Here is a 57,671-nt window from a genome sequence, read left to right as displayed (position 1 = left end):
TTTCAGCGCCTGCTTTCCTTCTCTCACCTTTTCTGTCGTCCGTTCGACCGCCGCCCCCACATAGTTGACGCCCGATGCATTCCACTTCGACTCCGTTTCAAAGTCATCAAGCACTTCTTCGCTTTCCCCGTTCTCTTGCGTCTCTTTGTACACAACAAGAAGCGCATTCGCCACTGGCCGTGCGAATCCATCAGACGGTTTGTTTTCGACTTTGAGCTGCCCGTTTGGCTGGCGGACGACAAATGTCGAAGAACCACCGCCATCGAGCGTCATCGCATCGACCGCGCCAAGCTCATGCATCAGTTTGGCCAGCTCATTCAATGTCATTCCTTGGCTATAGGCAGGCTGGCGGCCATCGACAACGACGAGCATGACATTTCCGTTCTTGTCAATGCCGACGGCTGTACGCGGATGGACTCCTTCAATCGAAAACGACTGCGCTTTTTCATCCGCCACCAACCGGTATCGGCCGCCGAGCGCTTCTTTCACCCCACTCCATTCGGGCTGGTCATACTGAAGGGAAATTTCCACAGCATCCCCTTCTTTCGCCTGCCGCAAATAGTCACTCGCCCGGCCATGGCCCGACAACACGAGCTCTCCAGGCTGGAGCGGTTCATTGCCTTGACCGACTACAACTTTCTTCACCGTTCCGGTGATCGTTCCATTCCCGTTCAACACCCCTTGTACATTCGTCAGCACGACTTCCGTCCCAAGAGCGTTCGTTTTCGTGGAGGCAGCGAAATACGGGGTGTATAAAATCAATTGATGAGCGCGCCGCGGCTTGTTGATGCCATCGACGGGGTATGGGCCTCCTTGTCCAATTCGAACACGAATTTGAACATCTGGGTTTCCAATCATCGGCTTCCCATCAGCGCTGATGCCAAAAATCGTCCGTTCCGCCGCCGGCGTCGTATTTGTCATCACAATTTCCCCACGGTGCACCATCAAATCGGTCGGCGAACCATCCTGTTTGAAATAATCGCCGTTCACCGCCGCCAGCACGGTTCCGTCGCGGCCATCGTACCGTTTTGCCTGCTCAAGCACCGGTTCAATGCCAAGCACTTGATCATTGGACAGCGCCGTCTCAATGACCAGCCTCTCATTCGACGTATCGATGTCAAGCTTGTACACATGCTGCTTGCCGCGCGCGCCGACGATTTCCATTTCCTCTTTTTCCACCCCAGAGGCAATGCGCGTCGACACTTCCTTTACCACTGTGCCGACCGCCAGCTGCCTTGCCCCATACTTCCCCGGATTGACAAGCTTCAGCTTCTCCCTCGACGGCGTTTTATACACAACATGCCCTTTGATATTGGTGACGTAATATCCACCGCCAACCCCGTATTGGCCGCCAAACGCCTCGTCATACGAATACACCCGGTACTGTTCTCCAGGCTGCAACACGCGGACAAACGTCAGCGCCCCGTTTTCCCGTTTCCATAGATTAATAGGTTTCACAATCTCCAATTTCCCAATTTGCCCCTGCACAAGGCGCATGCCTTCCCAGTAGACGACATTCGCCCCGGCATCCGCTTCTGTCGCTTGCAGCGCCGTCCATGCGGCCAACACCGCCCCGACCCCAATGCGGATGATGTTCTTCGCTTTTCTCACTGGTCCCCTTTTCCTCTCTTTCTATATTTTGTTGCAATCGATTCTATTATACGACAAACTTCTACAAAAAGGGGGATCTTTTCCCATTTATCTGGTCAAAAAAATGTCCCAGCACTGCTGGGACACTCTTGAGAAGCGAAAGGATCATCCGCGGTCACGGAGTATAAAACTCTTGAGAGTAGTAGGGTTGATGGAATGAATTGAACGCCACCCCAACGCCGAGGCGGGTAAAGTCCGGGTATAAAAGATTTTGCCGATGCCCGAGCGAGTGCATCCACGCTTCATGGACAAAAATCGCATCGTATTGTCCGTAGGCGATGTTCTCGCCCGCCACGCGATAAGCGATGCCATGGCGCTTCAGACGGTCAAACGGCGACAATCCTTGCAAGTTCGTATGAGAGAAGTAGTGATGGACCGCCATATCTTCGCTATGTTCACGGGCGGCCGCCGCCGCCTTCGCATCCCACGCGAGCGCCGGAAGCCCGTGCAAGCGGCGCGCCGCGTTTGCTAAATCAAAAATTTGATATTCATACGCTGTGCGCAGCTCCTCCGTCGTCGTTCCGTAAAACCCGGGCTTTTCATCCTCGAGCGCCCGATTGACGACAAGCACGCCATCCACCCGGTTGTTGTTGTACCGGTCATAAAAGAAGGTGACGTAGCGGCCGTTGACAAGATAGGTCCCGTATTCGTCATTTTGAATGTCGTAGACGGCATCCTTTTTTTGGATGAAGGCGAGCGGCCGGCCGTAGCGCGCTTCCACCACCGTTTTCGCCGTTCCGATGCCCGTTCCTTTTTTCGTTTGGACGATCGGTTGGTTCGTGTACATCGCCGCCACCCGATCACGGTCATAGCTCACCATCAAAAAGTTTTTGTAACCGCCTTGATCATACGCCTCCCAATATAGGCCGTAGGCGTTTTTCGTCTTGCGCTTCGCCGTGCCGTACATCGCTTCGACCTTGGCGCGCGAGTCGCCGATCGCCACCCCGTTCATCGTGACATCCGCCATGTTTGCCTTCGCCTGCTGCACGCATAAAGCAGCGGCCAACTTCTCTCTTGACGGCGTTTCATAGCGGACGCGGGCATCGTTCTTGATCCCATATCCTCGGCCGACATCAAAATAGCCGCCGCCTAGCGCGTACACGCGATACACCGCACCGCTTGGCAGCGTCTTCACTGCTTTGTTCGACAACCATAGCTCTGTCGGCGCCATCACCGTCAACCGGCCGATTTGTCCGGGCTTCAGTTCAGCGCCGTCCCACCACACTTTTTCCGTTCCGACAAGCTCCTCGCAATCCTCCGCCTTGACCATTGATGAACTCGGCATCCAAAGCCATCCGGCCGCAGCCAACAGCATTCCGATTGCCACCGCCTGCACCCATTTCCTCACTTCCGCCCGCTCCTTCCTTTCTCTTTTTCTTTCATCATAGAGGTCTTTCCATCAAAAGAAAAGAGAAAAAAGAATGATTTCAACGAAAAAGAGGCCGCTTTGGCTGTGCAAATGTCGAAATTTCGTCAAACAAGCTTCGCACCCACTTGGCTAAGGGGCGAAATATAGGTTAAAATGGATCATATTATTCTTCCATTTTCGTGAGAGAGGAGCATACTTTATGAAGATCATGAAAAAATTTCTAGCAGTCTCAGCGCTAAGCGCCGGAATCCTTCTGTCGCCATTTCACGCCCACGATGCGCAAGCAAAAGTTTGGTGGAATGGCATGGAATTGGTGCAGGGACAGATCGGCAAATTAACTGTTTTGAAAGATACCGAGCTTTATAAGTTACAAGGAGAGAAGAAAGTTTACATAAAAACGTTAAAAGCCGGCGGAGTCTATCGCATTTACACGTTTAAACCTGGCATGTTAGGTTTAGGCGGCGGATATTATGTCGATCGCGATGCCCGGGTAAAATACGAAACTCCTTCCAAAGCAAAACTCAATCAAGTTAAAATGGAACAGCTGTTCCGTGGAGTAAAACTCGGCATGTCCACTTCTCAAGTCAAGAAGTTGGAAACCGCAAAATTTATCCTACAAGAAAATATAGACGGCGGCCAAGCCTGGGTCTATTCGACTTCTCTTTTCGGATATCATACGCTGCTCGTCTATGGATTTGAGAACGGAAAGCTTGCCTTCTACGGCTACTCGTTCGATGCCGGCCAGGAGTATACAAACGATCAGCTCACAGCGATTTATAACAATTTGAAACAACAGCTCATCACGCTATTTGGAAACCAGTATGAACAGTCCGATTCTGGCCAAGGCTACCCGCCTGCACTCGCATTTCACAAAGACGGCCTTGTGATTGCCCTTTCCTATGATGCGGACGGGTTGGCGGTTACGGTCACGAGTGAACAATAACGTGCAAAAAGCGAGGCTGCCCCATTCATTCGGACAGCCTTGCTTTCTTGCTTACTCCCCATTCACCAACTTCAACTTCTCCTTTGACGGCGTTTCATAGCGGATGTGCGTGTCAATGTCTGTTACGTAATACCCGCCGCCGACCGCGTACTGCCCGCCGAAGCGCGCATCATACCCGTAGACGCGGTACACTTCCCCAGGCTGTAAGATGCGGACGAACACAAGGCGCCCATCCTTCGTCCGTTTCCATAGATTGATCGGCTTTTGCACCGTCAAGCGGCCGATTTGCCCTTTTTTCAGCTCCACGCCATCCCAGTACACTTTTTTCACTTGGCCTGGAGGAGTGGTTGGCTTTCTCGGTTTCTCTTTTGGTTTCGATGGAGACGGTTTTTGCGGCGGTGCTGATGGAGGTTCTCCGTTTCCCGGCGGAGCTGTGCCGCCCGGCGGAACGCTCCCCCCAGGGGATGTGCCATCCGATGGACCACCGTTGCCCGGAGAGGTGCCGTTGCCTGGTGTTGTCCCTCCGTCATGGGACGGCGTTTCGCTGCCCGGCCAACCGCTTCCTGGAGAATCGCCGTTGCTTGGCGGCGTTGTCAACTTCCCTTCGCGCAATTGCTTCGTTTCTAAATTCAGCACGTAATCTTTTGTGTTTTTCGCAATCGCTCCGCCGTCGTTGTTGAAAATGGCTGTTTTGCTTTCGGCCGATGGTTCGATATGGATCAACACTTCTTTTTGATGGCTGGCCGGCGCAAACGTGTACGAGAATGCCATCCGGCCATCAATCGGCACCCGCTCGCCATTGATCGTCAAAACACCGTTTTTAATGGCATTGCCCTTGATCGTCACTTGACTTCCTTGTTTTTGCACCTCTTCGATGACGACCGGCATATCGATCCAGCGCAAAATGCGGTCTTGCACAATCATCGTATTGTTTCCTTCATTGTGGACCGTCACTTTCAAGTCGGTGCCAATCGTCCCATAGCCGTAGTAGCTCACGTCATCATCGTTGTCGTCCTCACGCGTATGGTCGGCCAACCCCTCTTGATCCCACGATCCGCCTTTCACATACTTATAGGTGATCGTTTCCCCTTCCTGCACCTCGACGGTAAATTGCCAATCGGGCGTCACCGCACCGTTGCGCGACATCTCCCAGGCCCCTGTGTTCCAGCCGTTCAAGCTGTTCGGAATCGTAATTCGGGCATCCAACGGTGTGTAATCCGGCGCCCTCACTTTAAAAATCACTTTCACCATCACAATGTCCGGCGTCACCTTGACCGTGTTTGACGCCACAACATTGCCGGCGCGGTCATACAACTTGACAACATACGTGTACTCGGTGCCGTTTTCGACATCGTAGTCTGTAAATGAATCGCCGATCGAAGTGGTTGTATGCACGATATCACCGTTGCGCTCGATGGCTAACAAATAAGCATCCCCATCTTTTTTCCCAACAAACGTCCATGATAAATTCACTTGTCCCGATTCAACCGCAGGCTGCCGCAGCTCGATGGCGTCTGCTGGCGCTATTTGGTCGCTGTTGTCTGCCGCAAACGTCACTTGCTTCTCTTCTGTATACACCCACTCCTCGCCGAGGTTGGTCGTCAGCGCATAACGATACGTATACGTCCCTGCGGCGAGCGGAGTGAAGGCAGCTCGGAACACGTTGGCGTCGCCGTCTTGTCCTTGGTAAGCCGCTCTGTATTCTTTCCATGTTTCGTCATGCGGGCCTTTCACTTGCAACACCGCTTGCAACCCATCAGCTGCTCCTTTGCTTGTCACATTGTCGATGTTGACATGGACATCCACTTGCTGCGGCTTTGACAAATCCAGTGTGGCATCGCTTAACGTTGTCACGAACTGGACATTGTCGCTCGTCAGCGGGTAATGAGGAACGACGCGATTCGTTTCGACCTTCGGTGATTCATTCCCGTTTTCATCGACCGCCGCAACGGCAAAGTAATAGGCTGTTCCGTTCGTCAACGAACCGATCGTGGCCGAAGTTGTTTCCGTCTCTTGCACCATCGTATAACTGGCACCTTTTAACGTGGACTCGTAAATTCGGTATCTCGACGCATTTCCTTCCCACGTTAACGTCACGCAGCCATCCGAAGCGCTCGCCTGCAAATTGCTGACTGCTGCCGGCATTTCCGCCGTCACCGTCCCAAACATCATCCGTCCATCCAGGGCCGGAATCGTGACCGTCAACGTTCCGCCAGCGACCGTAGCTTCCCCGCCATCATGCAACTCATCCGTAAGCACGGTGCCGTTCGGAAGCAACGAAGCGACGTCAAGCGCCACCGTCTTGTCCTCATTGCCGCGGTTGACGGCAATGAGCGCCACTTCACGCCCGTATTGGCGGGCAAATACGTATACATCCCCTTGCGCATACACCGTCTTGATGTCGCCATGGGCCAACAACGATTGATGGTGCTGGCGAATGTGCCCCACTTTCTGATAATGGGACAACAGATTTTGATCTTCTTTGCCCCACGGATACGTGCGGCGGTTGTCTGGGTCTCTTGAGCCTGTTACTCCCGCTTCATCGCCGTAATAAATCGTCGGCGCTCCCGGGTATCCCATCTGCAAAATCACCGCCAGCTTGAGCCGCTTTTTCCCAAGTTCCTCATTATAATTCGGATCAAGCTCCGCCCGCTCGGATGAATCCGTTCCGTTCCCAAGCAGAAAGACCGCCCGCGCCGTGTCATGCGAACCGATTAAGTTCATCAGCGCATAAAACGCTTCACTTGGGTAGTCTTCCCTTATGGCCGTCAGTCGCTTGTCCGCCTCTTCTGCATTTCCGTTTTTCAAAAAGTCAAGCACCGCCCCGCGGAACCGGTAGTTCATCACGGAATCGTACTGGTCGCCTAGAAAATATTTCGATGCGTCATCCCAAATTTCCCCTAAAATGAGCGGCTGCTCCCCCTCTTTTAACGTCGGACCACGACCGTACGACCCTTGAAGCAATTCTTGGCGAAACTCGCGCCAAAACGCCGGATCCACCTCATTGGCCACATCCAACCGCCAGCCGGAGGCGCCGAGGGCAATCCAGCTTTTCGCCACCGAATCCGATTCACGGAAAATGTAATTCGCGAGCGCATCGTTGTTCAATTCACTCGGATTCGGCACTTTTTCCCCCGTCACCGACTTAAACTCCGGCAGACTGTCATAGCCCCACCATGATTGGTATTGATAATGGCCATCGACTTTTTTGTTTTCAATATTGAACCAAAGGTGAAACCCATACGGGCTGAACGTCTGTCCCTCTTGTTTGAACTTCTCTTCCACTTGTTTCCGCGCTTCTTCCTCGCTCAATCCTTTTTCATTCATCAAATCGTAAACCGCTTCCCAATATTCATACGCACCGACGGTCGGATAGCGGTGGTAGCGGTCAAAGTAAATCGAATCGTCGGATACGTGGTTGAACACCCCGTCTAAGATGAGATGCATCCCCCGGTTCGCAAGCGCCTGCACAAACGATTGGAATTCTTCCGGGGAACCGAACATCGGATCCAATTCTTTGTAATTGCTCGCATCATATTTATGGTTCGATGGCGCATTGGCGATCGGATTTAAGTAAATCGTGTTCACTCCAAGCGACTGCAAATAATCCAACTTTTGTTCAATTCCGGCGATGTCTCCGCCGAAAAAGTCATTCGACCATTCACCGTCGCCATCGTAGCCGCTCGTCCCTTTCAGGCGCGGATTATCGGGCAAATCCGACCAATCGCGATGCTCAATCGGTTGCGCCCCGCGTGCCTGCTGCTTGCTGTTATCATTTGAAGGGTTGCCATTAAAGAACCGATCCGGGAAAATTTGATACACAACCGCTTCTTTCATCCAATCTGGTGTTTTGTAATTCGGATCATAGACGGTCAGCTGAAACAGCCCCGCATTTTTGTCGACCGCCCTCCCCCATTGTCCTTCTTTCGTATCTTCACCATATTCCGCCTTCATCCCGGCATCGACAGCGATAAATTTATAACCGTATACCCCCGGCGCAGAAGGGGTAAACGCAGCCTCCCAATATTCATCATCCCCGAGCACGCCGACTTTTTCCATCGTGTAGACTTTGGCGGTTCCGGTCGTCGCATTTTTCACATACACATCCGCCTTCGTCAAATCGCCTTTTTTCGCCGCCAGACGAAGCGTCACCTTCGTTCCCGCTTTCACCGCACCAAACGGCTGGCGGTACAGCGTATCCCATGTATTGTGTTTTAATCGGTCTTTCTGAACAACACCGTCAGAGCCATTGGGGTTGTAGTCGGTGTACACCTCTTTTGTTTTCGCATTGAAGAAGAATGTAATGATCGTCGTTTCCAAAACATTTAAGCGTGCATTCTCTTGTGGGTAGCTCTCATTCCAATTGTTTCCGAGGACAATTTTATATTCATACGATCCTTTCGGCACCTGCGCCGTAAACGTGTACACCGAGTCAAAATCATCATCGGTCAACAGCGCCGTCGATGTCCCCGGAGTCCATCCGTTGCTCTCCCCCTCATAGCCGATGGCCGGCAGCACCGTCCCGACAAGACGCGGCTGTTTCTCCTTCGCAATCGCCGTATACCATGTCGAATCCGCGATCGCATGCGTCCGGTCATTGTAATAAAACGTCACCTCGGTTTGCCGATCCAGCTTCAACACCAGATTTGCGCCATTGCGGCCGCCGGCGCCGTAATTTTCATCCCAGCTGCCGTTGACCGCAATTTTGTACTCATAGGTCCCGGCTGGCAGCGTCCCGGTGAATGTATAAAGCCCATTCCCTTCATCATGCATCCTCGTCGCCAATGCCCCCGGATCCCATTCCGCCGTATGGCCCAACTCATCTTGCAAATTGCCGACTAGCGTGATCGTCCGTGGTTGCGAGGCCGTGGATTCGGCCGTCCACCGATGCGCTCCATTCCCTAGAGCGCTAGAACTTCCTGCCTCGTTCGCAGCGGCAACCGCCTGGAAAGGAGTCAATGCCAGCAACAACACCGATGCCAAAACCAATGATAGCATTCTCCTTGCCCTCTTGATCATCCCCCGCTCCCTTCTCCTTTGTTTGGCCAACTTCCTTCTCTCCTTTCCTTTTTATATTCTTTGTGCAATCGTTTGCACAAAATGGTTGATGCAAACGATTTCATCAATCTTTATCTTATACGAATAAACAGAATATTTCAACTATATTTTCCCCATGTTGAAAAACGAATCGTTCCGTTGTTCTATTTTCGATTCATGTCAAACTCAAAATTGTTTAAATTCGATATTGAAAACGATTACAAATAAAAATTATAATAGACGTAAACGTTCGAGGGTTTGCTCCCTTTTTACTCTTTTTATGCAATCGTTTCCCTTAATTTTTTGGAAGCCAAACCGTCGAATGTAACATTTGATTAAGGGGGAAGGGCATTGTGCTAACGTTTCACCGCATCATTCGAAAAGGATGGATGTTCCTGCTCGCGTTTTTGCTCACTGTCTCGCTGTTCTGCCCAACAGGACAGCCCGCCAAGGCTGCCGCACCGTTTAACGGCACCATGATGCAGTATTTTGAATGGTACTTGCCGGATGATGGCACGTTATGGACCAAAGTGGCCAATGAAGCCAACAACTTATCCAGCCTTGGCATCACCGCTCTTTGGCTGCCGCCCGCTTACAAAGGAACAAGCCGCAGCGACGTAGGGTACGGAGTATACGACTTGTATGACCTCGGCGAATTCAATCAAAAAGGGACCGTCCGCACAAAATACGGAACAAAAGCTCAATATCTTCAAGCCATTCAAGCCGCCCACGCCGCTGGAATGCAAGTGTACGCCGATGTCGTGTTCGACCATAAAGGCGGCGCTGACGGCACGGAATGGGTGGACGCCGTCGAAGTCAATCCGTCCGACCGCAACCAAGAAATCTCGGGCACCTATCAAATCCAAGCATGGACGAAATTTGATTTTCCCGGGCGGGGCAACACCTACTCCAGCTTTAAGTGGCGCTGGTACCATTTTGACGGCGTTGATTGGGACGAAAGCCGAAAATTGAGCCGCATTTACAAATTCCGCGGCATCGGCAAAGCGTGGGATTGGGAAGTAGACACGGAAAACGGAAACTATGACTACTTAATGTATGCCGACCTTGATATGGATCATCCCGAAGTCGTGACCGAGCTGAAAAACTGGGGGAAATGGTATGTCAACACAACGAACATTGATGGGTTCCGGCTTGATGCCGTCAAGCATATTAAGTTCAGTTTTTTTCCTGATTGGTTGTCGTATGTGCGTTCTCAGACTGGCAAGCCGCTATTTACCGTCGGGGAATATTGGAGCTATGACATCAACAAGTTGCACAATTACATTACGAAAACAGACGGAACGATGTCTTTGTTTGATGCCCCGTTACACAACAAATTTTATACCGCTTCCAAATCAGGGGGCGCATTTGATATGCGCACGTTAATGACCAATACTCTCATGAAAGATCAACCGACATTGGCCGTCACCTTCGTTGATAATCATGACACCGAACCCGGCCAAGCGCTGCAGTCATGGGTCGACCCATGGTTCAAACCGTTGGCTTACGCCTTTATTCTAACTCGGCAGGAAGGATACCCGTGCGTCTTTTATGGTGACTATTATGGCATTCCACAATATAACATTCCTTCGCTGAAAAGCAAAATCGATCCGCTCCTCATCGCGCGCAGGGATTATGCTTACGGAACGCAACATGATTATCTTGATCACTCCGACATCATCGGGTGGACAAGGGAAGGGGGCACTGAAAAACCAGGATCCGGGCTGGCCGCACTGATCACCGATGGGCCGGGAGGAAGCAAATGGATGTACGTTGGCAAACAACACGCTGGAAAAGTGTTCTATGACCTTACCGGCAACCGGAGTGACACCGTCACCATCAACAGTGATGGATGGGGGGAATTCAAAGTCAATGGCGGTTCGGTTTCGGTTTGGGTTCCTAGAAAAACGACCGTTTCTACCATCGCTCGGCCGATCACAACCCGACCGTGGACTGGTGAATTCGTCCGTTGGACCGAACCACGGTTGGTGGCATGGCCTTGATGCCTGCGATCGCGTTGTAAAGATATTCCGCTCTATCATTGAGACAAAAAACACGGCCTTGCCCGCCATGAATGGCGGCACAAGGCCGTGTTTGATGTTACCATCCATTTGCTTGCTTCAACTTCTCCTTTGACGGCGTTTCGTAGCGGATGTGCGTGTCAATGTCTGTTACGTAATACCCGCCGCCGACCGCGTACTGCCCGCCGAAGCGCGCATCATACCCGTAGACGCGGTACACTTCCCCAGGCTGTAAGATGCGGACGAACACAAGGCGCCCATCCTTCGTCCGTTTCCATAGATTGATCGGCTTTTGCACCGTCAAGCGGCCGATTTGCCCTTTTTTCAGCTCCACGCCATCCCAGTACACTTTTTTCACTTGGCCTGGAGGAGTGGTTGGCTTCTCCGGCTGCTTTGGCGGGTTGGGCTTTTCTTCCTTCCAAAGCGGCAAGGCAAATTCATATTGGGCAAATCCGCTCGGCAAGGCGGTGACATAGCGGATGCTGCCGTCTTGCGGCAAGTATTTTTGCGCTTCCGGCGACGATTCAAACGTGACGGTCACCGGCGCTTTCCCTTTCACTGGCGCAAACCGCCAGTTGCCATCCGCTGACGGGTTGATCGTTCCGTTTTCCCGAATATAGTCGATGATCACTTGCCGGTTTTCATCCGGCGCAGCCAAAATCGTGTTTTTCCCGCCCGGATTGATGATCCGGTTTGTCGTCGCCCGATAGTTGTTCGTTGCGACGATAAATTCCATGTTCGGCGTCACTGGCTTGCCTTCGAATTTCAAGTTTTTAATCCGATTCGCGTTCGGATTGATCACATTTTGGTTTTTGTCGTATTTCGCCGGCTCGGTCACATCGATCTCGTACGTCACTCCATCAATAATGTCGAAGTTGTACGTCGGGAAGTCGTTGTTCACAAGCGGCTGAACGTCTGTCTTGTTCGGGTCGATTTGGTTGAATTGCCCCGCCGACCACTCAAGCCATTCTTTCAACTCGGCTCCCGTAATTTTCAACGCATACACCGTGTTCGGATACAAGTACAAATCGGCGACGTTTTTAATGGCGATTTCCCCTGCCGGGATGTCGGTATAATAGCTCGCCCCGCCGCGTCCGCCGGCTTTGAACGGAGCGCCGGCCGACAGCACCGGAAGGCCTTCATATTTCGTCCCTTTCAACATCTTTTCGACATACCATTTTTGCGCATTCGTGACGATTTGCACGGACGGATCGTCTTTGATAAGCGCAAAATAGCTGTTGATCGGGCTCGTTGTTTTTCCAACCGGGCTGCGGACGTACTGAATCGTCGCTTCATGTTCCGCTTGGATCGCCTGCTCCACGTCCAGGTCGCTGTCGACAAGCGGCGTTTTCGTCGCCTTGTCATACACTGGACGGAGTTGGGCTTTCGCTTGCGTCACTTTCCATTTTCCGTCGATTTGCTCGACCGTCAAGTCGATCACGCCGAGCGTATCGCCCCATGAACCCGGCATCGTCACCGGAACACCGTTGATCGTGCCGGTTTCATTGTTGATTCCGTTTCCGTCTGGAAAATCTGGTGTCGTGCCTGGAAGGGCCGGGAATTTTTTATGCTGGTGGCCGGCCAACACGGCGTCGACCCCCGGAATTTGCGTCAAATAATACGATGCGTTTTCCATATTCGGGCTGTTTCCGCCGGTCTCAATGCCCGAGTGCGATAGCACAACGATCAAATCGGCCCCTTCCGCTTTCATTTTTGGAATATACTTTTGCGCCGACTGCACAATGTCTTTCGCAATCACTTTCCCTTGCAAATTCGCTTTGTCCCAATCCATAATTTGCGGCGGCACAAAGCCGATGACGCCGATCTTCAGCGTATGCTTCTCCCCGTCTTCATCAACGACTTCTTTCGCTAAAATTTGATACGGCGTGAAATAGTTGACATCGTTATCCGGTTTTTGGTCATGATCGTCACGGTACACGTTCGCATTCACGATCGGCAGCTTGGCATCGTCATACACTTCATTGAGGAAATCCAAGCCATAGTTGAACTCATGGTTCCCAACCGTCGCCGCATCGTACTTCAACAAATGCAACAGTTTCACCGCTGGATGCACTTCGCCGTCTTGCAGCGGCTTCACTTTCGCCACATAGTCGCCAAGCGGCGTTCCTTGAATCAAATCCCCGTTGTCAAACAGAAGCGTATTCGGCTGCTCAGCGCGCGCCTGCTCGATCAAACGCGCCGTCTTCGACAACCCAAACTCATTCGTCGGACTATCTTTGAAATAATCGTAGTTGACGAGATTCATATGTACGTCCGTCGTCTCTAAAATGCGCAGCTTGACGACATCTCGGTCTTCCGCGCCCGCTGCGGTCGGCAACACAGCCGGAGCAAGCAGCCCCAACGCCAACACCACGCTCGCCGCCGCGTATTTCTTCCGTTTTTTCAATGTCCATCCCCCTCACTCAGATCAAATCATTGTCATCTCTATACATATTACCATAAAAGCAACAAAATTTTGATAGAAAAAACAAACAAAAAACATCCATGAGTAAGCTTTTACTCGCCACCCAAGCATGAAAATAACCGCTCATGGATTCATTATTTTCACAGAAAAATAGAGGAAATAAACAGACAATATCGAAAGAGAATAGAGGAAATAAACAGACAATATCGAAAGAGATAGAGGAAAGCACAATGTCCTATTCTTGGGGATGGTTGATCTTTTCAATCTTCTTTTTTACATTCATGCTGTATATTATCATTGAAACCGCCGTCCGACGAGCGATTGACAGCTCAACATTAGCAGAACACATCAAAAAACCGTTGGAAGATAGAAAAAGAAGGAATGACAGCCGACATTAAAGGAGTGACACGCATCGTTCATCAATGTTATGATTAAATAAAAACTTGGAGCTTTTATTTGCAAGGGGAGTATGCAATGTTGCGGGACATCATCAATGCTGTTCTCGGTGTGATCATCGGGGTCATTTTAGGAGACCCTCTAAAGGAGGCTTGGGGGAAATTTGTCAAATACATGAAGCGCCTCCTTGCAAAGCCAAAAACTATTAAAGATCCCTCATATTTTACCATTGGGAATGAAACTACTTCGTTTATTGTTTGTGACGGAGATGGCGTTATGACCTACTCTCCTGAAAATATTGAAACAAGAGTAAACAACCATGCAGTTGAGCTTCCCAGTGATTTAAAAATTTTGAGGAGAGAAATAGAAAAAGCGGAAGATGCAAAGAAACAACGGGGGGAAAGCTACAGTTGGAATGGACCTTTGCTCTCTCTCGAAAAATATTCAATTCTACGAACAAAAGTGAATGAGGATATGAAAGTCATTTTTTCGTTCGTTCCTTCAGATTATTATACATTTAAAGCGTTAAATATGAATCTAGATAAACAACTTCCTTCCGGTTATACAATCCGAGAGAAATACTTGGCCGGAAACACAGTTAGGCAACCAATCCCAGCGCTAGCAAACGGCGTTGGCGTAGCCATCACTGTCATTACTTCAGACAATTACGTCATTTTAACCAAACGATCGCCTGAAAGCGGGGTGCGGCCAAACGAGTTGGATATTAGCGTTGTCGAAGCAATCCATCCTTCCCACGACCGTAAAGCGGTAGGACAAGGGCCGGACCTATTTAATACTGCTGTACGTGGCGCAGAAGAGGAGCTAGGCGTTGTCATCCCTAGGGAAAATATAAAATTTCTTGGGTTCGGTGTAGATGAACAATACTATCAATGGAATATCATCGGCATTGCGCACTGTAAAGAAAAAGCCGAAGAAATTATGAAACAACGCAGCAGAGGAATCCCAGGGAAATGGGAAATGGAACAAATACTCTTCATTCCGTTTAAAATTAGGGACGTATTATATACTATCAAAAATGAAAAAATGTGGTCCACAGCAAAAGTTGCTCTATACTGGTCACTCGTCTTTGAATATACAAAAAGAGGAGTAGATAAGGAAGCAGAAAAGCTGTTCAAATAATCCATTATTCGCAGAGAGAATATGCCTTGAAGGAATGTCTTTTCTAAAAGAGCAGGAAAAGAAGCAACCCAAGCAAAAATAGAAGGTCACCATTGCAATCGAGTAGGAGGGGGCAGCTAACCCCCGTCCCCTCACACCACCTAGCATGCGGGTCCGCACTAGGCGGTTCGTCAACCTTGACGGAGTTCGAAATATCGTTGCGTCAAACTCTTGAGCCCCTGAGTGGTCCAGTATGTCTTGCCCAGGGCCTGGTGGAGTTGCGGCGTTTTCGTTGTTCTCCAAGCTCCTTTTCGGGTATTGGCGATCTCCATCACCGCTGTTTCCTTCAACCCCAGCGCTCTTAACTCACGGATTCTGGTTCTGACCCGTTTCCATTGAAGCCATTGACAAAGTCGAAGCCTCCTCCGAATCCATCCCTCGATGTTCTGAAGGACAGACGGGGTTTCGATGAGCCGAAAATACCCAATCCATCCTATGACGTATTGATTGACGCGATGAATTCGTTCTGGCATCGATATGCTCCAGTTTGGGTTGGTCAGCTGTCGGATCCGCTGTTTTAGACGTTGAATCGACCTTGGGGCGAGCCGGATTCGCGCTTTTCGTTCCGGTGTGAAGCGAAACCCTAGAAAGGCCCGTTTCCACGGGCGGTCCACCGCACTTTTCTCCTCGTTTACTTTGAGTTTGAGCGTTTTCTCCAAGAACCGTTGAATGCTTTGTTTTACCCGTTGTCCTGCCCGCAGACTTTTCACATAGATGTTGCAGTCATCTGCGTAACGGCAGAATTTCAATCCTCGCTTCTCCAATTCCTTGTCTAAATCGTCGAGAAGGATGTTCGCCAACAGGGGGCTGAGGGGGCCGCCTTGCGGCGTCCCCTCCTCGGTCTGCACCTTCACCCCTTCGATCATAACGCCGGCTTGCAGGTAGGCACGGATCAGTTTCAGCACACGTTTATCCCTGACTTTTCGGGCTACCCGGCTCATCAGGATGTCATGGTTGACCCGATCAAAGAACTTTTCCAGGTCCATGTCGACCACGTACCGATACCCTTCCTGGATGTAGCCTTGCGCTTGCCGCACGGCATCGTGGGCGTTGCGGCCCGGACGGAATCCGAAGCTGGAAGGGGAGAAGTCTGGATCGAAAATGGGTGTGAGTTCTTGAAGAATGGCTTGTTGGATCAGCCGGTCCACCACGGTGGGAATGCCTAGCTGCCGTGTGCCGCCGCCCGGTTTCGGGATTTCGACCCTGCGGACAGGCGCCGGCCGGTAAGTTCCCGCCAAGAGTTGGGCGCGGATTGTGCTCCAGTGAGCGCGGATGTAATCACGGAGTTGATCGGTTGATACTCCGTCGATTCCCGGTGCTCCTTGGTTCGCTTCGACCCGTTTGAGCGCCGTGATGAGGTTGTCTCTCGCTAAGATGCGTTCCAACAAAGCCATCGTGATCTTCTCCTTCCGCGGGATGAGATTCAGGTCTTGCCGGGTTGCGCTCAGCCCTCGACCTGAGGCCCTCTGGGCTTCACCCTTGCTTCCTCAGATGAGTTCCGAAAGGAATTCTGCTTCGACACGCAACATCTCGAAAGAGTCTGATTCATCCCTGAGTTGACGTTCGGCCCTTCCTGTTTCAGGCGTCCCTTACTCCAGTACTATGGCCTCTGCTGACTCCTGTACGTTCAGCACTTCTGGTTGCCATCGTCAGAAGGCGTTCCGTACAGGCCTCCCCGGATAAGGATGGACACTTTCCACTCATGCACCTGCCCAATCTACCTCCACAGCCCTTGGCGGCTTAGGACTTCGTCTTGTTGTGCAGACTCGTCCGACTGTGACGGCCTCCCATTGGGTTCGTGTACCTCAGGTCGAGTGTTTGCTTCCAGCTTCCTTCAGATTCCACCTCGCGGTGGACACCCTTGCTTTCAGCTAACGGTAGGCGCTCGCCAGCCCCCGTTCGGGACTTTCACCCTATAGCGTCGCACCCATGCCGGGCGTACACACAACGAAGAGCGCCCTCCACTGGCGCCCTTCCTCATTTCTATAGCAAATTGAGCAACGCCTTTTTGTTCGCTTGCACTTGGTCGTTCAACGCCTTGACTTTTTCTTTTAACTTCTGAATGTCTGCGTTGTTGGCGCCGACTTTCTTTTCAAGGGCGCGAATTTCATTCGTCACCGCCCGCAGCTGGTTGGACAGCGCGATGAGCTGGCCGATGAGGCCATCAATTTGCTCTTGTTTTTCTTCATCGAGTTCCTCTTGGTCTTCACCAACAGGTTGTGGAGAATTCGGAGACGGCGCCTCCGTTACCGTTTGCCCGCTGGAAGCTGGAGCGGCAGCGTCATTGGCCGCTATGGCTTGTCCACTCGGAGCGTCAGTTGCCGCTGTGACTTCTGTCGGTTGAGAAGCAGACGGCTCGCCCGTTGGCAACGAATCAGCAGGCGTCGTTTGCGTGTCCGTTGCCGATTCCGCTTCGCTCAATGCTTGAATGCGAGCGGTCACTTTGTCTAGCCGCTCTTCAATTTGGCCTACTTTTTTATGTAACTGCGCCAACTTTTGCGCAAGCCATTTTTGTTGCTTGGACGATTCCTGTTTTTTCTTCGCCTCTGTTTCCTTTTGTTCCGTCTTCTTCTTGACGACGACTTCCACTTTCTTCACCATCGTTTCGCGCTCATGCGCTTTGCCCGCAGGTTTGGCGGCCGCCCACGCCGGAGAGGCGACGAGCATCGACGCCACCAAAATCGGCCATCCTTTCTTCAACATTACCAATTCCTCCTTTATTTTTTGGTAATGGCAGCTGGCTGGCATAGGTTTCCCCTTAGCCCCTGTAGCTTTGTGACGCTAAGTTTCCTTAGCTGTACCTTTCATCATCATTGTACCATGATTTTCTTCGCGAGGAAGTGAGACGAAATGACTATTTTCGACCTTTGAACCATTTCATATATATCTCAAACATTCCTGCTTCACCGTTAAATCCCTAGTTGAAGTTCGTGTACAGTATATTTGCTTTTTGTCACCACTCCCGGATGCCGCAATGTTTCATGCACTTTCTTATACAAGCGAACGTTTTCATTCATGACCTTCCACTCAACCGACCGTTGATGGCAAAACCCATCGATATCATTGTCGAGATGTTTCACATAGCGATAGGGGCCAATGATCCCGATGCTGAGCCACGCTCCATTGCGAACCAACACGATATCCCCTTGTTCCATCGTATGGACAAACGCCCAGATTGCGCCAAGAGCGTTGCCAAGCTTCGCCCCCGAATAATGGTACACGTTGCGCAATCGCTCTCTCAGTTCATCTTTGCTTATGCCGTCTAAATTGCCGATCAGCGGCCAGCCAATCCCAATGACCTGATCGCGAATGAATTCGTCGTACCGCTGAAACCCATGCGGTTTTGTTTTGATTTGAAATACATGCGCCATTCCTAATCCCCCGTTTCCCTCTTCAACCTCCGCCTTAGCCACACCGTCCCATCCATCGAAAAATGACACACACATAACCGCTTCAACTCTTTGCGTGCTTCTGAAGAACGGCGGTAATCGCCTCAATCGTTTCTTTGGCGGCATCCGTCAACGCTTCAAATTTAAAGGCAATCGACTGGGCGTTTGGATTGATGGCCGTCCCTTCGTTTTGATCTCTGCGAAACGCCGTGATGGCCTCCAAATCTTGTTTGAGGCCATCGGGAAGCAACGCTCGTTCGAACCTCCAACTGACAATGCAGGGCTCTTTCGCTGTGTAATCGTTGGATCCTTCATATTGTATAGCCCCGATGCGCTTCTTCCCTTTCTCAGAAGCGGCATCATTCATAAACAACTGCACGGTTTGCTTTGCATGGCCATCACATAAATGCAAGCCTGCTTCCATCGATTTGTTTGCGATGAAATGAAAAATGGGTGCAATGGCAAAGCGGTACTCGAGCACCTTCATCTTTTCGTCTCCTTTCTTTTCACGCAATTTTTTGCTACGATTAACTTCAGGCATTGTCAGCATCCTCTCCATCCTCCACTGTTTGGTTATGCGTTCACAACTTCCACAGTAGAGGAAAGGTTAGGAACTGGCAAGCCTTTTTTCTTTGCCTTACGCTCTGCACTTTACGTTGCAGAACTGTGTATTTTTATTTTGCACTAAACAATGGAAGGGTCAACAAATGGATGCAAAAGAGATCTTGAAGCTGTATAAAGGGCAGATCTCGGTGGAAATGAACTTCGCTTTTTTGAAAGATCCGTTTTTCACGGATGAGATTTACGTCAAAAAACCGGAACGGGTCGCGGTATTGGGCTATTTGTTTCTGTTAGCTTTGGCTATTTACCGCGTCCTTTAGCGCCGGGTGCGTTCGTTCATCACACCAGAATGCCCATTAAAGGGCGCCGGAGGCCGCAAGCTGACCCGACCGACGGGACAGGCGATTTTTCAGCTGTTTCCATATGTGAACGTCGTCCTGCTGGAGCTGCCGGATGGACGCATCCAACGCTCACTGGATCGCTCACTTACCCCTGAACAGCGAAGGATTCTGCAGGGGTTGGGGCTGGATGAGAGCATTTACGTGTAACGTCATACGGAACGACCAGCGATGGTAAAAAAAAGATTGCCATCGCTCGTTGTGTTGGTCAAAAAGTTATTCTGAAAAACTAAATAAAAAATCCTTTGTTTTGACCTTGTTAGGGTGCGAAATGTGAGGTTGCATATGATCGCCGACTGTTATGAGCGAAACAGCGTCATCGTGACGTCGAATCTGGAATTTGGACAGTGGAATCGGATGTTTGGGGACGACAACCGCTTGACAGCTGCTCTGGTCGATCGCTTGGTTCATCACGCCCACATCCTGGCCTTTACGGGAGAGAACTACCGCCTGCGAAACGCCCTCTCGGCCCCATCCAGCCGTTCTCTTCCCTCGGTCTGGAATCCTAAGTCTTGGACTGGCAAGCCTATGTATTTTTTTCTTGCACTTCTCTGCACTTTTTGCTTGCAAAAAACACCGTTCGGCCTGCACGACTTCCAAGTAGGACGTACAACGCAATGGAGCCCGGTCGATCATGAACAAAAATAGAAAGCCCGCCAACGCAAAACCGACATTGAGAGTGTGTTTGGACAAATCAAGCAAAATCGCAGGTTTCATCGCTTTGTCCTGCGAATCCTCCAAAAGTTTCCATCTAATAGGGCTGCTTTGTGTTGCCCACCATCTTCTCAAAAAAGCCGCTAGGGACAAGCAACAGCGCCCCTAGTCGCATAAATAACAGGATGAAGAGAGGTTAAATCTCACATTTCGCACCCTGAATAAAAATTCAAAATAAGCCTGATTTGAGTGAATAAAAATTAGTTATTTTACAATATTTGTATAAAAATTTATTTTTATGCGAATATTTTGGTTATTTTTTGTATATTATGCAAAGGTTGCGAAATATGAGTTAAATCTTCTTCTGTTTAACCAAATATGTAAAAAACAAAGGAGGACTAACTCCAAAAGTCCGCTTTTTGGCGGACTTTTGGGTCAGTCCCTTCGATACCTGTACGACATACTTCAGGGCGTGATAGGTACACCCCAATCCATCCCTAAATTAGTTTTTAACTACAGTTGTAGCATTATCAAATACTCCATCTGAATTAGCATCAGTATTATCGCCAACTGTAACTGTAAATGTTTGAGTTGCAGTCGATGCACCTTTAGTGATTGTTGCAGTTAATACTACAGTTTGTGCAGAAGATGTACGTGCTGGTGTAGTGTACGTTCCATTAGAGATTGTTCCTCCACCAGACGTAATTGCCCAAGTTACTGTAGCTCCATCTTGAGTAGACGGCAATGTAATTGTTGAAGTAGCACCTGTTGGATTTGTTACAGTCAAATTTAAGTTGGCTTTTGCTGTAGCAACTGTAGCAGCATCAGCTGCTGTTGCAGTAATGCCATCTTGAGAAGCTTTCACATTACGAGCTGCATCTTCAACTGGACCCACTAAAGCCACTTTCGGAGTTGCTGCTAAATCATTCGTTGTTTTCTCTTGGACTGTGATAGTCACCACATTGCCGTTTACAGATACTGATTTAACAGTATAACCTTCAATCGAGAAGTCTGAATCATTTACAGACGGCACATACAGATTTTCGCTGAATGTCACCTCAAAGGTGTCAACAAAATTGTCTCCGTCTAAATCTTTCGCTACAGCAGCTGTCATTTCTGGTGCATATTTATCAGCAACTGTTACACCGCTAGTGCCCAAATTTACGGCTGCACCGAAGCTGTTCTTAGCGTCAACATTGGAAGTTGCTGTTCTTACTTTTACATTCTGAACATTTGTTGGGATGTTGACGCTATTAGTAGTAGTCAAGGTAATGACAGACTTGCCATCTACTACTTCATTGGAAAGTCCGCCAGCTTGAGCCCAAGTGCTACCGCCATCAACACTAACTTCGAAGTCATCTGCTTGCGCGCCTGTAATGATTTCTTTGAAATAAAGTTTAATTGTATTTTTACCCGTTGCTTCTGCTTTATCAAATAATGGAGCAGAAACTGTCGACGGCACTTGAACATCCGTAGAAGCTGCAGCGATTGGATTACCAGCAGCATCAAGAACACGCAATACTTGAAGTGTCTTTCCTGCTGGATCTTGTGTTGCGTCGGTAAAGTCAAGGATTACAGCTTTATTTCCATCTACTGCTGTTACAGTAACTTTGCTGTCTAATGCTGCACCGCCAAACAAGTAGTTAAGTTTGTTTTCGATAGAAGCTTTGTCCATTACTTCGCTGAATACAATCTTAACCTTCTTAGCAGATAATAGTTGCGCTTGAGTACCATTTGTATTGTTGTTATCTAAGTCAGAAACTGTCGGAGGCACAACGTCTTTAACACTTACTGTTGTAGTGTAATCAGCAAGTTTATTTTCGTTAATAGACTTATCTTTTACGTTCTTGATTGTTAATGTGTAAGAACCGCCGTTTAACGTCGGTGTAGTAATTGTGAACGTTTTGTTATCAGTTGTGCTGACAGAAGTTAGATTCACTGTATTACCTGCTGCGTCTTTAAGTGTATAGTTGCCTAATACATCTCCACCAGTTACTTCTTCACTGAATGTTACTTTAATTTGGGTATTCGAAACAGCCTCAACTTTTGTCACTGTTGGAGCCACTGTATCTACAGTTACATTGCCTGTAATCGTTTGAGCAGGCACTTTGTTGCCCCAGAGGTCAGCAATTTGAGCGCCTTTCTCATCAACATAGCTTAAGAATAATTTGAACGGACCTTCTGGAAGCGGGTTGGCGAAATCTAAAGTGAGCTCTCTACCATTTAAAGTTTTTGTTGCTTTATATGCAGCAACACCTTTGTAAGTGTGATAGAATTCAACGTTTGCATCCATAACATTTGTTACATCTTCATTGAATTCAAGAACAATTTTCTTAGGAGACGCAGATTTAACTGTTACAGTTGGAGCTGTAGCGTCTGTCGCAAAAGTAAATTCTTTAACTACTTCCTCAACTTTGAAACCAGCGTAGTCCGCACCATCTTTTACTTTTAATTTATGGGTACCCGAAGCTGGTTGAGTGCCAAGAGTTAATACTGCCTCGTCAGAACCTGGAGTAAATGCTACGTTTACAATAGCAATTGTTCCATCATCCAATGTGAAGGTTGGAACAGTTGAAAGGATTTCAGAGAATTTTACCTTCAACGTCTTCGGTCCAATTGCTTCAACACTAGCAACAGTCGGAGCTGTTACGTCCAAGAATTTAACCGATTTAGTAGTTTTTCCGATCAATTCACCATTTACAGTTTTTACATTTTCAATTGTTAAATCGGCAGTTTGTTGCTGAGCAGCGCTATTAGTCAGTGTTAGGATAACTTCTTTGCCGTTCGCTTTTGCACTAGTTACTGTTAAACCGCTTGCACTTGGGAATGTATAGTTACCGACAGTTTCAGCAGTTGTTACATCCACATCTTTGTTGAATGTAATTTTAACTTGTTTAAGGTTAATCGCACTTACACTCTCAACCTTCGGCGTCAATGCCGCTTCATACGCCGCATTGGCGTCTTGTGCTGCTTTTTGCAGTTCAGCTTTGAACGCATCGGTTACTTTCGATACGTATTGGTTGACTTGGTCAAGCGCAGCTTTCGCTTTGTCCAAGTTGCCGGCTTTGACGGCGTCTTGCGCTTCACGAGCTTTCATGGCAACGGTGATGTCGTAGATCAAGCTGTCGCGCAATGCTTGAGCATCGGCTTTGAACGTCGAACGGAGGAGTTCGCGCGTCGTTTGGCCGTATACGCGATCGAGGATGACCGTGCGCGTTTTGAGCTCGTACGAAATTTTGTGGTAGAGCTCTTCTGCTTTTTTCAGATCTTTCGCATCGACGGCTGCTTTGAGTTCTTGACGCATCGCGTCTAATTTTGTCGCATAGTTGTAAGCGTCGATGTACGTAGCCACGCGCGCTTCGCCCGATTTCGGATTGGCTTTGAATACATACGTTTCGTATGTAGCTTGCAAGTCAGCCAAATACGCGTCTTTTTTCGCGCCGCCGGCTTTGTTCACAACGGCGACAGCGTTCGCATACGCTTGTTTTGCTTTGTTGTAGGCGGCGTATACATCGTTAATGTCCGGGAATTGGCCCGTTTCCGTTACCGTGTGGCTGTACGTATAGTACGCTTGCTTCATTTGCGCTTTCGCTTGGCTGACGACCGTCGCAACGTCCGTGGCTGCTTGGGAAGCATGCGGGTTGGCTGCGACGAAAGCGCTCGCTGCTACAGCGCTGGCTGTGGCGAGTTTGACTGCTTTCTTTTTGTCCATAAAGCCCAAAATCCCCCTTCGTTTTTATGAAACTTTAGAGCAATGGGTACTAAACGTTTCCGTTTAGTAGATTCATTGCCTAAAAGGTGCTAACATCAACCAATATCATCCTTGACGGCTAGATGCTGGGCTGATTAGAAAGCCTAGCATCTGTTGCTAGCACTTGAGCATAATTCCTCAATGCTCCACGTCTCCTATAATAATACATTTTTCTTCTAAATTCTAGTCCTAAATACAAATTTTTTAGAGAATATGCCTTTGAAATTATTGCCATCGATGGCGACATTGATATGAATATGCCTGTAACAGAAATTTAGAACGATATTTTGGCAGTTTGATGGTTTTGGTTGGCAAACATTTTGCGCAAAAACATCAATCGTTTTTCTTCACCGTGACGTCCATCGGTTGGCCAAGCGTCATTTTGACGACGTCATAGCGGTCATTCAAGTACAAATCGAGAAAGCGGAACTGTCCTGCGAATTGTTCCGGGCTGTTCGTGATGGAAAATTGCAGCTGCATTGCGTAATCGCCGCTGTTGGCGAGCTGTTCGGCGATTTTTTCGATCTCTTCCTTCGGCACGTTGTACGCTTTTAAGTAAGAGATCGAGTCGGCGATCGCTTCGGCGTTGTCGTTGAAGAAAATGGAGAGCGTCACCGTTGCGCCGTCGATGCGGCCTTCAAGCGGCAATGACATATTTTGGCCGTATAAGTACCAGCCGAACAGACGATTTCCTTTTTGCCGCTCAATGACGAACGGAACGGATTCATTTCCTGCCTGAAGAATGTATTGCCCTTTCAATGAGCGGGCGACAAGGGCGAGAAGTTCGTCTTTTGTGAACGGCACGTATTGGATGGCGTCCCCTTGTTTGGCATACAGTCCACCGCCGAGGCTGTAATAGACGGCGCCGCCTGCCCGTTTTTGGCTGTAGACGCGATACTCGCGCCCTTGTTTCACCGTCATGGCGGTCTGCCATGCCGCTCCGTTCAGGCGGTATAGAGGCGTGTCGCGCAAAATGACGACTTTGCCGATCATGCCTTGTTTCCATTGGACTTGCCCCCATTGGACGGCGGCGTCAACTGTTTGTCCATTTCCTCCGAGGGCGATGGCGGCGGCGAGGCAGATGGCGGCTGCCATTTGGGATGCATGTTTCATCTTCGTTTTCCTCCTCATTTTGGTCATCGTTGTCGTTCCAGCATGCTAAAATAACCGCTTCGCCCCCAAGTACCGCTGTTTCCAATACGGTTGGTCGAGGCGGCTCGTCGTCACGCCGGTCGAGGCGCCGCTATGGATGAACTGGCCGTTGCCGATATAGATGCCGGCATGCGATGGGCCGCTCGTGGTCGTGGCGAAAAAGACGATGTCGCCGACTTCCGGGGCGGAAACCGATGCGCCTGCACTCCACATCAAGGCGACGGTGCGCGGGATGGGGACGCCTTGTTGCTGAAAGAGATAGAAAATGAAGCCGCTGCAGTCAAACCCCTCTTCCGGCGCATCGCCGCCCCAAACGTACGGGACGCCGAGCAGTTCGGCCGCATCGGCGACGAGTTCGATGACGTCCAGCTTCGCCGCAGGGGCTTGTCCGATCAGGCGCTCGTATGTTTCGCCGTCCACGACGCCGGTTGCGGGGAGTTGGGCCGCTTGTTGGAAACGGCGGACGGCATCGGCGGTGGCGGTGCCGTAGTAGCCGGTGATGGCCGTCCAGAAGTAGCCGAGCTCTTTGAGCTTCGTCTGAATGCGCTTGACGTCTTCGCCGAGCGCGCCGATTGAGAGGCGAACCGCTTGACGCTCGCGTTCGATCGGTGCAGGGGAGGTCGTTTTCGCTTTTACTGCGCTCGCGAGGCGGGCGGCGGTTTGGTTGTCGACCGCGCCGGTCACTGGCAGGCCGTTGTCGCGTTGAAAGCGGCGGACCGCGTCGGCGGTCAGCACCCCATAGTAGCCGGTGATGTCCGAATACGTAAAGTAGCCGAGTTGTTTAAGCTGCTGCTGCAGCTTGCGGACGTCGTCGCCGCGCGAACCGATCGTCAGCGCGTCAGATGACGTGGCCGGCTGACTTGTTGCTTTTTGCTTCAGCCGCTCAAGCGTTGCCCGATCCGCCCGGCCGGTGGCGGGAAGTCCGTTCGCCTGTTGAAACTGCTTCACCGCATCGGCGGTCACCGCGCCATAGTAGCCGGTGATTTGCGGATAGCGAAAATAGCCGAGCTGTTTCAGCCAGCGCTGCAAATCACTGACGGCCGCACCGCGGGAACCGATGGCGAGCGTGTTGTTTGACGCAGGCTTTTTCAGCTTCGCGTAGGTGGCGTCATCGACGATGCCGGTCGCCGGCAAGTTCATCGCCCGTTGGAATGCCTTGACGGCTTCTTCGGTGATGGCGCCAAAGTAGCCGGTCGCTTTTGGGTATGTAAAAAAGCCTTGTTCCTTTAAACGCTGCTGGATTTGTGTGATTTCAGGGGAACTCATGCCTTTTTTCCATTCCGCCGCCTGGCTGTCATCCGGGGCAAGAAAAAAGGACGAAACCATGGCAGCGGCAAAGAAGGCGTGATTCGGTTTCACGGATGCGTCCTCTCCCTTCGCCGCCCCTTTCGTTTGTTGTCGTCTTGTCCTGAGTGGATGTTCAAGATGAGGCGCGGCAATGTTCTAATTTTCAGTATATCGTATGAAAGCCATGAAAGGAAATGCTTTTTTCCATTGGGAGAAGAAAGAAGATCATGAACCGGAATGGGGTGTTCCCCGTTTCGGACGCGACAGATTGGCGAACAAGTGCGACACACGCCGGTCATCGACAAGGTAAATCGACTGCAGCACTTCATAAATGAGCTGTTTTTCCATCGCCAGCCATTCATCTGCACGGATCGGGATGTATTTTTGCCTCGGTTCGTTCCACTCATAAAGGGCGACGGTAAACTTTTTTTGGCGAAGATCGAGCTTGACGATAAACATGTACAATTGGCTTGTGCATTTAAATACAAAATAGAGCTGAGCTTCCTTTGAGCAGGTGATCGTGCGGAACAGCGCCTCGCCTTCCGATGCAAAACGCATCCGTCCACCTTCATTTTTCAGCGAGCGCAGCGAATCGGTGAAACTGGCCGGGGCGATCGTTTTCAGCCGCACGGAAAACGGATTTTTCATTTCCTTAATATAGATACGGTACATGTTTTGCGTATGCTTCTGCCCGTTTCGTTCACAAATGACAAAATCGGCAAGATAGATATTCACCTTGACCCCCTCTTTTTGCTTATAAATTTCCTATTTTTAACTAATTGTACTATGTGTTTCCTGGGCAAAAAAGAGGCCGAACGACAGAATAATCGACAAATATGTTCTAATTTGGAAACGAAGAAATAAATGGTCCAAAAAGGAACAACCATTACCTCCGCGCTTTTCTATCTTTAAAGAGTAATGATGAAAAGCGTGGTGACAAACGATGACAAACCTTGGGGAAACGCTCAAACGATTGCGAAAAGAACGGCGCTGGACACAGGAAGAGCTGGCCGAGCAACTGAATGTATCGCGTTCGCAAATCAGCAAATGGGAAAACGGCAGTTTGCTTCCCGATGTGCAGTCGCTTGAGAAGCTCTGCCAGTTGTTTGACGTCAGCGCCGATTTTTTGCTTGGCGGCGAAACGCGCCAGCGCGAGCTGTTGCGCGAAGTGACGGACATGTACGGAACGGCGGACGTGCACGAAACAGTGCTGGCGGCGTTGGACTACTTGCTTCATAACCAAGAGATGAGCGAAGCAGTGTACACGCTCGCGAAGCTGCCGGATAAAAAGCGAAAACATGTCGAAACGATGATCATGACAATCGTAAAAGAGTGCTCCGAGCTCATGTAGCTCCCCCCGCACGCTGAAAAAAGCGCTAACAACAACGTGCTAGCGCCATCCGTTGGGGAGTGTTTGGGGACACGTTCTTTCTCTTGGGGATTCGCTTTGAAAGGCATGTATGGGGAAACGACTATACGTGCTCCGGCCATTCTGGTTTCTTGCCGGAGTGGAGAAATTGGACGGACTCCGCGACGACTTCGGTGACATAGACGCGTTGACCGTCTTTTTTATCGTAGCGGCGCGTTTGGATTCTCCCCGTCACCGCCACCATCGAACCTTTTCGGCAATAATTGGCGGTATGTTCCGCCGTTTTCCGCCATAAAACGCATGGAACGAAATCGGCGTCAATCCCCCCTTCCGCGTTGCGGAAATTTCTGGCCACCGCCAGTGTGACAGTCGCGACGGCAGCCCCTTCGGCCGTGTAGCGAAGCTCGGGATCTTTCGTCAACCGGCCGACCAACACGACTTGGTTGATCATGTGTTGGCGCATCCCCCCTTTCCTCCACCGCACCTTTATGATAACGAATCTCGTTTTGGGTCGTAAAATCGCGATTTTTGCATTTTTTGGCGCACTCTATAGATACAATCCAGCGAAAAAGGCGAAATCTTCGTCGACAATGGCGGGGCAAAATGGCGTTTTTGGCATCCGACGGAAAACATGCAGATCGTTTTTCAGCAACAGGGGCGGCATCCCGTTTTTCTTCCCTCGTCCGCCTGTGCTATAATCTTGGATAAGACAACGGTAACGAGGTGGACGAGATGAAAACGTTCAAGCTTGTCGGGCTCTCGGTCATCGACGACGACATGCACCGCCAAGACATCCCGTTTATTGACGGGTTGATCATCAACAAAGAAGACGGGCAAAACCGCTGGCTCGTGGAGGCGTATTTGGATGACGACTATGAGCCAATGTTTGTGAGCTTGCAGCGGCGTCCAGAATTCCAATTGCAAGTGACGATCACCCACACGAGCAACGACCCGGCCAACATGCTCGTCGCCGTCCGTTCGATCACGAAAATGAACGGCCACATTAGCGTCTTGATGGAAGGGCTGATGATCCCGCGGCGCACCCATTTGGCGGAAGTCGTGCTGGCCGGCCTTGTCAAGAAAGGGCTGCAAGGCGAGGCGCTGCTCAAAGAATTCCGCCAGCAAATGGATGAGCGGCAAGGCGTGAGAGCGAGGGACGGACGGACATAATAAAAGGCTAGAGAGCGCGACTCTCTAGCCTTTTTGTATATCCATCGAGATCGCACGGCCATCAAACGTGGGCAGCGAAATCGACATGCACGAACGAAACCGGACAGTGTGGGCAGGTCGCCGATACGCGCCATTGACGCGCGACAGCTTTCATTCACTGACGCATCCCTCGCCAAAGCGAATGCTGTCCATGTCCATTGGCATGGACAGCTTACCATTCATTGTGAACGCGTTCCAGCGAAACGGTCTGAACCGGGCGGGCGGTGACGATGTAGCGCTTCGGGGCGCGGCCGATGAGACGGAACGGATAGCACGTCGTCACCGTCAACGTCGGACGTGCCTTGTTGACGAGAACGGTCCGATCATCGTCATCGACGATGCGGATGCGGACGATGCGATAATGAACAGCTGTGTCCGCCGCCCGGATGACGAGGGCATCACCGATCCCTAGTTCCCCAAGGCGGCGAAACACCGTGTCGCGATGCCCTGACAGCACGACATGCCCCTTTCCCCCCGGCCAAGCGCTGGCCGGGTAATGGCCGACGCCGCGGCGCAGCTCTTGCTCGCGGACGCCTTCGTATACCGGGATCGCCACCCCGAGCTTCGGAATGACCAGCTCGCCAAGATGCGCCCCCAGCGGAGCAGCAGCTTGTTCAACCGGACGGCGGGACGCGTGGGCGGCTTCGGCCGCCGATGATGGAGACGAGTCCAAGGCAGGCAAGCGGACCGCCTCTTGATTCGCTGCTTTCCAGCCAACGATGTACCAATAGCCGTTCCAACCTGCTGTTGCCGCTCCGATGGCGACAACGGCTGCGGCCGCCCAGCGGGCAGCTTTGCGTTTCCATCGATACCGAGGCGCATCTTTTTTCCACACTGTCTGCTCCCTCTTCACAGCCGCTCACCCTTTAAGGCGCCCCGCCCGCCGGTAAAGGAGAGCGCCTGCGACAGCCAGCAGCAACCCGGCCGCCGCCTGCGGCAAATACGGCGACGCCGTCTCCGGCAGTTTTTCCCCATACATCTTTCCTTTCATCTCGACAGCGAGCAGCCCGGCGTCAATGCCTTTCTCCCCCGCGCGGACGATGTAGCCTGATGTGAGCATCTCCCGCGTTATGGCGATATCGGCGACCTTCTCGCCTTGGCGGGTGTACAAGCGAACATGGATGGGCTTCGCTCCGGCCGTCTTGATGTCCGGCACGTCCGCCTTAAGCTCAAGCAGGCGAAGCCCCTCTTCCCACATCGCCCGCAGTTTGTGGCGCTCTTCATCCGTCCACGGCCCTTCCGTCTCCGCAAACGGGCGCAGCCGCTCACGAAGCGCCAAAAGCCGCTCTGCTACCTGCGGGTCGTCAAGCGAGGCGATATGGCGGGTGAAGGCGCGCACTTCTTGTTCCGTCATCCCGAGCACCCCAAGCAAGTCGTTGATTTGCTGCATGGCGGCGTTGTGCTGCGAGTAAAAACGGATGGCCCGGTCTAAGTCTTCGACAAATGTGTAGTCTTGCACCGTTTCGCCAAACTGGCCAAGCAGCGCCTCGAGCTCCTCGACCGTCAGCCCGTGCCGGCGCAGAACGGCATGAAGCCGCTCGTCGGTGATGGGCGTGCCAAGCCATTGTTTCAGTTCATCCATGGTGCGAAAATCGGCGGCTGTCAAGCCGTATCGATCTAAATAGTCCAACAAGTCGCTCACCGTCCAGCCGACACTCTCAGCGTACTGCTCCAGCTCGCTTCGGCTGATGGCCGCCGCCCCAGCCGGAAACGAAGCGAAAACAGCGACAAGCACAGCCATTCCTAGCCATTGCCGCATTCGTTCTTCCTCCCTTCCGCTTTCTTTGACGTACATTGGTAGTATTTTCCGAACATGCCGCTCTTATGTACGCCAACGAGCGAAAAAAGAAGAAAGCTCGGCCTAGAGCGCTTGAACGTTCTCCCACCTACGCAAACGCTTAGAGATGGGAGATTCTCGGGGACACCTGCCATAAGGCAGACTGCCAGCTAGACCATCCCCCGTCTGTCCCTGTGACTTGGCTGTTCCAACGAAGTCCTTCTTTCAAGATATTTTGAGCGGCGTTGGGGGACATCCATGATGGAAGACGCTGATTCATTCCCCCCTTCGGCTGATCGCGTGAAAGCGGGGGCTTCTCGGTACATAAGAACAGGCGCCCGAGTTTCGGACGCCTGTTTCGCGTTAGGAAAGGTGGCTTACGGTTGCCTGTTGGAAGTAGGCGTTGTACAAGGCGCGAACCGCCTCGTTGACGACTTCTTCTTTGACGCCGAACATCATGCTCACTTCGGACGAACCTTGGTTGATCATCTCCAAGTTGATGTTGGCGTTGGCGAGCGCAGTCGTGGCTTTCGCCGCCATCCCGATCGTTTTTTCCATTCCTTCGCCGACGACCATAATGAGCGCCAAGCCGTACTCAATCGTCACCTCATCGACGGCAAGCTCTTCGCGGATGCGGGCGAGGATGCGCTCCTCTTTTCCGTCCGCGAGCTGATCCGCCCGCAAGATGACCGACATGTTGTCGATGCCGGACGGCGTATGTTCGTAGGAGATGCCTTCGTCTTCTAAAATTTGCAGCACACGCCGGCCAAAGCCAATCTCACGGTTCATTAAGTATTTGCTGATGTTGATGCTGCAAAAGCCAGTGTCGCTTGCAATGCCGGCAACCGGTTCCTCGATGTGGTTGCGCTTGGCGACGATCCACGTGCCTGGAGCGGCCGGGTTGTTTGTGTTTTTTACGCAAACGGGAATGCCGGCGCGATAGACCGGCTCCAGCGCCTCGTCATGGAAGACGGAAAATCCGGAATACGACAACTCACGCATCTCGCGATACGTGATTTCTTTCAGCTTGCGGGCATCGGCGACGATCGACGGGTTGACGCAATAAATCGAATCGACGTCAGTAAAGTTTTCGTACACGTCCGCTTTGACGCCCGCGGCGACGATCGAGCCCGTAATATCCGACCCGCCGCGCGGGAACGTGACGATATGGCCCGATCGGGAATAGCCGAAAAATCCTGGGATGACCAAAACGCCACGCCGTTCGCGCAGCTGCTTCAGTTTGTCATACGACTCCGGAAGCACTTGGGCGTTGCCCGGCTCATCGGTGACGATAATGCCGGCTTCAAGCGGGCTGACGTAGCTCGCCTCAAGCCCGCGATCTTGCAGATAGAGCGCCATGAGCTTTGCGTTATGGTCTTCGCCGCTCGCTTTCATGGCGTCAAACAACCGAGGCGGCTCGCTTCGATAGGCGCTGATTTTCGACTGCAAGTCATCGACAAGCTCGGCCAAAAAGCCGTCGGCTTCCAGCCCCAGCTCATTGGCGATGTCCGCATACCGCTTCACGATCGCTTCCATTGTTTCCCCATGCGGCTCGCCAGCCACAACTTGTTCGGCCAGCTGGATGAGCATATCGGTCACTTTCACATCGTCCTTGTACCGTTTCCCCGGCGCCGACACGACGACAATGCGGCGCTCGATATCCGAGCTGACGATGTCGGCCACTTTACGGAATTGTGCAGCGCTCGCCACCGAACTTCCACCAAATTTGGCTACTTTCATCGTTCATGACCCTTTCTGTCGAAAGTCTCTATAATTGTTTATCATATCACATTTTTCCGCCCATGGGACTATTCATTTTTTAGAAATTTCCGCCAACGTCCCAAAACGCCGCCATCGCCGGCCATGACTCTTTTCAAAACATATAGATGCCACTTGAAGCTTTACCATTTGCCGCTTTTACCGAGCATTGGATCGACTGCCTGGCGACCGAACAACGCCGCTTTCAGCCCCAGTATGGGTCTGTGAAGCGGATGGTTGTTCGGTCTTCCAAGCTACAGGCTTGCCCTCGACAGTCGAAAATGGACAAACCGCTTTTCCGTCAAGGATATGTTAAACTTCTTCGTTGCATCTATCAGATGCCGCTGCAACAGGCCCCCCGCCTTGACAAACGAATGACGGCTCAGCGCAGCGCCGTGTTCCCATCGTCCTTCGATTCTTTTTCCGCAAATCACTTCTCACGTTTGCGCCACATTGCCGCGGCGGACGTTGGCGATTCCTTCTTTGCAGACGCCGTACGGCAGCCACGAGCAGTCGCGGCATAACTCGTCCAAATCATCCGGCTTGACCCGTTCCGCCGTCCGCCGAATCAGTTCGGACTTCCAATACACGTTGCCTGGCTCCAAGCCTAAATGGCGAATGACGTTTCCGTCAAGCGAACGGACGTGGGCATCGGAATTTGGGCCGGCTTCACACGTTGTCTCCCCATGATGCGGGCAGGCGAGGCACGCCTCATCGAGCGCCGCGACGACTTCAATCGGGAAATCGTCGTGTTCATCGCGAATGCGGGCCACGATCTCCCACATTTTTTCCACGAACGACGGGCTGTAGCCCATGCCGCGAAACCCGTGCACACAAAGCAAATGATGACCGCGCAAACGAACCGGTTTCATCTTTATCTCCCCCTTCCTTTTTTCCGGATGACCTTTGACCAACCGAACCGTGTCGAAGTGAACATTTGGAGATGGGAGTGTCTGTTGGCAGTACTTGGCTTCCACACACAACAGACAGACCTACGCTCGATGTTTGACGGTTGCAACGTTTCCTGCAACCAACTCCATACATCGAGCAGCCGTTATTGGAGTGCCTTTATTGAACGGTTTTCTCCACGTCTTTATTCTATCATACACAAAAGAAAGGGGGAACGCGTATTCCTCTCCCACTTACTCCCTTTGGTCGTTGAAGTGGGAGTCTCCTGCGCGAAATAGAGATGAAACGATGGATCCCAATCTTCGCTCAAACCGCCGTTTTCCTCCGTCAATTCGGAAAAATAACGGATCTGCTTTATCCCGACAGCCGTCATGATACAATGAGAACAGGGAACGATGTTGCTGGGAAAGGACTGGCTGATCATGACGAAAGAAGAATTGGCACGCTCGCTTTCCGTCTTGCTTCATGAGCTGACGAAATCATGGCGGAAAGAAAAAATTCATTCTGATGTGCTCGAAATCATTATGAAGCTGCGCATTCAAACCGATGACGACGAGCAATACGTTGCCGATCTGCTCAACAACATCGCGTTTGCGAGCGAATCGGCCCATGCGCTCAAGCAAATTTGGGGCTATATGCTGCGCGAGCAAACCTTTCTATCGCCACAGACGATCGAGGCGATGCTCGCGGACGCCCAGCGCAAGATCCAGCGCCGGCTGTCCGAGATGACAGCCCGCTATGAGCGGCCGTTTTTATCCATCGACGATCCGCTCGAGCGGAAACGCCAACTTGAGCGCTCCTACGGCGCGCTTCTTTTGTTCAACCGGATCGCCACCGACTTTTTGCTTGAGTTCGTCCGCGAAGAAAACGAAACGGCCGCCAGCACCTTTTTTGCAGCTGACCCGAACGAGGCGATCGAAGTGTTCCACCATCTTTGCAGCGTCTACGCAAGCCGCTGGCTGGAAGGCTTGGAAGTCGATTGATGGCCGAACCGTCGATTCAAGTCCTTGAAGCCAACCAAGGGCGCCCCAAACGCAACGGGGCGCCTCTTCTCATCACCATCTATACGGCTGCATGGACATTTTCGATTTGACAGTATTGTTCAGTCATGATATTGTATTCATTGGAAAGAATTTTTATAATATTCTTTCCTTTGTAAGCGAATACAAAAAACTCAAATGGAGGAGGAATCGGGGATGATCTACGCACAACCAGGCCAGCCAGGCGCGCTTGTCACATTTAAAAAGCGCTACGAAAACTTCATTGGCGGCAAATGGGTGCCGCCGGTCGACGGCGAGTATTTCGAAAATATCACGCCAATCACCGGACAGCCGTATTGCGAAGTGCCGCGCTCAAAAGCGGCGGACATCGAACTGGCGCTTGACGCCGCCCATGCGGCAAAAGACGCATGGGGACGCACGTCTCCAGCGGAGCGCGCCCGTTTGCTGAACAAAATCGCCGATCGGATGGAAGAACATTTGGAAATGCTGGCCGTCGCCGAAACGTGGGAAAACGGCAAGCCGATCCGCGAGACGCTCGCGGCTGACATTCCGCTTGCCATCGACCATTTCCGCTATTTTGCCAGCTGCATCCGCGCGCAAGAAGGCACGATTTCAGAAATCGATCACGACACGGTCGCCTATCATTTCAAAGAACCGCTCGGCGTCGTCGGGCAAATCATCCCGTGGAACTTCCCGATTCTCATGGCGGCATGGAAACTCGCCCCGGCATTGGCCGCAGGCAACTGCGTCGTCTTGAAACCGGCGGAGCAAACGCCGACGTCGATCCTCGTTCTCATCGAACTCATCGAAGATTTGCTCCCACCTGGCGTCGTCAACATCGTCAACGGCTTTGGCTTAGAAGCCGGCAAGCCGCTCGCCTCGAACCCGCGTGTGGCGAAAGTGGCATTCACCGGCGAAACGACGACCGGACGGCTCATCATGCAGTACGCCTCGCAAAACATCGTGCCGGTCACGCTTGAGCTTGGCGGCAAGTCCCCGAACATTTTCTTCGCTGATGTGATGGACAACGATGACGAGTTTCTCGATAAGGCGCTTGAAGGGTTTACGATGTTCGCTCTGAACCAAGGCGAAGTGTGCACATGCCCGTCGCGCGCCCTCATCCATGAGTCGATTTACGACGTCTTTATGGAACGGGCGCTTGAACGCGTCAAGCAAATCAAGCAAGGCAATCCGCTCGATACGGAAACAATGATCGGCGCCCAAGCCTCCTCTGAACAGCTCGAGAAAATTTTGTCATACATCGACATCGGCAAACAGGAAGGCGCCGAACTTTTGATCGGCGGGGAACGGAACATACTGGAAGGGGAGCTCGCCGGCGGCTATTACGTCAAGCCGACGATTTTCAAAGGACATAACAAAATGCGCATCTTCCAAGAAGAAATTTTCGGCCCTGTGCTCGCGGTCACGACGTTCAAAGACCACGACGAAGCGCTTGCCATCGCCAATGAGACGCTGTACGGCCTTGGCGCCGGCGTCTGGACGCGCGACATCAACACCGCGTACCGCTTTGGCCGCGGCATCCAGGCTGGCCGCGTCTGGACGAACTGCTACCACGTCTATCCGGCCCATGCGGCGTTCGGCGGCTACAAGATGTCCGGCATCGGCCGCGAAACGCACAAAATGATGCTTGACCATTACCAACAAACGAAAAACTTGCTCGTCAGCTATTCGCCGAAAAAACTGGGCTTGTTCTAATACTCACCCACCCGCTCTTTCATCGCCTCCTCGTTTTGAGGCGAAGAGCCCACCATACCATGTTGACAAGGTGTCCCGGTCCGTTTGGGACACCCTCTTTTACCTTGATGACATTGCTGTTGTTTCACTCATTCTCCGCCAAGCGGCGGGCCGCCGATCCGCCGATCGACCGTCCATACCGAAAACAAACGAAATGCATGAATGCAAAGGAGGGACACCCAATGGCTGAAGAACCGAAAGTCATCGCCACCGAAGCAGCGTTAGCGTTAATCGAAAAGCTGAAAGCAAAGTACGGCCCGCTCATGTTCCATCAATCCGGCGGCTGCTGCGACGGCAGCTCGCCGATGTGCTACCCGCTCGGCGAGTTGATCGTCGGCGATTCCGACGTTTTGCTTGGCGAAATCGGCGGCTGCCCGTTTTACATCGCCAAGGCGCAATATGAATATTGGAAGCATACGCAGCTCATCATCGATGTCGTTCCGGGGCGCGGCGGCATGTTTTCGCTTGAAGGCCCGGAAGGCGTCCGCTTTCTCACCCGCTCGCGCGTCTTCGGCCAAAGCGCGGATGCAGGCGCGCCGTAGCCGCCCATTGCGGAACGCTGCTGTAAAACCGCCATGCGCGATGCATGAATCGCTTGGCAAATGAGAGTCATGGAGCTTGCCTGCTTCCATTCGCCCATCCGCCCCCGCCGCATGCTTTATCACCTCCGGGGCGGTTTGTTCGTCGCGGCAAAAAACGGCGGCCCGCCTTCTCGCCGAAAAGGCGCGGTCCGCCGTTTCCTTTTCTTCACTCAGTCTCTTTTGCCTGCTTCAACGGCTTCATCGCCTCAGCCCGATCGGACAAGGCGATCCGTTTCAAGCCGAACACCAAAAGCAAGCCCACCGCGATAAACGCGAGCCCGAACCAAAAGACCGCCTGCAGGGAATCGACAAGCGACTGCTTCAGCACCGGCACGAACATGTCCCGAAGCGGCGCTGGAATTTTCGCCATCGCTTCTGGACTGAGCAAGACGGAATACAAGCCTTGCGGGTCGGTATGAATCATATCAGCAAAGCGGTCGACAAGCCCTTTCGCCTGCGCCGGCAGCGCTTGGAGCTTTGGCATGAGCCGCTCGTCAAGCAAGACGCTCGACCGGTGGTTCATGATGGCGCCAAGCACTGTCATCCCAAACGTCCCGCCAATCGAGCGGAAAAATTGGCTCGAAGAGGTCACGACGCCAAGCTCCGATTTCGGGAAGCTTTCTTGCAAGGCGAGCGTCAAAATCGGCATCACAAGCCCGGTGCCAAGACCGAGAATAATCATATACATCGTCGCCGTCCATTTGGACGTATCGACATCCATCGTGCCAAGGAGCCCGAATGCGGACGCCATAATGATCATGCCGGCGATGAGTTGCGTTTTCACTCCGATCCGATACACCAAACGGCCGCCAACGACGCTGCCGATGATCATCGTAATCATCATCGGCGTCATGATCGTCCCGGACTGGGTGGCGCTCACGCCGATGATGCCTTGCATAAAAAACGGCACAAACATAATCGCGCCAAACATGCCGACGCTCATGAAAAAGCCGATGCCATTGAGCAGCGTAAACGTCCGATTGCCAAACAGCCAAAGCGGAAGGATCGGCTCTTCGGCCCGCTTTTCCGCCCAAACAAACAAAGCGAAAAAGACAACGGCGGCCGCAAACAGCGAGACGATTTGCCACGACCCCCACGGATATCGGTCGCCGCCAAACGTCAGTCCCAACAGCAGGCTGACGACGCCCACGGTCAACGTCGCCATCCCGGCGATGTCAAATTTCACCGGCCCTTCGGCTTTATATTTGCTTAATCCCATGGCAATCAGCACCGTGGCGAGAATGCCCACCGGCAAGTTGATGTAAAACACCCAGCGCCAGTTCAAATGGTCGACGATAAAGCCGCCGATTTGCGGGCCCAGCACCGAAGCAAGGCCGTACAAGCCGCCGAACACCCCTTGCCATTTCGCCCGCTCCTTGCCGGTAAAGACGTCGCCGATGACGACCATGGCCATCGGCATCATAATCCCGCCGCCCAGTCCTTGAATGCCGCGGTAAATGATGAGCTCGGTCATATCGTTCGCCATGCCGCAAAGCGCGGAACCAGCCATAAAAATGACCAACCCGCTCACATAGACAATCCGACGACCCAATAAGTCGGCGAGCTTGCCGGCGATCGGCACGACCGTCGTTGACGTGAGCATGTACGCCGTTGTCAACCACGTCATGACACCGAGTCCGCCAAGTTCCCCGACGATGCGCGGCATCGCCGTTCCGACAATCGTCCCGTCCAACGCCGCAAAGAGCATCGCAATAATGAGCCCGGTGATCAGCAACGGGCGATGACGAATAGTGCTCGTCGGCACTGCTATCGCTTTTTCCATACTTCTCTCTCCCATCCGTTTTGTCGTTGGTATTCATCCATTTCTTTGACCAATGCATCCAAAGCCGACGCCAGTTGAGGCGCCTGTTGATGCCGCAAATACAACAGCAGCGCTTCGACGATATAGGCGCGCGGCGGCTCATTGCGCCCAAGCAGCTCCTCCTCCAGCGCCGCTATGGCTTCCAGCACATCGTTCCCCTGCTTCGGATTGAGTCCATTGGCGGCCTCCCGGACGGCGGCGAACGCCGAAGTCAGCCGCTCCCGCTGACGCTCGCGCTCACGCTTCTCCAGTTCCATCCATGGCGCAAGCGCCTCCTCGGTCAAAAGCGGGCGCTCATCAGCCGTGAAGCTGGCGACAATCGCATCAATGCGCCGCACAAGAAAACGAGCTGCCTCGTCCGCATCAAACGCCTCCTCGCGAAAAAAGAAGTAAAACAAATATTGCCGGATGATGCCGTTCGTCATCATGGCCACATCATACACATACGGACCAACCGCCTCGCCATAGACCTCCGCTAGGCGCGTGCAATACCATAAAAAAAGGCGCCCATGCTGGCGGAACATATACCGTTCCACTTCCGGATTGACTTTCGGCAATTGCTCCGACATCATCATACGCAAAAAGTCTTTGTACTCGCGAATGTGAGAAAAATGGGCAGCCAGCTGGCGAGTAAACCGTTCTTTTTCCGTCCCTTCCCCGCCGTCCGCCATGAAATCAGCGACCATTTTTTCGCTGTAGTAGCGGAGCACCGAAAGCAACAACTCCTCCTTTGAGGCGAAATGGTGATAAAACGCTCCTTTGGAAATCCCCCATGCCTCGACCAAATCTTGAATCGACGTCTCATGATACCCTTTTTCGGCAAACAATTTCATTGCCGCCTCAATAAATTGGACGCGCCGTTCATCCATGGCAACGACTCATTCCTTTCCCATTCGCTGTCATCCATTGCCGATACGACGGCAACACCGCGCGCGGTTTCACGAAATCAACCCGTACGCCGCGCTGTTGCAGCCATTCAACCAACCGTCGAACATCGGTCATTGTCCTCGCCTCCATATCACTCATGACCGGATGGTCAAACTAATTATAAACTAATGTTATACAGATTTGCAACTCAAAAACGATATTTTTTGACCAATTGGTCGATTTTTGAACGAGTTTTTTGAACAGTCGGTCAGAGCCCCTGCCTTCAAACAAAAAACAAACGGCCCCACCGCCTGATTGAAGACGGTGAACGGCCGTCCTTGCTATTCGATCGCCCTCGCCGCAAGCGCCAACGCGCCCGCCACGCCGGCGTTGTCGCCAAGCCCTGGGAGGACGATGTACTCATCGATCTTCTCGAGAATCGCTTCGTGCTGAATATAGCCGCCAAGCAATTCCTGCACATGACGGCGCACAAGCGGCAGCACGTGCGTCTGCTTCATGACGCCTCCGCCCGTGATCACTTTTTTCGGCGATAAAATGAGGATGTAGTTGGTGATCGCCTGGGCAAGATAAAAGGCTTCCAACTCCCATACTTCATGGCGGTCCGCCAATTCCGCCCCCTTTTTCCCCCAACGCCGCTCAATCGCCGGGCCAGACGCCATCCCTTCCAAACAGTCGCCATGATACGGGCAAATGCCGGCAAACGCGTCATCCGGATGGCGGCGGACCAACATGTGGCCCATCTCCGGGTGAAGCAGCCCATGCAACAGGCGGCCCTCGACGATTGCCCCAACGCCGATGCCGGTGCCAACCGTCATGTACAGGCAGCTGTCAAGCCCTCGCGCCGCCCCCCAGCGCTGCTCGCCGAGCGCCGCCGCGTTGACATCCGTGTCAAAGCCGATCGGCACGGGAAAATGTTGCTTTATCGCGCCGACAAAATCGAAGTTTCGCCACGCCTGTTTCGGCGTGCTCGTAATGTACCCATACGTCGGGCTGTCCGGGCGCAAATCAACCGGGCCGAATGACCCGATCCCGATCGCCTCCACGTTGTGGGGGCGGAAAAAATCGATAACGTGCGCCATCGTCTCTTCCGGCGCCGTCGTCGGAAACACCGCCCGCTCATGAATGTTCCCTTGTTCATCGCCGATGGCGCAGACAAATTTTGTGCCTCCGGCTTCAATGGCTCCAAGCATCCTATGCGTCCCCTTCCTTTTTGATCATTCCTTTTTTAGTTTACCTTGAAGCATGACTATTTGGAATCCCTTTTACAGCAAAGTCGCCGCACGCCAAACGGAAGGGGAAAAACGGGTGCCGCATTCTAGCGAACAGATGTCCATCACCGTTTTGCACACAAGATGGAGAAATTTGCAAAAAGGCGATTGACACATCATCTGTTGCGTGATACGATATCGAAAACCAAGTATTCCTATATGAATTATAGAGGAGTGTGTTGCCATGCCTGATATCGTTATTCTCAACGGAAACCCATCGTCCACGTCCCGCCTCAATGGACTCATTGAGTATGCCGAACAGGCTTTGCGGCAGAAGGGATTCGCCATCGAACAAATTCGCGTAGCCGACTTGCCGGCCGATGATTTGGTGCGGGCTCGCTTTGACAGCCCCGCCATTGCAGCCGCCAACCAAAAAGTAGAGAAGTCTCATGGCATCATCATTGCCAGTCCCGTTTTCAAAGCCTCCTACACAGGAATATTGAAAGCGTACTTGGATTTGCTGCCGCAAAAGGGATTGCAGCACAAAGTCGTCCTTCCGTTGTTCATCGGCGGCTCCCTTGCCCATTTGCTCGCGATAGACTACGGATTGAAACCTGTTCTGTCCGCCTTGGGAGCGCGCTATTTGTTGGGCGGCGTCTACGCTGTCGATCAATGGGTTACCCGTCTTCCGGAAGGGGGCTACTCGCTGCCTGAAGAATTGAAGCGCCGGCTTGATGAAAGCTTATCAGAATTGGGCTCCGCCCTTCATCTGTCTGTTTCTAGCTCGTTGTAAGAAGCGATTTCACCCACTCACCCTTATCGTGCAAGCAGATTGCTCCTGTCGGACAATCTGCCTTTTTTATAAGGGAAAAAGAGAACGTCGAGGGGAGGAAACAAGATGGATTTGCGAACCATCCGAACATTTCAAGCGGTCGTGAAACACCGTAGTTTCCAACGAGCAGCTGAAGAATTGAACTATGCACAATCAACCGTTACCACCCATATTAAAAATTTGGAATCCGAGCTCGGCGTCACCCTCATCGAACGGGGCAAATCGTTTCAGTTGACTGAAGCAGGCCGATTGCTCAGCGAAAAAGGAGCGTTTTTGCTAAAAAGCTTCGAGCACTTGCAAAAAACCTTGAAAGAGTGCATCGAGGGCGAAGGAGGCGTCATCCGCATCGGAGCAATGGAACCGACAGCCAGCTATCGTCTGCCTGCCTGGCTGAGCGCTTTCCGGAACAAGCACCCTGCTATTTCGTTCAATATCCAAATTCATAGCAACCAAACGCTTATCGACATGGCCGAGCGTGGAGACATTGACATCGCCATTTGCGCAACTCCGGAATCGTTAACAGGGACAAGCTTCGAACCATTGTTTTCCGAGGATGTCGTGCTTCTTGTTCCTTCTTCCCACTCGTTGGCCAAACGTTCATCGATCGATCTTCACGACTTAGCCTATGAGCGCCTCCTTGTGACAAGCGCTGCTTGCCCATTTCGGCGCCATTTGGAAAAAAAGTTGATTGAACTCGATATTCAACCATTGTATGAAACCGAAGTGAGCAATATGTTGGCGCTAAAATACTACGTTCATGCGGCGCTTGGTGTCGCGGTGGTTCCAAAAATCTCCGTCACCCCTCCTCCCGAAGGAACAGTGGCGCTGCCAATTGTCGATTTTCGCCATGGACTGACCGTCGGCATCTTGCGACGATTTGCGAGTGGAGCATGCCATCCGGCAACGGAAACATGGATTCGTTTTTTGCTGGACCACTATGCGGGAGAACGTTGTACAGATCTTCATATTTTTTGAACCATCGCTTCTATTTTTTCAATTTTACAAACGGAAGTTGCTCCTTTATATTTTTATTAAACCTATTGAATTACTATGAAATTATATGGAGGGAGCAAGGATGATCATAGCTCTTGTGATCGACGAACAGGAGAACGTTGTCTCCATCATGGAAGGAGCAATCATTCGCCTTTATGACACGGATTCACAAACGTACGAAGACTATCCGAATATCGCCAAGCAACAGCAAGAGGGGCGCCGCAGTGCAGTTCTCCGTTTCGCCAAAGAAAAAGGGGCCGATGCCTTCGCTGCTCCGCCGAATACGTTTTGTGAACGGTCCTACGCTCAAGCTGTCGAGCAGCACGTCCAATTTTATTTGTTGGGACATCCGATTTCGTTCCGAGAATTCGAAAAGCGGTGGCAAAATGGTTCACTTTCATCAAGCGATCGGCTGCCAGCGGAAACAATTGTTCCTAGCTGACAAGGACGGTGCGCAATCAAAGCGAGAACGCTCTACTCTCTTTTCCCTTTCTGAAGACGATCCAAAGGAGGAGAAAAAATGGTCGAATTTATTACGATGGCCCCGACATCCGGAGACAGTACGTTCGTCGGTCTTGGCAACAATTCGACAAACGTAAACAGCTGGACCGGGACAGACGAGAATCCGGAGCGTCCGCCGACGGTAGAGTACATTGAAGCGATTGCCAAAGCAGCAGAAACCCATGGTTTTTCTACATTGCTGTTGCCGACAGGTGCAGGCTGCCTTGATTCGTTGGCTGTCGCAGCTTATCTCGCAGCGCGAACGACCAAATTGCGCCTTCTGTTCGCCGCCCGTCCTGGCGCCACTTCACCTGCTATTTTTGCCAAACAGTTGGCGACGATCCATGTTTGGACAAATGGACGGGCGTTGCCCAATATCGTGACAGGCGGTTCACCGGTCGAATTAGCGGCTGAGGGGGATTTTCTTGACCATGACACGCGGTATGAACGGACGAGGGAATACATCCATCTGTTGAAGCAACTGTTCACCCTCCCTTCCGTCACGTATGAAGGACGATTTTACCGTCTCGAAAACGCCTCGCTGTTCCCCAAACCCGCACAGCGCCCGCCGATTTATTTCGGAGGAGCCTCAGACATTGCCAAGGAAGTAGCGGCGCAAGTGGCGGATGTGTACATGATGTGGGGAGAGACATTCGAACGAATGAAAGAGCGAATCGAAGAAATGAAACAAAAAGCAGCTGGTTACGGGCGAACGCTCCAATACAGCATCTCCTTTCAAGTCGTGCTGGGTGAAACCGAACGAGAAGCATGGGAACGAGCGGATGCGTTAGTCAGCCATCTATCCGAGTCAGCGAAGCAAAAAAAAGATGAACTGATTGAAAAAGGTGATTCGGTTGGCGCAAGGCGATTACACGAATTGATGAAAACAAGCGCAAAACGGCGTTTCCAAATCGGTCCAAACTTATGGGCCGGGCTCACACAAGTGTTGTCGGGCAATTCCATCGCTCTTGTCGGCACCGCTGATCAAATTGCCGACCGGCTTATTGAATTCATCGATCTTGGCTTTGATTATGTATTGTTGCGTGGGTTCCCACATTTGGAAACGATTGAGCAAGTGGGAGCCTCTGTGATTCCGCTTGTTCGGGAGAAGCTTCAGCAGGCGAAGTTGTTTCATCATTGACAGGGGGGACGGAAGTTGAGAGGCAACCGTCGACTGGCAACATTGTTGCTTTTCCTATTCTTATGGGTTTTGTTGAGCTGCAGCCATGAAAAACAGCAAACACACAATAGTTCATTGACCGAGATTCGCATCGGCTACCAAAAAGGCGGAACCATCTTGTTGATGAAACATGAACATAAGCTACAAAAACAGCTCGAACAGGAAGGATATCACGTAACTTGGTCGGAATTCAACACCGGCAGCTCGATTCTGGAAGCACTCAACACTGGAAGCATTGATTTCGCTGTAGCCGGAGATATTCCTTCCATCTTCGCCCTCGCTAAAGGGGCACAATTTCGCTATATCGCTGGAGAGCCGTCATCTCCAGCCTCTGAAGGGATCATCGTACGCAAAGGACTCGACCTTTCTTCGCTAGCTGACTTAAAAGGGAGAAAAATTGCCCTCAATAAGGCATCTATCGCCGAATATCTGTTGGTCAAAGCCCTGCATTCTGTCGGTCTGTCGCTTCGGGATGTACAACCTGTATATTTGAATCCACCAGACGCCAGCTTGGCTTTAGAAAAAGGAGAAGTCGACGCATGGGTTGTCTGGGATCCTTTTTTATCCGTAGCTGAAAGCAAAGGACATACATTATTAAAAGATGGAACGGGCATCGTTCCCTATCGCACCTTTTATTTCAGCTCACCTGCTATGACGGACAGCCATCCGGATATTGTTCGTCAATTCGTCCAAGCATTGCAGAAGTCAGGAGAACAAATCCGCCGCGATCCGACAGAAGCTGCACAGCTGCTTCATGAAGCCACGAATTTGCCTGTCAACACATGGATTCACGTGTTGAAAAAACGACAATCTACTGTCCACTGGATCGACCCTCAAGCGGTTCGCGACTTGCAGCAAGAAGCAGACGACTTGCGCGCGATCGGTTTCATTGAAAAACACGTGTCCATAGAAGACGTTGTCTGGAAACCAACAAACAAGTAAAGGGGCTGAGCCACATGAAACGACGACACATCAAGCTTGGACTGTTTCTTATGGGCGTCGGCCATCATATCGCCGCATGGCGACACCCCGATGTGCGGCCGGAATGGTGCGAAGATTTCGCGTTTTTTCGCCGTCTTGCGGAAATCGCGGAACAAGGAAAGCTGGACATGCTGTTTGTCAGCGACGGACTCGCCATTGAGCCGTTGTCTCACCCTGCCGAGATCGTCCGGCTCGAGCCGTTCACATTGCTCGCCGCTTTAGCAGCCGTGACCAGCCGCATCGGGTTGGCCGGCACAGCTTCGACCACATACAACGAACCATTTCACATCGCGCGGAAATTTTCCTCGCTCGACCATATTAGCCGCGGGCGAGCCGCTTGGAACATCGTTACGTCCTACTATGAGGAAGAAGCGTACAATTTCAGCCGAACGGCTCATTTGGAACATCAGCTGCGCTATGAGCGGGCGCGCGAATTTGTCGATGTCGTCAACGGTCTGTGGGAAAGTTGGGATGAAGAGGCGCTGATTCGCGATCCATCATCTGGAATCTACTTTCATCCAGAGAAGTGGCGGCCGTTGAACCATCATGGAACCCACTTCTCGGTGTGCGGGCCGCTGAACTCTTCCCGTCCGCCGCAGGGAAAACCCGTCTTGATTCAAGCCGGCTCATCACAAGACGGCATCCGTTTCGCCGTCCATGTTGCGGAAGTCGTGTTCACCGCCCAATCGACATTAGCGGACGCCCAACGTTTTTACCAAACGGTGAAACAAGAAGCCGCACGGATCGGACGCGATCCTGATCATCTATTGATCATGCCAGGCGTAGCGCCTTACATCGGGCGAACGGAACGAGAAGCGCAAGAGCAATATGAACAATTGCAAAAGTTAATCGTTCCGGAGGTCGGGTTGGCATTTTTATCTGACTACTTAGGGGGCATCGACTTTTCAGGCTATTCACTCGATGATCCGCTTCCCGACGACATTCCTGAAACAAACGGGAATCAAAGCCGGCGCCAGCTTATCATTGATTTAGCGCGCCGCGAACGCTTGACCATCCGCCAACTGTACGAGCGAATCGCTGGAGCGCGAGGGCACTTTACCATCATCGGAACGCCTGAACAAGTCGCTGATCAACTTGAACAGTGGTTTCGCCAAGGAGCGGCGGACGGGTTTAATCTTATGTTTCCGTACTATCCGCATGGACTGTCGCTGTTTGTCGAGCATGTGATCCCGATTTTGCAAAAGCGCGAGTTATTCCGTCGCGACTATGAAGGAACCACATTGCGCGACCATCTAGAACTGCCCATGCCCAATCCAATCCGTGTATAAGGAGTGATTTTATTGGTGCTTCCTGATCTGATTCCCTACTTAGCGAATGATTTGTCCCGATTGTTTGTCAAAACGGAGCGCCACGAACAACTGTTGCAACAAGCCTCTATGCTTGCGGAACAATTCCGTCCGAACATGCGGCGCATTGATGAGGAAGGAGCGTTTCCATTTGAACATTTCCAGCTTTTGAAAGAGACCAACTATTTAGCCCTGACCGTTCCAGAAGAATACGGGGGTCAATCATTGTCTTTATACGAATTGATCCTCGTGCAAGAGCGCCTAAGCCAAGGCGATGCTTCCACCGGGTTGTGCGCAGGCTGGCATTTAGGTCTTGTGTACGATATTCGGGAACGCCGCACATGGAATGCGCGCACGTTTGCGTGGCTTTGCAGGGAAATCGTGAATCGAAAAGCCGTCATCAATCGGCTGGCCACCGAAGAAGCAACAGGAAGCCCGACTCGAGGAGGAAAACCGATTACAACCGCAGTGAAACGCGATGGAAAATGGATTCTGACGGGGAGAAAATCATTTGCCTCCATGGCGGAAGCGTTGGACTACTCATTGGTCACAGCCGTCATCGCCGATACGGGGAAAGTCGGGTTTTTCCTCGTCGATCATCGAAGCGACGGGATTCGCATTGAAAAAACGTGGGATATGATCGCCATGCGGGGGACAAGAAGCGATGACGTCATTTTCGATCATGTCGAACTGCCCACCGATGCGTTAGTCGAACTCGATCAATTAGAGTTCGTCAAAGGCGGGGGGAGCCGTGCTTGGCTTTTGCACATTCCCGCCTGCTACTTAGGGGCTGCCATCGCTGCCCGAAATTACGCCATTTCGTTTGCTTCGCACTATCAGCCGAACAGCGTATCCGAACCGATCATTCATCTGCCGCATGTTCGACAGAAAATAGCGGAAATGGATATGGAACTGTGGAAAGCCCGTCACGTTCTTTATTTTACCGCCGAAAGATGGGACGCCATTCCAGAAAAACGTTCAGCAATGGACCGAGAATTAGCATTAGCCAAATACATTGCGTTAAACAGCGCCAACCGTGTCGTCGATTTGGCCATGCGCATCGCCGGGGCGAAAAGTTTGCACCGCTCCAATCCGTTGCAACAATACTATCGTGATGTGCGGGCGGGGTTGCACAATCCACCCATGGAAGATGCGGTCGTAGAATTGTTTGCATCGCATGCCATTCCGAATGGCGCTGCAATCGTTCACAACACCGGCATCCATCCGTCACCCATCCGTTGAAAGGAGGAAAGGCATGATTGACATTCAACAAGTGACCAAAATCTACACCCTCCATCGTACGAAAGTGGTCGGCGTCGACCATGTGTCCTTGCAGATCGAAAGTGGGGAAATCTTCGGCATCATCGGCCATAGCGGAGCGGGAAAAAGCACCTTGCTCCGGTGCATCAATTTGTTGGAACGCCCCACATCCGGCCGCATCATCGTAGAGGGCACGGACATCACTTCCTTGTCCGGAGAAGCGTTGCGTGAAGCGCGGTTGAAAATCGGAATGATTTTTCAGCAATTTTGCTTAATCCGATCCAAAACGGTGTTTGAAAACATTGCCTTCGCCTTGAAAGCAGCAGGCAAAACAAGAGCTGAAATCGAGGCTCGTGTCCATGAATTGCTCGAGCTGGTCGGATTGTCTGATAAACGGGACGCTTATCCGTCTCAATTAAGCGGGGGGCAAAAACAACGCGTCGGCATCGCCCGCGCCTTGGCCAACAATCCGTCTGTTCTATTGTGCGATGAAGCCACATCAGCTCTCGATCCAGCCACAACCTCTTCCATTTTGCAGCTTCTCAAGCAAATCAACCGGGAGCTCGGCATTACCGTCGTCGTGATTACACATGAGATGGAAGTCATTAAAGAGATTTGCGATCGCGTCGCCGTCATGCAAAACGGCCAAATTGTCGAAATCGGGCGCGTGTACGATTTGTTCACCCAGCCGCGGCATCCATTAACACGGTCATTTGTCGAACATATATTGCGCTTAGACGTGCCTGAACGGTTGTGGCAAGCGCGAAGCGGTACATTGGTGAGAGTCTTGTTTCAGGGTCCCGCCGCTGAACAAGCCATTTTATCCGACACTCTTCAAACATTTCGCGTGCGCGCCAATATTTTGCACGGAAAAATCGAATATATCAATGACACACCGCTCGGCGTACTGCTGTTGGAACTGACCGGAGAGAAAGAAGAAGTGGAGCGCGCCATCCGCTATGTGGCCGAGCGGACGAAAGGAGTCGAGGTGATCGATCGTGCCGCTTGAAACCTTGATTCCGGAACTACTCAAAGCGTTTTGGGATACGTTGTACATGGTAGGCATTTCTTTGCTGGCTGCCATCATCGCAGGGCTGCCGCTTGGTGTGCTCTTATTCGTCACCGACCGCGGCCTGTTTTGGGAAAATAAGCTGTTGCAAACCATTTTAGGATTTCTTGTCAATATGGTGCGTTCGATTCCCTTTATCATTTTGCTAGTCGCCTTGCTGCCGCTGACAAAACTGCTGGTCGGCACAACGATTGGGCCAACAGCGGCGGCCGTCTCGCTGTCCGTGGCCGCCACCCCATTTTTTGCCCGCATCGTCGAAACTGCTTTGCGGGAAGTGGATAAGGGGGTGATTGAAGCAGCCACGGCTGTCGGAGCCACTCCATGGATGATCATCAAAGACGTCCTTTTATCCGATGCGCTTCCTGGCATCATCCACGGACTGACGATTACAGCCATCAGCTTGATCAGCTACTCCGCGATGGCCGGCATCGTCGGAGGCGGAGGTGTGGGAGATCTAGCCATTCGCTTTGGCTATTATCGATACGACAACACGGTCATGATCACAACGATTATCGTACTTCTCTGCTTAGTGCAAATCGTCCAATTGGCCGGCGATTCCGTCGCCCGCTGGATGGATAAGCGGTAAGCGCCGTCTGGGCGTCGCCCGCGATAACCATGCTTCAAACCTGATTTCCAAAGGAGGATTGGTCTTATGAAGCGTTTTTCATTTTTATTCACCCTTTTCATATTGCTGCTCGCCGGCACAGCAGGATGCTCGTCATCCTCTTCCTCGGCGCAGGAGGGAAAGAAAACCATTACGATTGGCGCCACCGCCGGCCCCTACAGCGATCAAATTCGGGAAGCCATTCAACCGTATTTAGAGAAAAAAGGATACAACGTGAAACTGGTAGAATTCAATGACTATGTACAGCCCAATATCGCACTTCATCAAAAGTCCATTGATGTGAATGTATTCCAAAACTCGATGTATTTAAAAAATTTTGCTCGCACCCATCATATGCAGTTGCATCCATTAATTTCCATTCCCACTGTTCCGATAGGTTTGTATTCTAAAAAACATTCTTCTTTAGATGAAATCAAAGATGGCACAACGATCGCATTGCCGAATGAACCCGTCAATGAAGCGCGGGCATTAACGATGCTAGAGCAGCTGGGCATTCTCAAACTAAAACCGGGCGTCGAGCCTACGAAAGCCTCGGAGAATGACATCGCCCAGTTTTATAAAAAAGTCATCCTCAAGCCGCTCGATCCAGCCCAGCTTCCAAGAGCGCTGGGGGACGTCGACTACGCGCTCATCAATGGCAACTATGCCCTGTCATCCGGCTTGAAGTTAACCGAAGCCGTCGCCTTGGAAAAAACGCCGGATTACTATTTAATCGTCGTCACCATCCGTCCCGAAGACAAAGACAAACCATTCGTCAACGATTTGATCGCCGCCTACCGATCGAAAGAATTTGCAAAATTGATCAAAAAGGATCCAAAATACAAAGGATACGTATGGCCCGATTGGTTCAAAAAACAGTAACCATCCCATCGGCGGCTCTCATCGCAGCGAGCCGCCGATCTGGAAAGGAGGAAACAAGCCATGGATCGTCCTTTACTATTCAATGCCTTTGAGATGGCAAGTGCGATGCACAACGCCCATGGCCTATGGAAACATCCCGACAGCGAACGTCACCGCCGCTACAAAGAACTTCCCTACTGGGTGGAAATGGCGAAGCGGTTGGAAGCAGGGCTGTTTGACGCCGTTTTTTTCGCTGACGTTCTCGGGGTATACGATACTTATCGCCAAAGCCCATCCCCATCGATTCGTGATGGAATGCAGTTTCCATTAAACGATGCTTCATTGATCATTCCTGTTATGGCAAGCGTCACCACTCATCTTTCGTTCGTGTTAACGGCAAGCACGACTTATGAACATCCGTTTCATATCGCCAGAAGGTTTTCCACTTTGGACCATCTGACAAGCGGACGAATTGCATGGAATATCGTGACTTCTTACTTGCCAAACGCAGCCGCCAACTTCGGACTGGAGAAGATGATTGCCCACGACCAGCGATATGAAATCGCCGATGAGTTTTTGGAAGTGGTCTATCAGTTGTGGGAAGGAAGCTGGGAAGATGGCGCATTTGTCGAAGATCGGACAGCAGAAGTACTGATTGATCCAGACAAAATTCATCCGATCCGCCATCGGGGGCCTTTCTTTGCCGTCAAAGGTCCGCATTTATGCGAACCTTCTCCACAGCGAACACCTGTGTTATACCAAGCTGGTTCCTCAGAGAGGGGAAGAGCGTTTGCGGCCAAACATGCAGAATGCGTTTTCGTCGGTGCACCTTCTGCTGAGCGGCTGCGAGCCTACATCGGGGACATTCGCCGCCAAGCGGAACAATGCGGGCGTGATCCCGAGCAGCTCAAATTTTTCACCTTTCTGACCGTCATTGTGGGTAAAACGTCAGAGCAGGCGGAAGCCAAATTCGAACAATTGCGCCGCCTTTGGAGCGCCGATGCCGCCAAGGCTCAGTTCAGCGGAGCGAGCGGCTATGATTTGGCTGAATATGAAGGAAAGCCAGCCCATGAACCATTTTTGTTCCGTCCCACCGACCACGGACATTACAAAGCGGCTTCGCTAACCAAAGACGCTACAAAACCGCTGACAATCGGTGAGGCGTTGCAAAAAGCCGGAACGCTGACGAGAGAGTCGGTCATCATCGGAAACCCGACACAAGTCGCGGATGCGATTGAAGAGCGGGCCCGCCGCTCTGGAGTGGACGGGTTCAACCTCGTCCATCTTGTCACCCCCAAGGATTTGGATGACTTTATCGAATATGTCGTTCCCATCTTGCAACGGCGTGGACTGTACAAAACCGCCTACACAGACGGCACTTTGCGGGAGAAGCTGTTCGGGGGCGAAGCGCGGCTGCCGAGTCACCATCCCGCTGCCGCCTTTCGCTCCATTGGAGTTCATGCAAAGAGCTCATGATACGATCCATCAGTTCATGAAAGAAGGGGTGATCGAAAACCACATGCTCGTTTTCGGTCAACCCCTTCGCCACTTTTGCTATATGTTTGTCTTATGAAAAACGGCTTGTTTCGCCTGGCTTTTCACCTCTCTCATCTTGTTCTCTCCTCCCCGCTCTGGGCGTTGGGAAAGCCAAGCAGCCGTAATGTCGAATAGTTGGCGCCTTGCCGAAATCGCGGAAAACGTATGGTCGGCTTCTGCAATCACATGGCTCCAAAATCGTGAATCAAGCCGTTTTCCAAACGCCTCCCGGTACACATCCGCATATGCAACGGGAATATCGTGATCAGCCGTGCCATGAACCAAAAGAACATCACCAGAAAACTGTTCTGCTGCCTTCAGCGGATTCGCATGAGCAAGCGATGCAAAAAAGGAAGGGGGCAATACATATCCACGGTGCTCCACCGTTTCTGCATCGACTTGTCCTCGCCCTTGTGTGGCAATGCGGACGATATCTTGATAGGGATAGGCCACAGGCGCCCACAGCACCAATCGGTCGACACGCCGATCCAATGCAGCTGTGGCCGTCGCCACCGCCCCTCCCAAACTATGGCCGAGAAGCACAAGCGGTCGACGTTCAAATGACGGAATGCGTTCCACTGCACAAATAACATCTCTCGTTTGTCGAATGAAATCATCAAATCGGTTGTTTCCGTACTCTCCGCTGCTCTCCCCGCAACCAGCATAATCAAAACGGACGACTCCGGCTCCGGCCGACGCAAATCGTTCCGCTGCTTGGACAAACAACCGATCCACACCAATCCGCGTACCGATAAACCCATGACAAATGACAACAACAGGCGCATCATCATGATCAACCGACACGGGTGGATCATGAATCGAAACCGCCAAACGTTCCCCTCCGCTCTCAATATATTGGAATTGAATCAACTGCTCTCTCCCCTTTCACCCGCCTTTAATTCATAGTAAATAAATAAGAATACTATGTTTATGTTATTTTACTACGCTTTTGCATAGCCGTCAACCGTCTCTGATCCTAGCCACAGGCAACCATCGGCTGACACACTAAAAGTTGCCAACAAAAGCACTATCTTCTTTACCTGAAAAGAAGATGCCCCTAAAAGCGGAGGGCACCTTTCATCACACTTGTATACATTTCCAAAAAGCAACAGCCTCCGTAAGTAAAATCGACGCAACGGGTGCACCTTCTTTTTTGCTCACCCCTTCACCGATCCGGCAAGCAAGCCGCGGACGAAGTATTTGCCGAGGAAGATGTACACAAGCAAGGTCGGCAGTGCGGCAAGCAAGGCTCCTGCCATTTGCACGTTCCATTGGACGATTTGGCTGCCGGATAGATTTTGCAAGGCGACCATGATCGGCTGTTTGTCGGATGTCGTGATCGTCACCGCGAACAAAAACTCGTTCCAAATGTTTGTAAACTGCCAAATCGCCACGACGACGAACCCGGTAATCGACAGCGGAAGCATAATATACCGGAAAATGCGGACAAATCCCGCGCCGTCGATTTTCGCCGACTCGATCATCTCATCCGGTATCGCGGCGTAAAAATTGCGGAACATGAGCGTCGTAATCGGAATGCCGTAGACGACATGGACGAACACAAGCCCCGGAATCGTGTTGTACAGCCCGATTTCGCGCAAAAACTGGATGAGCGGAATGAGAATGCTTTGATACGGGATGAACATGCCGAACAAAATGAGCGTAAAGAGCGTATCCGCTCCTTTAAACTTCCATTTCGACAGCACGTAGCCGTTGAGCGCCCCAAGCAGCGCGGAGAGCAGCGTCGCCGGCACGACGAGCAAAATCGAATTCCAAAAGTTCGGGGCGAGCTTGTCAAATGCCGTCGCGTAGCTGCTCCAATCGATCGTTGACGGCAGCTTCCACATATCGGCCAATGTCACTTCATCGAGCGGCTTCAAGCTCGTTGTGACCATGACATACACCGGCAACAGGAAAAACACGCTCATGACGAGGGCCAACAAATACAAAAACGGCCGCGCCCACACGGATCTCGCCATCACGATCCCCCCTTCCGGCTTGAGATAAGATACGGAACGATAAAGATGGCGACCGACAGCAGCATCACGATCGCAATCGCCGCGCCGTTGGCGTAATAGTTGCCGCGGAACGTCGTTTCAAACATGTACACGCCCGGCACATCGGTGACAAAGTTCGCCCCCGGCCCGGTCATGGCGTAAATCAAATCGAAAATTTTGAGCGAAATATGAGCCATGATGATGATGACGCTGACAGTGATCGGCCGCAGCAGCGGCAAAATGATTTTCCAATACAATTGAAACTCGGTCGCTCCGTCCATCCGCGCCGCTTCCCGCACTTCATCTGGAATGGCGCGCAGGCCGGCGAGATACATCGCGACGGCAAAGCCAGTCATTTGCCAAACAGCCGCCACGACCACCGCAATGATGGCGACCGGGATGCCAAACTCAATCTTGCCCCAATGAAATCCGAACAGAATGTTCGTATCCGTATACCATTTTCCATCCAAGCCAAGCGGTTTTAAAAACAAGTTGACGCCCGTTGACGGGTTGAACAGCCATTGCCACACGACTCCGGTGACGACAAATGACAAGGCCATCGGGAAGAAGAAAATGTTGCGGAACAGCGACTCGCCGCGCAGTTTTTGGTCAAGCAAAATGGCAAGCAGTTGGCCGAGCACAATGACGGCGGCGATAAACAACACCGTAAACACAAGTGTATTGCGCAAGTCGGCCTGGAAGCGGAAATCATGAAACAAATACAGATAGTTTTTCAACCCGGCAAACGACCAATCCGGTACAAGGGAGTTCCAGTTGCTCAACGACACATACCCCGTCCAGCCGATAAACCCGTACACAAATAAGAAAATCAGTACGACCGACGGTGCCAAAAACGCCGCTGCCAGCCAATGATCGGCCGTCCATTTCCGCTTTTTCCGCACCGCGGGGACAGCCGTTGCCTTCTCCGTCGTTGTGACGTTGACCGTTTCCACTACGATTCCTCCTCATGATGGCGAAAAGGGGAAGAGAATGGCTCCCGTCCCCTTTTCTCCATTATTTCTTCAGTTCTGCTGCAGCCGAAGCCAACGTGTCGATGAACGTCTTCACATCTTTTTGCGTCACGAAAATGTTGACGGCCTGATTGACCTTCGTGACAAACCCTTCCGGCGCTGCGGAGCCGTGGGCTAAGCTCGGCGCCAATTCGGCTGTTTTGAAGTCTTGCATCGTTTGTTTGCCGTATTCATCGTACTTGGACGGATCCGCGTCGATGCGGGCCGGGATGGAGCCTTTCAGCGGGTTGAACGCATCTTGCCCTTCCACCGAACCAAGCACCGATAAGAACTTCTTCACATCGTCCGGGTTTTTCACGCCTTTCGGCAGGCCGAACGTATCGGTAATGACCATAAACTTGCCTTCCGTATTCGGCACCGGCACATAGCCGAAGTCTTGGTTCACCTTCAATTTCAAATCGTTGACAAAATAGCCCTTCACCCAGTCGCCCATCACGTACATGGCCGCCTTTCCTTCGGCGACGAGCTGGGCGGCGTCTTGCCAGTTGCGCGAGCTATGGTCTTCGTTAATATAGCCAAGCATTTTCTTAAACGTCTCAACGGCTTGTTTCACTTGTGGGTCGTTAAACGATAATTCTCCCGTCCAAAGTTTCTTGTAGTTTTCCGTTCCGAGCGTGCCAAGCAGCACGTTTTCAAACAGGTGCGTCGCTGCCCACGGCTCTTTGTCGCCTAAGGCGAGCGGCGTAATGCCCTTTGCTTTCAGCTTGTCGGCCACTTGGAAAAACTCGTCGAATGTTTTCGGCGGCTGAAGCCCGTTGTCGGCAAATACTTTTTTGTTGTACCAAAGCACGTTGCCGCGGTGAATGTTGACGGGCACGGAGTAAATGTTGCCGTCTTTGCTTACCATATCGATAAGCGCTTTCGGGAATTTGTCCATCCAGCCTTCTTTTTCATACAAATCGTTGAGCGGCTCCATTTTGCCGGCGGCCACCCAGCCTTCATTCAGCTCCGCTCCGCCGTGCACTTGGAACGTTGATGGCGGGTCGTTCCCTTGCATGCGGCTCGCCAACACCGCCTTGGCGTTCGTTCCGGCCCCGCCGGCCACCGCCGCGTTTTCGACTTTAATATCCGGATATTTTTCTTGGAACAGTTTGATGAGCGCTTTTAAGCCGTCTTCCTCACCGGCTCCGGTCCACCAGCTGAAAATCTCGAGCTTCTCTCCCGCTTTTTGGCTGCCTTGTTTGGCGTGATCGGATGAAGAGTTCGAGCTGCTGCAGCCCGACAGCGCCATACCGACGCCAAGCGCCAACGCCAGCCATGCGGATGCTTTCTTTCTCATGGTTCTCCCCCTTTGTCTTTTGTTTTTGAAACCCCTTTCAACATCGAGTGTACCATGCGCTGTCCAGCAAACGGCGGCTTGATTTCTTCACTTTTTTGCGTTTTTCTTCACTTTTTTGTTTTCCTTTCTCCTGTTGGGCAAACGGAAGGCTCGCTGGTACAGCTAACGGCCGGTTCGCTTCCATGGCGCGAAAAAAGCCCGTCTCCCCATCAGTGGGGCGGGCTTCGTTTCAGACGCCGGAAGAGGGCGGGGCAGCCTGCTTTGTCTGCGGGACTTACCTTTTGACTTGCCATGCACCTTCCTTGTTGGAGACAGCACTCCCCTTGTCAGCGCGCCTGCACTTTTTTCCGGTATTCGCTCGGCGACAGGCCGGTCTGCTTTTTAAAGACGCGGCTGAAATAGTTGGGGTCGTTGTAGCCGACTGAAAAACAAATTTCTTTTAAGCTTTGATCCGTCTCAGCCAGCGCTTCTTTCGCCCGTTCGATGCGCACGTTCGTCACATAGTCGATAAAGGTGATGCCAAACTGCTCTTTGAACAGTTTGCTGAAGTAGTACGGACTGATGCCCGCTTGTTCCGCCACCTCCTCAAGCGTCAGCGACTCGGCATAATGGCGGTCAATGTACTCTTTCGCCTTGCCGATTTTGCCGTGAGCTTGCTGCTGGCGCCAAACCTCGAGATCAGCGGCGATGCGGTCCAGTTCATCAAGCGCCGCTCGCTTCAATTCTGCCGCCGACCGGCAGGAAGCAAAGGAAGCGAGCCGCTCATAACGAATGCCCAGCTCCGATAGAAGACGCCCGAGCCACACAAAGGTCTCTTCCGCTTTGCGGCCGGCGGCCGGCAGTGAATGAGAAGAGGCCAGTTCCTCTATATACGTCAGACAAATCATCCGGGCTTGCTCGATGTCGCCAAGGCGCAGCGCTTCAAACAGCTGTTTATCCCGTTCCGCTTCCCCGCCGGCGCGCGTCGCTTCCGCCGGCAGAAACCCCACTTGTGCTTTTTGCCGGTCGGCGTAATAATGAGCGGCCGACAGCGCCTCATAGTACGAGGAACGAAGTTGGTCAAGGCGGGAAAACGGGGAGCCGAGCCCGATATACAGCGCGGCGCCGTACCGGGCCGAAAACTGCCGCGCCAAATCGAGCGCCAATGCCTGGATGACGGGCTTCCAGGCTGGCTCGCCATCGTTTGGGCTGCGGAAAAACAAGACCGGCAGGCGCCGGTTCGCCATCCGCCCGATCCAATAGCGCGTTGGCGCCTTCCCGCTAAGCTGCTTGTCCAGCCATGATTTCCATTCGTCAGCCACCCCTGCATCCGGGAACTGAATGACGAGGAACATCCCCGACGCAATCGAAAACGGCAGCAGTTCCTTCCATCGCTCCCACTCATCAGCCGCTACGTCTTCTGTCATGAGGACGGACAGCCATTCGCTTTCCACAAGCGTCTGCAACCGGCGAATCTGCTCCTCGAGCTGGCGGCTGCTCTCCTCGTGTCGCCGCTTGGCCGCCACTTCTTGGCTGACCCGTTCCAAAGCCGAAATGACCTCCTCCTTCCGGCTCGGTTTCAATAAATATTCCTTGACGCCAAACCGCATCGCTTGTTTCGCATAGTCGAACAAATCAAACGCCGACACAATAATGAACTCCAGATCGAGGCCGTCTTGGCGAATCGCTTCGATCGCTTGCAGCCCGTCAAGGCCGGGCATTTTGATGTCAATCAGCATGATATCCGGACGATAACGCTTGGCGATCTCGAC

At 51.9% G+C, this 57,671-nt stretch carries 45 protein-coding genes, 2 pseudogenes and 1 riboswitch (2 of these 48 running past the window's edge); of the genes and pseudogenes, 21 read left to right on the top strand and 26 right to left on the bottom strand.

The features are described 5' to 3' along the window. On the bottom strand, nucleotides 1-1,611 hold the 5' portion of the coding sequence (locus tag CWI35_RS12075) for a phosphodiester glycosidase family protein (protein WP_021321953.1). It extends 348 nt beyond the left edge of the window; the window shows 1,611 of its 1,959 coding nt (coding positions 1-1,611); the start codon lies at nucleotides 1,609-1,611; its stop codon lies off the left edge, out of view. A 154-nt stretch (nucleotides 1,612-1,765) separates the two neighbouring features. Next, nucleotides 1,766-2,998, bottom strand: coding sequence for a CAP domain-containing protein (locus tag CWI35_RS12070; protein ID WP_021321952.1), 1,233 nt, complete (start codon nucleotides 2,996-2,998; stop codon nucleotides 1,766-1,768). Between the two features lie 220 nt (nucleotides 2,999-3,218). On the opposite strand from CWI35_RS12070, the gene CWI35_RS12065 reads away from it, so the two are divergent. Then, on the top strand, nucleotides 3,219-3,962 hold the full coding sequence (locus CWI35_RS12065) for a hypothetical protein (protein WP_021321951.1): 744 nt from the start codon (nucleotides 3,219-3,221) through the stop codon (nucleotides 3,960-3,962). 51 nt (nucleotides 3,963-4,013) lie between these two features. Here CWI35_RS12065 and CWI35_RS12060 read toward each other — a convergent pair whose 3' ends face one another. After that, a complete protein-coding gene (locus CWI35_RS12060; RefSeq protein ID WP_223812547.1) occupies nucleotides 4,014-8,960 on the bottom strand; it encodes a pullulanase X25 domain-containing protein in 4,947 nt (1,648 codons plus the stop codon). A 428-nt stretch (nucleotides 8,961-9,388) separates the two neighbouring features. Here CWI35_RS12060 and amyS point away from each other — a divergent pair, with 428 nt between their 5' ends. Next, entirely contained in the window at nucleotides 9,389-11,002 is a 1,614-nt protein-coding gene (gene amyS, locus CWI35_RS12055) for an alpha-amylase (protein ID WP_050582898.1), read from the top strand. Nucleotides 11,003-11,099: 97 nt separating this feature from the next. Here amyS and CWI35_RS12050 read toward each other — a convergent pair whose 3' ends face one another. Further along, nucleotides 11,100-13,427 carry a bifunctional 2',3'-cyclic-nucleotide 2'-phosphodiesterase/3'-nucleotidase gene (locus tag CWI35_RS12050; RefSeq protein ID WP_119877803.1) on the bottom strand — a complete coding sequence of 776 codons (2,328 nt, stop codon included), beginning with the start codon at nucleotides 13,425-13,427 and terminating at the stop codon, nucleotides 11,100-11,102. A gap of 492 nt (nucleotides 13,428-13,919) precedes the next feature. On the opposite strand from CWI35_RS12050, the gene CWI35_RS12045 reads away from it, so the two are divergent. Further along, nucleotides 13,920-14,981 carry an NUDIX hydrolase gene (locus CWI35_RS12045; protein ID WP_021321947.1) on the top strand — a complete coding sequence of 354 codons (1,062 nt, stop codon included), beginning with the start codon at nucleotides 13,920-13,922 and terminating at the stop codon, nucleotides 14,979-14,981. A gap of 170 nt (nucleotides 14,982-15,151) precedes the next feature. On the opposite strand, the gene ltrA is transcribed toward CWI35_RS12045, so the two are convergent. From ltrA to CWI35_RS12020, 4 genes are all read right to left on the bottom strand, one after another. After that, a complete protein-coding gene (gene ltrA, locus CWI35_RS12040) occupies nucleotides 15,152-16,414 on the bottom strand; it encodes a group II intron reverse transcriptase/maturase (protein WP_119877802.1) in 1,263 nt (420 codons plus the stop codon). Between the two features lie 589 nt (nucleotides 16,415-17,003). Continuing rightward, nucleotides 17,004-17,723: a hypothetical protein gene (locus CWI35_RS12030; protein ID WP_023633615.1), complete on the bottom strand. Its 720-nt coding sequence runs from the start codon at nucleotides 17,721-17,723 to the stop codon at nucleotides 17,004-17,006. 26 nt (nucleotides 17,724-17,749) lie between these two features. Continuing rightward, nucleotides 17,750-17,832, bottom strand: a riboswitch (cyclic di-GMP riboswitch). A gap of 97 nt (nucleotides 17,833-17,929) precedes the next feature. Continuing rightward, a complete protein-coding gene (locus CWI35_RS12025; RefSeq protein ID WP_119877800.1) occupies nucleotides 17,930-18,391 on the bottom strand; it encodes a hypothetical protein in 462 nt (153 codons plus the stop codon). A gap of 82 nt (nucleotides 18,392-18,473) precedes the next feature. Continuing rightward, complete coding sequence (locus tag CWI35_RS12020; RefSeq protein WP_236620416.1) at nucleotides 18,474-18,968, bottom strand: hypothetical protein; 495 nt, start codon at nucleotides 18,966-18,968, stop codon at nucleotides 18,474-18,476. Between the two features lie 127 nt (nucleotides 18,969-19,095). On the opposite strand from CWI35_RS12020, the pseudogene CWI35_RS12015 reads away from it, so the two are divergent. Together CWI35_RS12015 and CWI35_RS12010 are read left to right on the top strand one after the other, a co-directional pair. Next, a pseudogene (locus tag CWI35_RS12015) lies at nucleotides 19,096-19,518 on the top strand (IS1634 family transposase); the annotation flags it as partial. Between the two features lie 132 nt (nucleotides 19,519-19,650). Further along, nucleotides 19,651-19,851, top strand: a pseudogene (locus CWI35_RS12010) (ATP-binding protein); the annotation flags it as partial. Nucleotides 19,852-20,524: 673 nt separating this feature from the next. Here CWI35_RS12010 and CWI35_RS12005 read toward each other — a convergent pair. From CWI35_RS12005 to CWI35_RS11990, 4 genes are all read right to left on the bottom strand, one after another. After that, entirely contained in the window at nucleotides 20,525-23,734 is a 3,210-nt protein-coding gene (locus CWI35_RS12005; protein WP_119877799.1) for an immunoglobulin-like domain-containing protein, read from the bottom strand. Between the two features lie 372 nt (nucleotides 23,735-24,106). Next, nucleotides 24,107-24,886, bottom strand: a complete 780-nt coding sequence (locus tag CWI35_RS12000; protein ID WP_011232657.1) for a hypothetical protein — start codon at nucleotides 24,884-24,886, stop codon at nucleotides 24,107-24,109. Nucleotides 24,887-24,931: 45 nt separating this feature from the next. Then, complete coding sequence (locus CWI35_RS11995) at nucleotides 24,932-26,284, bottom strand: C40 family peptidase (protein WP_119877798.1); 1,353 nt, start codon at nucleotides 26,282-26,284, stop codon at nucleotides 24,932-24,934. Between the two features lie 153 nt (nucleotides 26,285-26,437). Then, on the bottom strand, nucleotides 26,438-26,947 hold the full coding sequence (locus tag CWI35_RS11990; protein ID WP_119877797.1) for a hypothetical protein: 510 nt from the start codon (nucleotides 26,945-26,947) through the stop codon (nucleotides 26,438-26,440). 208 nt (nucleotides 26,948-27,155) lie between these two features. Between CWI35_RS11990 and CWI35_RS11985 the strand changes: the two genes are divergently transcribed. Further along, entirely contained in the window at nucleotides 27,156-27,563 is a 408-nt protein-coding gene (locus CWI35_RS11985) for a helix-turn-helix domain-containing protein (protein ID WP_063193357.1), read from the top strand. Between the two features lie 121 nt (nucleotides 27,564-27,684). On the opposite strand, the gene ssb is transcribed toward CWI35_RS11985, so the two are convergent. Continuing rightward, entirely contained in the window at nucleotides 27,685-28,044 is a 360-nt protein-coding gene (gene ssb, locus CWI35_RS11980; RefSeq protein ID WP_011232661.1) for a single-stranded DNA-binding protein, read from the bottom strand. Between the two features lie 269 nt (nucleotides 28,045-28,313). Between ssb and CWI35_RS11975 the strand changes: the two genes are divergently transcribed. Further along, the gene (locus CWI35_RS11975) at nucleotides 28,314-28,751 is read left to right on the top strand and encodes a YwpF-like family protein (RefSeq protein ID WP_119877796.1); all 438 of its coding nucleotides are present in this window, start codon (nucleotides 28,314-28,316) and stop codon (nucleotides 28,749-28,751) included. Between the two features lie 211 nt (nucleotides 28,752-28,962). Here the strand turns inward: CWI35_RS11975 and CWI35_RS11970 are convergent, their stop codons facing one another. The 4 genes from CWI35_RS11970 to CWI35_RS11950 form a co-directional block, all read right to left on the bottom strand. After that, nucleotides 28,963-29,625, bottom strand: coding sequence for a class D sortase (locus CWI35_RS11970; RefSeq protein ID WP_119877795.1), 663 nt, complete (start codon nucleotides 29,623-29,625; stop codon nucleotides 28,963-28,965). A gap of 24 nt (nucleotides 29,626-29,649) precedes the next feature. After that, nucleotides 29,650-30,549, bottom strand: a complete 900-nt coding sequence (locus tag CWI35_RS11965; protein ID WP_119877794.1) for a processed acidic surface protein — start codon at nucleotides 30,547-30,549, stop codon at nucleotides 29,650-29,652. 381 nt (nucleotides 30,550-30,930) lie between these two features. Next, on the bottom strand, nucleotides 30,931-32,307 hold the full coding sequence (locus tag CWI35_RS11960; RefSeq protein WP_119877793.1) for an aspartate kinase: 1,377 nt from the start codon (nucleotides 32,305-32,307) through the stop codon (nucleotides 30,931-30,933). 455 nt (nucleotides 32,308-32,762) lie between these two features. Continuing rightward, a complete protein-coding gene (locus CWI35_RS11950; protein ID WP_011232666.1) occupies nucleotides 32,763-33,197 on the bottom strand; it encodes a DUF1284 domain-containing protein in 435 nt (144 codons plus the stop codon). A gap of 432 nt (nucleotides 33,198-33,629) precedes the next feature. Here CWI35_RS11950 and CWI35_RS11945 point away from each other — a divergent pair, with 432 nt between their 5' ends. From CWI35_RS11945 to CWI35_RS11935, 3 genes are all read left to right on the top strand, one after another. Further along, nucleotides 33,630-34,217 (top strand): hypothetical protein, encoded by a 588-nt coding sequence (locus CWI35_RS11945; protein ID WP_119877792.1) that lies wholly within the window; start codon nucleotides 33,630-33,632, stop codon nucleotides 34,215-34,217. Between the two features lie 213 nt (nucleotides 34,218-34,430). After that, nucleotides 34,431-35,951: an aldehyde dehydrogenase gene (gene adh, locus CWI35_RS11940; RefSeq protein ID WP_063193361.1), complete on the top strand. Its 1,521-nt coding sequence runs from the start codon at nucleotides 34,431-34,433 to the stop codon at nucleotides 35,949-35,951. Nucleotides 35,952-36,172: 221 nt separating this feature from the next. Continuing rightward, nucleotides 36,173-36,532, top strand: coding sequence for a DUF779 domain-containing protein (locus CWI35_RS11935; protein ID WP_015375908.1), 360 nt, complete (start codon nucleotides 36,173-36,175; stop codon nucleotides 36,530-36,532). A 205-nt stretch (nucleotides 36,533-36,737) separates the two neighbouring features. On the opposite strand, the gene CWI35_RS11930 is transcribed toward CWI35_RS11935, so the two are convergent. From CWI35_RS11930 to CWI35_RS11920, 4 genes are all read right to left on the bottom strand, one after another. Next, nucleotides 36,738-38,354, bottom strand: a complete 1,617-nt coding sequence (locus tag CWI35_RS11930) for an MDR family MFS transporter (protein WP_119877791.1) — start codon at nucleotides 38,352-38,354, stop codon at nucleotides 36,738-36,740. Further along, complete coding sequence (locus tag CWI35_RS11925) at nucleotides 38,339-39,262, bottom strand: TetR/AcrR family transcriptional regulator (RefSeq protein ID WP_119877790.1); 924 nt, start codon at nucleotides 39,260-39,262, stop codon at nucleotides 38,339-38,341. Before CWI35_RS11925 ends, CWI35_RS11930 begins: the two co-directional genes overlap by 16 nt. After that, entirely contained in the window at nucleotides 39,255-39,395 is a 141-nt protein-coding gene (locus CWI35_RS18285; protein ID WP_013146496.1) for a hypothetical protein, read from the bottom strand. The genes CWI35_RS11925 and CWI35_RS18285 overlap by 8 nt, the downstream gene beginning before the upstream one ends. Nucleotides 39,396-39,601: 206 nt before the next feature. Further along, nucleotides 39,602-40,471: an ROK family protein gene (locus CWI35_RS11920; protein ID WP_119877789.1), complete on the bottom strand. Its 870-nt coding sequence runs from the start codon at nucleotides 40,469-40,471 to the stop codon at nucleotides 39,602-39,604. A gap of 262 nt (nucleotides 40,472-40,733) precedes the next feature. Between CWI35_RS11920 and ssuE the strand changes: the two genes are divergently transcribed. The 11 genes from ssuE to CWI35_RS11865 all read left to right on the top strand — a co-directional run bounded on the left by ssuE (nucleotide 40,734) and on the right by CWI35_RS11865 (nucleotide 51,553). After that, nucleotides 40,734-41,282: an NADPH-dependent FMN reductase gene (ssuE, locus tag CWI35_RS11915; RefSeq protein WP_015375912.1), complete on the top strand. Its 549-nt coding sequence runs from the start codon at nucleotides 40,734-40,736 to the stop codon at nucleotides 41,280-41,282. A 105-nt stretch (nucleotides 41,283-41,387) separates the two neighbouring features. Beyond that, complete coding sequence (locus tag CWI35_RS11910) at nucleotides 41,388-42,296, top strand: LysR family transcriptional regulator (protein WP_119877788.1); 909 nt, start codon at nucleotides 41,388-41,390, stop codon at nucleotides 42,294-42,296. Nucleotides 42,297-42,396: 100 nt separating this feature from the next. Further along, nucleotides 42,397-42,756 carry a NifB/NifX family molybdenum-iron cluster-binding protein gene (locus tag CWI35_RS11905; protein WP_015375914.1) on the top strand — a complete coding sequence of 120 codons (360 nt, stop codon included), beginning with the start codon at nucleotides 42,397-42,399 and terminating at the stop codon, nucleotides 42,754-42,756. A gap of 78 nt (nucleotides 42,757-42,834) precedes the next feature. Then, nucleotides 42,835-43,956: an LLM class flavin-dependent oxidoreductase gene (locus CWI35_RS11900; protein WP_119877787.1), complete on the top strand. Its 1,122-nt coding sequence runs from the start codon at nucleotides 42,835-42,837 to the stop codon at nucleotides 43,954-43,956. A gap of 15 nt (nucleotides 43,957-43,971) precedes the next feature. Continuing rightward, on the top strand, nucleotides 43,972-44,937 hold the full coding sequence (locus CWI35_RS11895; protein ID WP_119877786.1) for an aliphatic sulfonate ABC transporter substrate-binding protein: 966 nt from the start codon (nucleotides 43,972-43,974) through the stop codon (nucleotides 44,935-44,937). Nucleotides 44,938-44,951: 14 nt separating this feature from the next. Continuing rightward, entirely contained in the window at nucleotides 44,952-46,265 is a 1,314-nt protein-coding gene (locus CWI35_RS11890) for an LLM class flavin-dependent oxidoreductase (RefSeq protein ID WP_015375917.1), read from the top strand. A gap of 12 nt (nucleotides 46,266-46,277) precedes the next feature. After that, nucleotides 46,278-47,525, top strand: coding sequence for an acyl-CoA dehydrogenase family protein (locus CWI35_RS11885; RefSeq protein WP_015375918.1), 1,248 nt, complete (start codon nucleotides 46,278-46,280; stop codon nucleotides 47,523-47,525). Nucleotides 47,526-47,538: 13 nt separating this feature from the next. Beyond that, nucleotides 47,539-48,552 carry a methionine ABC transporter ATP-binding protein gene (locus tag CWI35_RS11880; protein ID WP_015375919.1) on the top strand — a complete coding sequence of 338 codons (1,014 nt, stop codon included), beginning with the start codon at nucleotides 47,539-47,541 and terminating at the stop codon, nucleotides 48,550-48,552. A 46-nt stretch (nucleotides 48,553-48,598) separates the two neighbouring features. Next, nucleotides 48,599-49,198, top strand: a complete 600-nt coding sequence (locus CWI35_RS11875) for a methionine ABC transporter permease (RefSeq protein ID WP_240432183.1) — start codon at nucleotides 48,599-48,601, stop codon at nucleotides 49,196-49,198. 66 nt (nucleotides 49,199-49,264) lie between these two features. Next, nucleotides 49,265-50,098 carry a MetQ/NlpA family ABC transporter substrate-binding protein gene (locus tag CWI35_RS11870; protein ID WP_033026430.1) on the top strand — a complete coding sequence of 278 codons (834 nt, stop codon included), beginning with the start codon at nucleotides 49,265-49,267 and terminating at the stop codon, nucleotides 50,096-50,098. Between the two features lie 60 nt (nucleotides 50,099-50,158). Next, nucleotides 50,159-51,553, top strand: coding sequence for an LLM class flavin-dependent oxidoreductase (locus tag CWI35_RS11865; protein ID WP_033026434.1), 1,395 nt, complete (start codon nucleotides 50,159-50,161; stop codon nucleotides 51,551-51,553). Nucleotides 51,554-51,631: 78 nt separating this feature from the next. On the opposite strand, the gene CWI35_RS11860 is transcribed toward CWI35_RS11865, so the two are convergent. The 5 genes from CWI35_RS11860 to CWI35_RS11840 form a co-directional block, all read right to left on the bottom strand. Beyond that, a complete protein-coding gene (locus tag CWI35_RS11860; protein ID WP_015375923.1) occupies nucleotides 51,632-52,483 on the bottom strand; it encodes an alpha/beta hydrolase family protein in 852 nt (283 codons plus the stop codon). Between the two features lie 287 nt (nucleotides 52,484-52,770). Continuing rightward, nucleotides 52,771-53,592, bottom strand: a complete 822-nt coding sequence (locus tag CWI35_RS11855; protein ID WP_119877784.1) for a carbohydrate ABC transporter permease — start codon at nucleotides 53,590-53,592, stop codon at nucleotides 52,771-52,773. Further along, on the bottom strand, nucleotides 53,592-54,563 hold the full coding sequence (locus CWI35_RS11850; RefSeq protein ID WP_119877783.1) for a carbohydrate ABC transporter permease: 972 nt from the start codon (nucleotides 54,561-54,563) through the stop codon (nucleotides 53,592-53,594). Before CWI35_RS11850 ends, CWI35_RS11855 begins: the two co-directional genes overlap by 1 nt. Nucleotides 54,564-54,624: 61 nt before the next feature. Then, nucleotides 54,625-55,920 carry an ABC transporter substrate-binding protein gene (locus CWI35_RS11845; RefSeq protein WP_119877782.1) on the bottom strand — a complete coding sequence of 432 codons (1,296 nt, stop codon included), beginning with the start codon at nucleotides 55,918-55,920 and terminating at the stop codon, nucleotides 54,625-54,627. Between the two features lie 326 nt (nucleotides 55,921-56,246). After that, a protein-coding gene (locus tag CWI35_RS11840; protein WP_119877781.1) for a response regulator transcription factor crosses the window boundary here: on the bottom strand, nucleotides 56,247-57,671 show its 3' portion. Its footprint extends 117 nt past the window's final position; 1,425 of the gene's 1,542 nt are visible here — the last part of the coding sequence; the start codon falls outside the window, past its right edge; its stop codon occupies nucleotides 56,247-56,249.

This window comes from [Bacillus] caldolyticus (assembly GCF_003595605.1).
Classification (GTDB): domain Bacteria; phylum Bacillota; class Bacilli; order Bacillales; family Anoxybacillaceae; genus Geobacillus; species Geobacillus thermoleovorans.
This window is presented reverse-complemented; position numbering and strand designations above follow the sequence as displayed.

Coding starts and splice junctions, on each gene's coding strand:
- CWI35_RS12065 (WP_021321951.1), top strand. CDS start 3,219: ATGAAGATCATGAAAAAATTTCTAGCAGTCTCAGCGCTAAGCGCCGGA.
- CWI35_RS12060 (WP_223812547.1), bottom strand. CDS start 8,960: ATGCTATCATTGGTTTTGGCATCGGTGTTGTTGCTGGCATTGACTCCT.
- amyS (WP_050582898.1), top strand. CDS start 9,389: ATGTTCCTGCTCGCGTTTTTGCTCACTGTCTCGCTGTTCTGCCCAACA.
- CWI35_RS12045 (WP_021321947.1), top strand. CDS start 13,920: ATGTTGCGGGACATCATCAATGCTGTTCTCGGTGTGATCATCGGGGTC.
- ltrA (WP_119877802.1), bottom strand. CDS start 16,414: ATGGCTTTGTTGGAACGCATCTTAGCGAGAGACAACCTCATCACGGCG.
- CWI35_RS12030 (WP_023633615.1), bottom strand. CDS start 17,723: ATGTTGAAGAAAGGATGGCCGATTTTGGTGGCGTCGATGCTCGTCGCC.
- CWI35_RS12025 (WP_119877800.1), bottom strand. CDS start 18,391: ATGGCGCATGTATTTCAAATCAAAACAAAACCGCATGGGTTTCAGCGG.
- CWI35_RS12020 (WP_236620416.1), bottom strand. CDS start 18,968: ATGGAGAGGATGCTGACAATGCCTGAAGTTAATCGTAGCAAAAAATTG.
- CWI35_RS12005 (WP_119877799.1), bottom strand. CDS start 23,734: ATGGACAAAAAGAAAGCAGTCAAACTCGCCACAGCCAGCGCTGTAGCA.
- CWI35_RS12000 (WP_011232657.1), bottom strand. CDS start 24,886: ATGAAACATGCATCCCAAATGGCAGCCGCCATCTGCCTCGCCGCCGCC.
- CWI35_RS11985 (WP_063193357.1), top strand. CDS start 27,156: ATGACAAACCTTGGGGAAACGCTCAAACGATTGCGAAAAGAACGGCGC.
- ssb (WP_011232661.1), bottom strand. CDS start 28,044: ATGCGCCAACACATGATCAACCAAGTCGTGTTGGTCGGCCGGTTGACG.
- CWI35_RS11975 (WP_119877796.1), top strand. CDS start 28,314: ATGAAAACGTTCAAGCTTGTCGGGCTCTCGGTCATCGACGACGACATG.
- CWI35_RS11965 (WP_119877794.1), bottom strand. CDS start 30,549: ATGCGGCAATGGCTAGGAATGGCTGTGCTTGTCGCTGTTTTCGCTTCG.
- CWI35_RS11960 (WP_119877793.1), bottom strand. CDS start 32,307: ATGAAAGTAGCCAAATTTGGTGGAAGTTCGGTGGCGAGCGCTGCACAA.
- CWI35_RS11950 (WP_011232666.1), bottom strand. CDS start 33,197: ATGAAACCGGTTCGTTTGCGCGGTCATCATTTGCTTTGTGTGCACGGG.
- CWI35_RS11945 (WP_119877792.1), top strand. CDS start 33,630: ATGTTGCTGGGAAAGGACTGGCTGATCATGACGAAAGAAGAATTGGCA.
- adh (WP_063193361.1), top strand. CDS start 34,431: ATGATCTACGCACAACCAGGCCAGCCAGGCGCGCTTGTCACATTTAAA.
- CWI35_RS11935 (WP_015375908.1), top strand. CDS start 36,173: ATGGCTGAAGAACCGAAAGTCATCGCCACCGAAGCAGCGTTAGCGTTA.
- CWI35_RS11930 (WP_119877791.1), bottom strand. CDS start 38,354: ATGGAAAAAGCGATAGCAGTGCCGACGAGCACTATTCGTCATCGCCCG.
- CWI35_RS11925 (WP_119877790.1), bottom strand. CDS start 39,262: ATGGATGAACGGCGCGTCCAATTTATTGAGGCGGCAATGAAATTGTTT.
- CWI35_RS18285 (WP_013146496.1), bottom strand. CDS start 39,395: ATGACCGATGTTCGACGGTTGGTTGAATGGCTGCAACAGCGCGGCGTA.
- CWI35_RS11920 (WP_119877789.1), bottom strand. CDS start 40,471: ATGCTTGGAGCCATTGAAGCCGGAGGCACAAAATTTGTCTGCGCCATC.
- ssuE (WP_015375912.1), top strand. CDS start 40,734: ATGCCTGATATCGTTATTCTCAACGGAAACCCATCGTCCACGTCCCGC.
- CWI35_RS11910 (WP_119877788.1), top strand. CDS start 41,388: ATGGATTTGCGAACCATCCGAACATTTCAAGCGGTCGTGAAACACCGT.
- CWI35_RS11905 (WP_015375914.1), top strand. CDS start 42,397: ATGATCATAGCTCTTGTGATCGACGAACAGGAGAACGTTGTCTCCATC.
- CWI35_RS11900 (WP_119877787.1), top strand. CDS start 42,835: ATGGTCGAATTTATTACGATGGCCCCGACATCCGGAGACAGTACGTTC.
- CWI35_RS11890 (WP_015375917.1), top strand. CDS start 44,952: ATGAAACGACGACACATCAAGCTTGGACTGTTTCTTATGGGCGTCGGC.
- CWI35_RS11880 (WP_015375919.1), top strand. CDS start 47,539: ATGATTGACATTCAACAAGTGACCAAAATCTACACCCTCCATCGTACG.
- CWI35_RS11875 (WP_240432183.1), top strand. CDS start 48,599: ATGGTAGGCATTTCTTTGCTGGCTGCCATCATCGCAGGGCTGCCGCTT.
- CWI35_RS11870 (WP_033026430.1), top strand. CDS start 49,265: ATGAAGCGTTTTTCATTTTTATTCACCCTTTTCATATTGCTGCTCGCC.
- CWI35_RS11865 (WP_033026434.1), top strand. CDS start 50,159: ATGGATCGTCCTTTACTATTCAATGCCTTTGAGATGGCAAGTGCGATG.
- CWI35_RS11855 (WP_119877784.1), bottom strand. CDS start 53,592: ATGGCGAGATCCGTGTGGGCGCGGCCGTTTTTGTATTTGTTGGCCCTC.
- CWI35_RS11845 (WP_119877782.1), bottom strand. CDS start 55,920: ATGAGAAAGAAAGCATCCGCATGGCTGGCGTTGGCGCTTGGCGTCGGT.